Consider the following 48,585-nt stretch of genomic DNA (forward strand, 5'->3'; position numbering starts at 1 on the left):
ATGGCGCGCGTGATGTCCGTAAATGAAACCGGCCCGACAGCCGCATCTTCGATCAGCCACGCCATTGCAGAAGAGATATAGGCCTTGAACGGAATTACCCAGGCCGAAGGGAATTTGGTCAGCCAGCGCGCATCCAACGCCTTGCTCAGATCACGACCATAATATCCAAGAACAATTGTGATCAGAACAAGCACCAGAATAATGATCTGACTGCGGTTCAGGCGTGTCATGCCACGTCCCCGTCGCCGAACAGCACCTGTGCCACTGCTTTACGATCAATAGACCCGACGATCTGCCCGCTGCTGTCGGATACCGGGATGGGTGCGTCAGCGGCGATGATCCGTTCTGCAACGTCGGACACGCGGGTCGATTGTGCAATCGGGTCCTCTTCGCCCACTGCACCTGCCGTCATGACTCCGCCGACAGTCAGAACTTTGGAGCGTGGGATATGCTTTGTAAATTCAGCGACGTAATCCGTGGCGGGATGCATCACAAGCTCTTCCGGCGTGGCGATCTGGATCACCACGCCATCCTTCATGATGGCAATGCGGTCAGCCAATCGAACCGCTTCTTCAAAGTCGTGGGTGATGAAGACAATTGTCTTGTGCAGGCGTTCCTGCAGGCGCAGGAATTCATCCTGCATCTCGCGCCGGATCAAAGGATCGAGTGCTGAAAAAGGTTCATCCAGAAACCACAGGTCTGGTTCCGTCACAAGGGATCGGGCAATCCCGACACGCTGTTGCTGTCCACCCGAGAGTTCCCGCGGGTAATAATCTTCACGGCCTTTCAGGCCGACCAACTCTACCACTTCATGAGCCTTTGCATTAGCCTCAGCCTGGGGGGTGGCCTGAATAGTCAGCGGGAACATTACGTTCTGCAAAACAGTCAGATGCGGCAGCAACGCGAAATGCTGAAATACCATCCCCATCTTGTGACGCCGGATTTCGATCAGCTCTTTATCACTGGCGGTCAAGAGGTCTGTATCGTCAAATAGAACCTCACCAGTGGTTGGTTCGATCAACCGGGATAAACAACGCACCAAAGTGGATTTGCCAGACCCGGACAGGCCCATGATGACGAAAATCTCACCTTCAGCGATCTCGATATTGGCGTTGCGCACCGCGCCGATCACGCCTGCTTTGCGAATGTCATCTGCCGTGGGATTCGGGGTTGTCTTCAGTAGCCGTTCAGCGTTGGGGCCATAGAGCTTCCAGACGTTTCGGCACGACAATTTTGTCTTGGGGGGCATCAGAGGGGTCCGGTCAATACGCAAAAAAGGCCAGAGCGTTCCGAGAGAGCGAGAGGCCCGCTCTGGCCAGTGGATTATTTCGAGACCCAGCCAGACCAGCGGTCTTTGTTGGTCTCCATCCACTCTGCAACTACGCTGTCGATTTCCACGCCATCCAGATCGGCCTTACCGACCATGGCGCTCATTTCATCATTATTGATGTTGTAGGCTTCAATGATGTCATAGGCGCCAGGCCATTTTTCTTGCAAGCCAGACCAGGCAGCTTTCCAGATCGGACCGCGCGGTTTGCCGCAATCATAAGCCATATCCGGGTTCACACCGACCGAAGGGTCGCTGTAGCATTCGGCTGAGAATGGCGGGAATTCGACAAATTCGCCATCGTATTTCGCTGGTGCCCAATGCGGGACATAAACCCACAGAACAATCGGGTCCTGACGCTGATAGGCGGATTCCAATTCGGCGAACAAGGCCGCATCAGTGCCCGCGTGGACGACTTCGAAATCCAGCTCAAGCGCTTCGACACGCTCATCATCGAAGCCACCCCATGTCACCGGTCCACCGACATAACGCCCGTTCGGAGCGGTTTCAGCCGTCGCGAATTCCTCGGCGCATTCTTTCAAGGCTTCCCAATTCGGCAATCCCGGGCACCGTTCTTTCATGTAGCTTGGGTACCACCACTCTTCGATCGCCATCAGGCCGGTCTCACCGACATTGACAACCTTGCCGGTGCCCGTTGCTTCGTCCAGCGCTTCGCGGCCGGTGGTTTCCCAGATTTCCACTGCCAGATGCAGATCACCAGTTTTCAGGCCGGCAAATTGAGCAATGTAGTCCGCCTGAACGTATTCCACGTTGTATCCGGCTTCTTCCAGAATCGAGCCCATGATCTTGGTATTGATCAGCTGCCCCGACCAGTCGTGCAGCGTCAGTTTGATTGGGTCCGAAGATTCAGCGGCCCATGCAGTTGTTGCAGTTCCGGCAGCCATCAAAGCCAGCGCGGGAAGTCTCATTTTGCACTTCATAACACCTTCTCCCTGTCGTGATTTTTTTTGATGAATCGGTGGTATTGAATATAGACGATCACATCGTGGGGTTTTGTGTCAATAAAAACCACGTTAAGCCACAAATTTTCTTTTCTAACCTATAAATTAGCACGGCATATTTCGCCTAGCGTTGTTTTATGTGGGGATTGTGATATATCTAAACGTCCCTTAAGACGATGCCATCAGAGCGCGAAAATGAACCTGCAAACCACCAATCAACGAGAAGAAGAAATCCTGCGCGCATTGTTTCGCGCTGGCGGGACGTGCCGTGTGAGTGTTCTGGCAAATGACCTGGGCGTTAGCCTCGAAACCATTCGCCGAAACGTGCGCAATCTGGAAGAGCGCGGTATTGTGCGCAAGGTTCACGGCGGGGTTCATCTGCTTGAAGACATTCTTGAGCCTTCTTTGCAAAACCGTCTGAACAAAGAGGTCGATGCCAAGGAAAAACTGGCGAAAGCTGTTACTGAAATCATCAGCGATGGCGACTCGGTTTTCCTCGACATTGGCTCGACGACCGCTTACGTCGCGCGTGCTCTTTGCGACCACAAGGACTTGTTTGTGGTGACCAACTCGGTTTTTGTTGCTCAGAATTTAGCCTCTAGAAACAACAACAGAGTGTTCATGGCCGGCGGCGAGCTTCGCCCACATGATGGCGGCGCGTTTGGTGTCGAAGCTCAGGACCTCATCAAACGATTGAATGTCCGCTTCGCTGTCTTGTCAGTCGGTGCAGTCAATGCTGAGCTTGGTTTTATGTTGCATGATCTGCAAGAGGCTAATCTGGCCCGTGTTGCCATTCAGAATGCACAAGTTCGCATCGTAGTGGCGGATGGTGAAAAGCTTGGAAAACGTGCGCCGGTGACACTTGAGCCTGCCAATAAAATCAATCTGTTCTTCACGGACACGCAACCGCCCGAGGATATCCGCCGGATGCTTTTGGCGAATGAAATCGACCTTGTGGTAGCGGACTAAGCGTCTAGCGCTTTTGGGCAGTGACCCACACTGGGTGATAGGTCAGCGACACTCCGTAGGACGTTCCGAAATTCTGCACATAGTCGGCTTCGAACTGGGCTAGTGTTGACCGGGTCCATGACTTTTGCGCCCGACCATTTACCCCTGTTCTTCTCAAGTATTTCAAAACATCTCTGGGTGTGGCAAAAAAAGATTGCCTAATACTTTCGCCGACGGTCAGAACTTTAAACGGCCCATCAATGGCGGCTTTCAGGGCTTCAGGCGTGCAAAGGCCCGGTGCACGCGCTGTCGAGCCGATCTGTGTAAGCTCCTGGTATTGCCGGGGACCAAAACCGGAAATGGCCAACCACCCGCCAGTTTCAAGCGCGTCGGCCGCCTGGTGCAGCAAATGGGCCGGATCCTCCATCCACTGAATCATCGAGGCCGAAGCGACCAGATCTAGTCTTGCGGGCCACTCAACCAGACGAACGTCTCCGGCGATGAACGCAGCCTTATCCGCATCTGCCGTCGCTTGAGCTTGCGGCGCGATATCGTTCAGATAGAGGTCGGGAAGGTCAAAGTTCTGCCGCAGCAACCGGGTCAGGTGGCCTGTGCCGCATCCCAGTTCAAACGTCGTGCCGAACCAGTCCGGCGCCCCTGCGCGACGCAGCTCGGAGATCAGTTTGCGCGCAACCCATGCCTGCTGGCTGGCCGTGTCGTTGTATGTCTGAAAGCTTCGGCTGAAGCTCCGTTGCACTTTGTCCGCCAATTGTGCCGTCATGACAACCACTCCTCCCAGCTTTGGCCAGGTCGAAAAGGCACATGGGGTCCGGCAACGCGTTTAATCATATCCGAAGCCGAGGCCCAGGCGGCCTCTTGCGACTTTGTTGGAATGACCCGGTCACGCGCGGGTATCCACACCCGGTCAAAACCGGGATCAGGGGCCGAACCGCGTTGTATTACGGCGTGCAGTTCTTTCTGTGCATGTTGAATGTCCAACCCGGGGAATTCTGCGGACAGTCCAGCGCGTCGGCAAAACTTGGCGAAATTGACCGATGACAGCTGATCCGCTGTCGCCCGGATCATTTCCGGCGCAATGCCCCGTTCTGTACAAGCCGGGTGCAGGGTGCCGCTGACGGCAACCAACCGGTCCGGGCGAAACTTTGTGTGCGTCAACCAGTGCGCCGCCGAGGCAACCCCGAAAGAAAAGGCAAGCAGGTCGATACGATCAAATTGGTCCAGGTCGGGTAAAGGACCGTCAAGGCTGGTGTAGTTTTCTACCAGCAGAACGTTCCCGCCCCCCGTAAGGCCATGAAACGGAGCAGCGCCCAAAGCCCAGCCGCCGAACACGAGGGTCAGGGTGCTTTCGTCCGATTGCGCCAGCCATCGGCTTATCATTGCTGCCCTCCTGCCAGGGCCACCATAGCCGCAGTCACGCGGCTCAACTCCTCGGGTGAAATGACATAGGGCGGCATACAGTAGATGTTGCGAGCAAACGGGCGTAGCCAAACACCGGATTCTGCGGACAATCGATGTGCAATCGCGGGGTCGACCCGGTCGCGCATTTCGATGACACCAATCGCGCCAAGCACGCGCACCTCTGCAACACTGGGCAGGATGCGGGCCGGGGCCAGCTCGGTCTCCATTTGCTGTGCGATACTAGCCACTTCCTGCCGCCAGTTCCGTTGTTGCAGCTGGCTCAGGCTGGCCACACCTGCCGAACAAGCCAGCGGATTGGCCATATAGGTTGGCCCGTGCATCAAAACACCAGCCTCACTTTCACCGATCCCACGCGCGACGGCTTCAGTCGCGACAGTCGCTGCAAGAGTGATATGCCCACCAGTCAACGCCTTGCCAAGGCACAGGATGTCAGGAACAACCCGGGCGTGATCCATCGCGAACATCTCGCCACTGCGCCCGAAGCCGGTAGCGATCTCGTCAAAAATCAGCAAAGCATCATGGGCGTCGCACAAGGCGCGCGCGCCGCGCAGCCAGGCCGGATGATAGAAATACATCCCACCAGCGCCTTGCACCACAGGCTCAAGGATCACAGCGGCGATCTTATCGCCTTTGCCGTCCAATAGGGCTGCCAGTGCCTCCAGTCCGTTTTCGGCAGGATCGTCAGGCCATTCCTGACCGAACTGGATGTGAGGGCGCGGCAGGAAATGCTGGATCGACAATGCACCGCGAAATAGCCCGTGCATCCCGTTGACGGGATCGCACACGCTCATCGCTTTCCACGTGTCGCCGTGATAGCCGCCGCGGATCGTTGCAAACTCGGACCGTTCGCTGTAGCCTTTGGCGATCTGATACTGGACCGCCATTTTCAACGCGACCTCGATAGCGACCGAGCCGCTGTCACTGTAAAAGATGCGGTCCAGCCCATCGGGCAAAAGGCTGATCAGACTGCGGCCAAGTTCCACTGCGGGCTTATGGGTCAATCCGCCGAACATCACATGTGGCAGTGTCCCCAATTGCCTTTGCATGGCTTCGATGATGGCCGGGTGCCGATGGCCGTGCACTGTACACCACCATGATGACATCGCGTCGATCATCTTGACGCCGTCATCACGGGTTAACCAGACACCCTCTGCCCCGGTTATCAGATGCATCGGGCCGGGTTCCAGCACATGCGTATAGGGGTGCCATAAATGGCGGGCGTCGAACTCCAGCGGGGTCACAGGAACCTCCGAATGGTGGCCACATCGATGGCTGAGAACGCATCGGTCAGGGTTTGCTGCGTCAGGTCGCTTAAATATGGTAGGCGCCCGAGGTGCCGAACCTTGCTCATCTCGACAATGGTTTGTTCCACATCCGGCTCTGGGTCGCCCACAAAGGCAACACCAACGAGCTCGCACCCTGCGTTCCGAAGCGCCATCAGAGATAACGTGGTATGGTTGATTGTTCCCAGCGCTGTGCGTGCGACCAGAACGACCGGAGCCCGCCACTGGGCAATCAGATCCAAATAATAGGACTTGCGGTTCAGCGGCACCATCAGGCCCCCTGCCCCTTCAATGACCAGCGGTCCGTCTACCTGCGGCAAAGCAAGGCGCGACAGATCAATCTCAACACCCATATCTTCTGCAGAAAGATGCGGTGAGGCCGGCATGTTCAAACGATACCCTTCGGGCAGCACGTCCGCACCGGACAAGGTGAGGACGGTTTCGGTGTCTGTTGCATCTTCCAGACCCGACTGAACCGGCTTCCAATAACAAGCGTTCAACGCAGCCGTAAGACCTGCTGAGAACACGGTTTTTCCGACGCCCGTGTCGGTTCCGACAACGATCAGCGCGCTCATGCGGCCTCCGATTGATGACTGGCGATGGTTGAAAACAGCGCCGAGATGTCCTCGAGGGTGACATTTCCGGTGATCGAGACGCGCAACCTGGACGTTCCTTTGGGAACGGTGGGCGGCCGGATGCCCCGAATGTCATACCCCTGTTGTTGTAAAGCCTCAGCCATCGCCATCGTGCGGGCCTCATCCCCTAGAATGGCAGGAATGATTTGGCTGTTCAGGGCTATGTCAGGCAATCCCGCTTGCCGCGCCATATTATGAGCATGTCGCAGGCGTTTGTGTGCGGCAGCGACCAGTTTGTTATTTCCAGCCAATTCACGCAGGGCAGCCCGCACCAGAGCAGCATTCAGAGGGGACGGCGCGGTTGCGAAGATAAAAGGGCGCGCGCGGTTGATCAGGGTGTCGATCATCACCCGCGGGCCACAGATCAGTCCGCCAGCGACACCGAGCCCTTTTCCGCAAGTGTGCAGGGTCAGAAGGTCTGCGTTCAGATCATGCGCCAGGCCTTTGCCATCTGCCCCAAAAACGCCTGTAGCATGCGCCTCGTCCACGACAAGAACGGCTTCGAACTCACACGCCAAGGAAGACAGGTCCTCCAGCGGAGCCAGATCGCCTTCCATGGAATAGACGCTTTCAACGGCGATCCAGACTTGGCCCAATCCACCATTTGACCGCCACTCGCTCAGTACCTTACGCGCATCCCCGACGTCGTTGTGGCGAAAGGCGCGCAGATCCGCACGGCTGGCACGCATCCCTTCGTGGGCGCTGGCGTGAACCAGCGCGTCATACAAAACCAGATCTCCGGCAGCTGGCAGGGTGGAAAAGATCGCCTGATTGGCCTGAAATCCTCCGCCCATAAACAACGCGGTCTCGGCCCCGAAGAACGCTGCAGCTTCATGTTCCAGCGCGTCATGTTCAGGATGATTTCCTCGCAGCAGACGCGAGCCGCCCGAGCCGACCGGAACACCCCTGGCCAGTGCCGCCTGCGCGGCTTTTTGCAACAGGGTCGATCCGGCCAAGCCCAAGTAGTCGTTCGACGCGAAATCCAACCCGCGCGCTGGGATTAAAGCCCGACGGCGGTGCCGGGCTTCAAGCGCATCAAGCATGGAGTCCAGTCGATCGACTGCTTTCATTCGGCAGCTTCCGTGTGCTTATGCTCTGCAGCCGTTTCAGCCTGAAGACCAAGTTTCGAAAAAAGGATCGAGTCGGTGTCTTCCTCGGGGTTTTCTGCCGTCAGAAGAGTTTCGCCGACAAAGATCGAATTCGCGCCGGCGAAGAAGCACATCGCCTGCATTTCATCACTCATGTCACTGCGCCCAGCGGAAAGCCGAACGTAGGATTTGGGCATCAGAATGCGGGCAGTGGCTATGATCCGTACAAAATCGATTGGATCGATTGGTTCTGCATCGGCCAACGGTGTGTCAGCTTGCGGCATCAGCATGTTGATCGGCACCGAATCCGGAGGCGGTGTCATGTTTGCCAAAGTCAGCAGCATATCGATGCGGTCGCCGGTATGTTCACCCATACCCAAAATACCACCCGAACAAACCTTAATTCCGGCTTCCTGAACCCGGTTCATCGTGTCGATCCGGTCCGAGAACGTTCGGGTGGTGATCACCTCAGAATAATAGCGTTCAGACGTGTCGATATTGTGGTTGTAGTAGTCCAGCCCGGCATCGCGCAGCTGAACGACCTGAGTGTCATCCAACATACCCAGCGTCATGCAGGTTTCCATGCCCATTGCCCTGACGCCTTCTACCATGGCAACAAGAGCAGGCATATCGCGTGGCTTGGGCTCTCGCCAGGCAGCTCCCATGCAGAATCGGGTCGCGCCGCCGTCGCGAGCCTTCTTGGCCTCGGTCAGTACGCGCTGAACCTCGATCAGTTTCGACGCGGACAGGGTCGATCCATTGCGGGCCGATTGCGAGCAATAGGCGCAGTCCTCGGCACAACCGCCGGTTTTGATCGACAGCAATTTCGAGGTCTGGATCTTGTTCGGATCAAAGTTCTCTCGGTGCACGGTCTGCGCCCGGAACAGAAGGTCCATCAACGGGAGGTCATGAACAGCTTGCGCAGACTTTCGGGTCCAGCCGGAATGAGGGATGATCATTTTATCTATAAAACTTCCTGCAGCTTGCGTTGCTGCAGATTTATTATCGATAAAAGATCATTTCGCAACCGTGTTGGCGCAATCGATCTCAAATCAAGCGGAAATGCCGCGCCTTCAGAAATCGAGGCCCAAATCAACTGTGCGTGCAGAATGCGTCAACGCGCCGGACGAGATATAATCCACACCGGTTGCGGCGATTGAAGCGACCCGGTCAAGTGTAACGTTGCCGCTGGCTTCGATCTTCATCCGCCCATTTACCATGGCGACAGCCTCACGGAGCATGTCGTTATTCATGTTGTCCAACAGCACAACAGACGCACCGCCAACCTTCAGCACTTCGGCCAGTTGGTCCAGATCGTCCACTTCGATTTCCACGGCCATCATATGGCTGGCATGGGCCTTGGCCGCTTCCAGAACCTGACCAATTCCACCCGCCGCAGCGATGTGGTTGTCTTTGATCAGAATCGCATCGGACAATGAATAACGGTGGTTGAAACCGCCACCGTGCAACACAGCCTGCTTTTCCACGATGCGAAGGCCTGGGGTTGTTTTACGTGTGCAGGTTATCCGAGCCCGCAAACCCTCGGTCTGCTTCGCAAATGCAGCTGTCTTGGTGGCAATGCCAGTCAGGCGGCCTGCAAAATTGAGAGCAACCCGTTCACCAGACAAAATTGAGGCGGCGGATCCCTTGATGGTCATCAACGTGTCGCCACGTTGACAATGCGCACCATCCTTGGCTCGCACGTCGATCTCAAGCGAAGGGTCCACAAGTCGGAATGCGATTGTCGCCACCTGAATCCCGGAAACCACCGCGTCTTCGCGCGCGTTCAGCCGGGCTATGTAGGTCGTGCCATGCGGGATCACGGCACGGGTAGTCACGTCACCATAAGTTCCCAGGTCCTCCATCAACGCAGCGCGGACCACAGGCTCGAGGATCAGATCAGGCAGGGTCGCAAAATTCATGAGAATTCCTTGCAGGCTTCGGCCCGTATGCTTCGGGCTTCGGAGAGATACATCCGAGACCGTTCGCCGGAGCCATCAGAGGTTTCCGGAAAGTCAGATCGTTCATGAGCGCCACGACTCTCTTCGCGTCGCAGTGCAGCAGCCGCGATCAGGGTGGCGGTGGCGCACATATTTCTGAACGTCGGGCAGTCGCCATGCTGATCTTCAAGCGACGCGACCATGTGCAGCGCCCTGCTTAACCCTGCGCGATCCCGGACCACGCCAACATCACGCGTCATAACCGTGCGCAACGCTTGGACTGCCGCGAACGTATCAGGGGTGTCAGCTTGATCAAATCGCAAGGCTATTGGTTTGGAATTGGGCGCGTCAGGCACTGAATTCGCGATACCCTCGGCACAGATGCGCGCAAAAACCAGCGCTTCGAGCAAGCCGTTCGAGGCCAACCGATTGGCACCGTGGAGGCCAGTCGAAGACGCCTCGCCGCACACCCACAAACCATCCAGAGTCGCGCGCCCATCAGTGTCGGTGGCAATGCCACCCATGTGATAATGCGCTGCCGGAGCGACCGGGATCGGCTTCTTGACCGGATCGATTCCGTTGCGTGCGCAATATTCCGCAACTGCAGGAAACAGATCCTTAATCCGCGCGCCCAGAGCCTCGCGGGTGTCCAGCATAGGTCGGTTGCCCGCCTGTACTTCGGCGAATATTGCGCGGGCAACAACGTCACGGGGCGCGAGCTCGGCGTCGGGGTGGATGGCCAGCATGAAGCGCTCACCGAGTTTGTTGATCAGGATTGCTCCTTCCCCACGCAACGCCTCGGTTGCCAGCGGAGCCGGATCTTCGCCGACATCCATCGCCGTGGGGTGAAACTGGACAAATTCGGCATCCGCGATCAAAGCCCCGGCCCGCGCGGCCATTCCGATGACCTGCCCCCGAATACGCGTAGGATTTGTCGTCAACGCATATAGTCCGCCAGAACCACCGCCCGCCAGTAACACGGCAGGCCCGTTGAGTGTTACAGGTGCAGATCCTGTTTCCGAAACGTCCTGAATCGTTACACCCGTCACGCGTCCGCCTTTGACTTCGAGCGCGGTTGCCAGAACGCCTTCGAGCACTTGAACAGAGGGCGTCTCATGTACGCGTTCGATCAGGGCCGCCATGATCTCGCTGCCCGCCTGATCCCCCTTCACCCGCACCACGCGGGCGAAACTGTGTGCAGCTTCGCGCGACAGGACGTACCCGCCATCCTCTGTGCGGTCAAAAGGTGTGCCCAATGTCGTCAGGTCGAGAATATAGTCACGCGCCTCGCGCGTGACTAAGTCTGCAACGTCTGGCTCGACGGTGCCTGCCCCGGCCTTGACGGTGTCAACAGCGTGGCTTTCCGGGCTGTCAGCCAAGTCCATCGCTGCCGCCACACCACCTTGCGCCCATGCCGAACTTGCGCCTTCCCCCAACGGGTCTGGCGAGATGACCACCACCGGTCGAGGCGCCAGTTTCAATGCAGCATAAAGCGCGCCAATCCCGGCCCCGACAATTATGACGCGATCCGTGGTGATGTCAGACATGCTGTTCAGATGCCGAGCTTGCGGGAAAGATCAATCATCGCCTGAACGGATTTACGTGCTTTTTCTGCGACATCTTCGGCGACCTCGACCTGACCTTCCATCGTGTGCAAGGCAAAAAGGATCTTTTCAAGCGTGATCTTCTTCATGTACGGGCACATGTTGCAAGGGCCGACGAAATCGACTTCGGGCAATTCATCGGCAATGTTGGATGCCATCGAACACTCGGTGATGAGCATCGCCTTTTGGGGCTTCTTGTCATGCACGTATTTGATAATACCGCTGGTCGAGCCTGAATAATCGGCCTCGGCCACCACGTCGGGTGGGCATTCCGGATGCGCGATCAGACGCGTACCGGGGTTCCATTCGCGGAAGTCGCGTAGATCTTGCGCGGTGTATTGTTCATGAACGATGCAGGAGCCAGGCCAGTACACCACGTTCTTGTGACTTTCATTGGCGACATTCTGCGCCAGATACTGATCCGGCGTCATGATGACCGTATCGCTTTTCATTGCATTCACGATCTGCAGCGCGTTTGAAGAGGTGCAGCAGATATCAGAAGCCGCTTTGACTTCGGCAGTGGTGTTTACATAAGACACAACCGGCGCGCCGGGGTATTTGGCTCGCATTTCGTCGATTCCCTTGGCAGTAATCGATTCTGCTAAAGAGCAACCGGCATCCATATCCGGCATCAGGACAGTTTTCTCCGGGCTCAGAATTTTCGACGTTTCGGCCATGAAATGAACACCGGCCTGAACGATTACGTCCTCTTCGACCTCACTGGCTTTCATCGCCAGTTGCAAACTGTCGCCAACAAAATCGGACACACCGTGAAAGATTTCGGGCGTCATGTAATTGTGCCCAAGGATCACGGCGTTACGCTCTTTCTTGAGCCTGTTGATCGCACGAACATAGGGCGCATAGACTGCCCAATCGGGCGGGCTGACCACACGATCCATGCGGGCAAATGTGTCTTTCATCTCATCGGCCAGAGTGGCCGATGGGGCAAGGTCATAGACGTCCGAAAGAACTGTGCGGACTTGTGCAATATCGAGCAACGGGCGAGCCACCTTTGTCAGTTGTCGTTAGCCTGGCGGGCTGCTTAACGGCTTAGCCCTAGCCGAAACAACCCCGGTTCGAAACCGGAAAATGCAGCGTTAGCGCTAAGCCATGCGGACAAATTCAAAGATAAGCGAACAAATCAGCCCAATATGCCCGGCAACCGCAGGCCATGTTCGCGAGCGCAGGCCTTAGCATCCTCGTAACCTGCATCTGCATGGCGCCAGACGCCAGAGGCCGGGTCGTTCCACAGAACGCGCTCGAGCCGCTTGGCCGCTGCGTCAGTGCCATCGGCACAGATCACCACACCCGCGTGTTGACTGAACCCCATACCAACGCCACCGCCGTGGTGCAGCGACACCCATGTCGCACCCGAAGCTGTATTGACCAGCGCGTTCAGCAAGGGCCAATCCGACACAGCATCCGAGCCGTCTTTCATGGCCTCGGTTTCTCGGTTGGGTGACGCGACCGAGCCGCTATCGAGGTGATCACGGCCAATTACAACCGGTGCTTTCAACTCGCCGGTACGGACCATTTCGTTGAAGGCCAACCCGGCCCTGTGGCGGTCACCCAATCCGATCCAGCAAATTCTTGCGGGCAGACCTTGGAAGGCAATACGCTCCTGCGCCATGTCGAGCCAGTTGTGCAGATGCGTGTTGTCGGGAAACAACTCCTTCATCTTGGCATCGGTCTTGTAGATGTCTTCGGGGTCACCCGACAGTGCACACCACCGGAATGGGCCGATGCCACGGCAGAACAGCGGACGGATATAAGCGGGTACGAAACCGGGGAATGCAAAGGCGTTCTCCAAGCCTTCATCCTGCGCCACCTGCCGGATGTTGTTGCCGTAGTCCAGCGTCGGCACGTCTGCGTTCCAGAAATCCACCATTGCAGCGACGTGCTGTTTCATCGAGGCCCGAGCGGCTCTTTCTACAGCCTTAGGATCGCTTTCGCGTTTGTCCTTCCACTGCGCCATGGTCCAGCCCAACGGCAGATAGCCGTTCACCGGATCATGCGCGCTGGTCTGATCAGTGACGATGTCCGGGCGCATTCCGCCAGCCTGCATTCGGGCGTAAATCTCTGGGAAGATCTCGGCAGCATTGCCCAGCAGGCCCACGGACTTGGCCTCGCCCGCTTTGGTCCAGCGGTCGATCATTTCGAGCGCCTCGTCCAGTGTCTCGGCCTTTTCATCCAGGTATTTGGTGCGCAGGCGGAAATCGATGCTGTCAGGATTACACTCAACGGCCAGACAACATGCGCCGGCAAAAACGGCCGCCAAAGGTTGAGCGCCGCCCATGCCGCCCAAACCGCCGGTCAGGATCCACTTGCCGGTCAGGTCACCACCATAGTGCTGACGACCAGCCTCGGCGAAGGTTTCATAAGTTCCCTGAACAATGCCCTGTGTACCGATATAGATCCACGAGCCAGCCGTCATCTGGCCATACATCATCAGGCCCTTCTTATCGAGCTCGTTGAAGTGATCCCAATTAGCCCAATGTGGCACGATGTTCGAGTTTGCGATCAGAACCCGAGGCGCATCGGCATGCGTCCTCACAATCGCGACGGGCTTCCCCGACTGAACCACCAGCGTCTCATCCTCTTCCAGATCCTTGAGGCTTGAAACGATGGTGTCAAAATCCTTCCACGTACGTGCCGCGCGCCCGATGCCGCCATAAACCACCAGCTCATGGGGGTTTTCAGCCACATCCGGATGCAGATTGTTCATCAGCATCCGCATCGGCGCCTCGGTCATCCAGCTCTTGGCATTCAGCTCGGGCCCGGTGGGCGGATAGATATCACGGGTGTTTTTGCGAGGATCGGTCATGGGGCAAGCTCCAATGCAGTGTCCTGGATCGCTTCCAGTATGTCTTTGAGCCAACGACGGAGGCGGCTGGGTTTTTCAGTGTCATATTTCCACGGCGGGTTTTCGGCCTTCAGATAGGTCGATTGCGCCAATTCCATCTGAATGGCGTGCAGGCCTTCGGCCGGGCGGCCATAATGCCGGGTTGTCCACCCCCCTTTGAAACGCCCGTTCAAAACGGTGCTGTAAGGAGATGATGCCGCGAACTCGTGTGCGATGGCCTCGATCGACGGCGCGCATGTTTCCCCGTTGTTGGTCCCGATGTTCATGTCGGGCAGGATACCTTCGAAAAGGAACGGAATGTGGCTGCGGATCGAGTGGCAGTCATAAAGCACAGCGATCCCGTGGATCGATCGGACACGTTCCAGTTCCAATTGCAGAGCAGCATGGTAGGGCGCGTGAAAAGTCTCGCGCCGTTCGAAGATGTCCTTCTCGGTCGGGGCAATATCCCAGATGTCGTGTCCGTCGAAATCTGTCAGCGGCACCAAGGTTGTCGTGTTCTGCCCGGGATATAGCGACACGCCTGCTGGGTCACGGTTGGCGTCGATCACGTAACGATGGAAAGTCGCACGTACGGTGGTCGCATTGGGCAAAAGCCCCTCATAGAGTGTGTGGATTTGCCAATCCGTATCCGCAAGTTCGCGCCCACGAGCGTTCAGCTTTGCTTCGACAGCCAGTGGGACATGGATGCCGGTATGCGGCAACCCCAGAACGATCGGGCCGTCGCCGCGCGCAATCTCGACCGGGCCGCTCATACGTTCAGTTCCGGCATTGTCACGCTGGTGCCCTTGGCTATCTCTCCACTGGCGATAAGTGCAGAAGCGTCCGCTATTTCTGTGGCCATGTATCGATCATCCCCAAGGGATGGCACGACTGCGCGAAGGCGCGCCATTACACCTTGCAGGATTTCACTGGTCGGCAGCGGAGCGCGAAACTCCACACCTTGCGTGGCACACAAGAGTTCGACCCCCAAAATGCGCTCCAGATTGGTCACCATCTGCCCCAGTCGCCGCGCGCCATGGGCCGCCATCGACACGTGATCTTCCTGGTTGGCCGACGTCGGAGTACTGTCTGTCACGCACGGATTTGCCAGGTGTTTGTTTTCGCTCATCAGAGCCGCCGTGGTTACTTCGGCAATCATGTATCCCGAATTCAGCCCGGGATTGGGCGTCAGGAACGGCGGCAGATCAAAGCTGAGTGTTGGGTCAACAATCAAGGCAATACGTCGCTGGGCAATCGCCCCTATCTCAGCTACGGCCAGCGCAATCATATCTGCGGCAAAGCCAACCGGCTCGGCATGGAAATTCCCGCCCGAGACAATCAAACCGGTTTCAGAAAGTACCAGCGGGTTATCGGTTGCTGCGTTGGCCTCGATTTCCAGCGTGGTTGCGGCCTGCCGCAATACGTCCATCGCCGCACCCACAACTTGTGGCTGGCAACGAATGCAATACGGATCCTGAACGCGCGTATCACCATCACGATGGCTTTCACGAATGACGGACCCGGCCAACAAAGCGCGCATGGTCACACCGGCCTCGATTTGCCCACGATGACCACGCAAGGTATGAATTTCCGGCTGCAGCGGTGCAGTCGAGCCCATAATTGCGTCCGTTGTCAGCGCCGAGGTGACTAGGGCACTTTGTGCCGCCTGCCACGCACCGAACAAACCCGCCAGCGCAAAGGCGGTCGAGAATTGGGTGCCGTTGATCAGGGCCAACCCTTCCTTGGGGCCCAGTTCAACTGGTTCCAATCCCGCTTGCGACAGTGCAGCCGCTCCGGACATCACGTCACCGCCAAACTCGGCCTCGCCCGATCCCATCAAAACGGCCGCCATATGCGACAATGGTGCCAGATCACCCGAGGCCCCCACCGAACCTTGTGCCGGGATCACGGGGGTCACTCCGTTGGCCAGCATCCCTTCGATCAAGCGGATGACCTCAAGCCGTACACCCGAAGCCCCACGCCCAAGGCTGAGGAGTTTCAAGACCATCATCAACCGCGCATGAGTGCGTGGTATCGCTGGACCTACCCCACAGCAATGGCTGAGGATCAGATTGCGTTGCAGGGTTGCTGTGTCCTCGGCAGCGATTTTGACGCTGGCCAGTTTGCCGAACCCGGTGTTCACACCATAGACTGCGGCCTCTCCTGCAGCCGCGTCTGCGATGCGCTGATGCGCCTCCTCAATTGACGCGTGGCAGGCGGGATCCAACCGAACTGCACTTTCTTCGCAGAAGACCCGTTCAAGTTGTGACAGGGCAGCAGTGCCCGGAGTGAGTGTCAGGATCGTCAAAGTGAGCCTCCGAAAATGCGGCTGTGAAGCGGGTTGAATCCGATGCGATAGGCAAGCTCTGCCGGGTGTCCGACATCCCACACCGCCAGATCAGCGCGCTGGCCGACAGAGATTTGTCCGCTGTCCCCAAGGCCAAGGGCACGAGCCGCGTGATTAGTCACCCCTCGCAATGCTTCTTCCGGTGTCATGCGAAACAACGTGCAACCCATATTCATGGCAAGCAGCAAAGAGGTCATCGGCGCCGAGCCGGGATTGCAATCCGTGGCCAGTGCCATGGGCACACCGTGCTGGCGCAACAGGTCAATCGGCGGAGCTTGTGTTTCGCGCAAAGTATAGAATGCGCCCGGCAGGATAACGCCAACTGTTCCAGCCTGCGCCATGGCCTTTACACCCGCCTCGTCAAGGTATTCGATGTGATCTGCCGACATAGCACCGTAGCTGGCGGCCAATTCCGTACCGCCCAGATTCGACAATTGCTCGGCATGGATTTTGATCGACAGGCCAAGCTCTTTTGCGACATCGAACAGTGGCACCAGCTGTTCGGGTTGAAAGGCGATGCCCTCACAGAAGGCGTCCACCGCATCGACCAGGCCTTCCTCATGGGCCGCCCTTAGTGTGGGAATACAGACATCGCTGATATAGCCCGATGCACGTTCTCTGTATTCTTCCGGCACCGCATGAGCCCCCAGAAAACTGGTCAGAACGCGGACGGGACGATGAGCCGGCAACGCCCGAGCGGCGCGCAACATGTTCAATTCGGTTGTGCGATCCAATCCGTAGCCCGATTTGACTTCGATAATTGAAACGCCTTCAGCGAGCATCGCGTCTACACGCGGCAGCGCTTGTGCAATCAAATCCTCCACGCTGGCTGCGCGCGTGGCTTTGACGGTAGATATGATCCCTCCACCGGCGCGTGCAACTTCTTCGTAGCTCGCTCCATTCAGGCGCATTTCGAACTCTGCAGCGCGATGGCCGCCGTGAACCACGTGCGTGTGGCAATCGATCAAGGCTGGAGTGACCAGGCGCCCACCAAAGGGTGTTCGTGGCAGGTCGGCGAATTGTGATGGGAGGTCCGCGACAGGTCCGACCCAGGCGATGCGCCCGTCCTGCAGCGCTATAGCTGCGTCCCGAACCAAACCATAAGACATCGCCCCTTCGATCATCGTTGCGGCGTCGAGGTCTGTTAATATCTGCGCTTGCGTCTGCATGAGACTCGCAACCTCCGTGCATTTCTTTCTTTTCTTGTACATTTCTATCAATTATATGTCTATGCATAAAATGAGGTGAAAAATGGCTATCTTTGCAAATCGCGCTCTATTAGGGACGGGCTGGGTCACGAATCTGCGGGTTGAAATCCAAGAAGGTCGGATAGCTTCGCTGCAGCAAGGTGCGTCGGCGAAAGAGGGTGATACAATCGTTGACACCCTGCTTCCTGCGCTGGCCAATCTGCATAGCCACGCGTTCCAGCGCGCCATGGCGGGGATGACCGAATATCGCATGGCGGGTCGTGACAGTTTCTGGACCTGGCGCGAACTTATGTATCGATTCACTGCGCATCTGACCCCTGAACAGGTCCAAGCGATCGCGGCGCTGGTGTATATGGAGATGCAGGAGGCCGGATATGCCTCGGTCGGAGAGTTTCATTATCTGCATCACCAGTCGAACGGCGCACCATACGACAATCTTACAGAAATGTCTGACCGGATCATGGCCGCATCAGCCGAGTCTGGGATCGGACTGACCCATCTTCCCGTTCTTTATTCCTACGCGGGGGTGGGCGAAAAGCCGCTGGAAGCAGGTCAGCAACGATTTGGTAACGATGTGGACCGTTATCTGGCGTTGGTCGAGAAATCCCATTTGGCACTGCCCAATCTGCCGAAGGACTACAAGATCGGTATCGCCCCCCATTCTTTGCGCGCGACATCGCCGCGTGATCTGGCGCGGGTTTTGAACGCAAGAACATTCGGCCCGGTTCATCTTCACATTGCGGAACAACCCAAAGAGGTTGCGCAGGTTCAGGATGGTCTTGGTGCGCGACCGGTGGAATGGTTGTTGAACAATACGGCGGTAAACGATCGTTGGTGCCTCATCCACGCTACTCATATGACGGAACAAGAAACCCGCGATATGGCGGTGACCGGCGCAGTGGCTGGGCTTTGTCCGATTACCGAGGCCAATCTGGGGGATGGTCCTTTCAATGGGGCTACGTACCTAAAGGCGGGCGGGCGTTTCGGAGTTGGCTCGGATTCAAACGTTTTGATTTCGATAACAGAAGAACTGCGCACGCTGGAATATTCCCAACGTCTGCGAGACCTGTCTCGCAATATTCTGGTTGTAGGTGAAGGTTCGGTTGGGCAAACGCTCTATTGCGGTGCTGCTCTGGGTGGCGCGCAAGCCTTGGGACGCGAGTCAGGTCAGATTGCAGCAGGGATGCTGGCCGATCTTGTGGCTATCAACAGTCAGGATCCCGCGCTATGCGCCCTTCGTCCTGAACAGCTGCTTGACGGGTTGGTTTTTGCATCGAAAGATCAGGTCGTAACTGATCTGTGGTCGGCTGGCCGTCATCAGGTGCGCGGCGGCCGCCATATTGCGCGGGACCTGATCGTGTCCGGCTATCGGCATGCAATGATTGATCTACTTGCAAAGCTGTGAGGATTGCGTACCCCTTTACGAGCCGACGAAAATGATCCCATAATACTATTATGTTTATACGTAATTGGATGAACCCTACGTGACCGATCAAAAACATGTCGGCTTTCAGGATATTCGGGACGAAGTCGTCAACCGTATTCAAACCCGCATCTGGCCACAAGGCAGCCTATTACCGACCGAGCTGGAACTGGCGGCCGAGTTTGGCGTCGCGCGGGCTACGGTCAACCGTGCCCTGCGCGAACTGGCTGAGCAGGGCATTGTCACCCGTAAGCGCAAGGGTGGCACGCGTGTTGTGACCACACCGGTAAAGCAGGCGAAGTTGCCGATTACTGTGGTGCGACAAACAATCGAAGAGATGAATGCCGAATACCGCTATGCTCTGGTCAGCAGGACTCTGATTGATTGCCCCGCGTGGCTCCAAGCCAAGTTAAGCATTCCGGAAGGCGCGCAGGTCGTCCATCTGCAATGTATGCACCATGCCAACAACCGCCCCTTCCAATTCGAAGAGCGCTGGATCAACATCAGCACCGTGCCTCAGGTCGTCAACGAAGATTTCCTGACCACCGGACCAAATGAATGGTTGCTGTCCGAGGTGCCGTTTTCTAACGCCGAAATCGCCTTTTCGGCTGTTCCAGCCACGGGGCAGTTGCAGGAATTCCTGTCCGTACCGCCTGGAACTCCCTTGTTCCAGCTGGAGCGAATGACTTGGTTCCGCAGCGACCCGGTTACATTCGTACGCATGACTTTCCATCAAGGATACCAGATGCGCACCACTTACTGAGGCCAGGGCAGCGAATAGGTTTTGACGTTGGTAAGAAATTTCATCGCTTCGATCACGCCTTCTTTGATGCCATTGCCGCTACTTTTGATCCCGCCGAAAGGTGACGTCTCGATCCGATAACCCGGTTGTTCTCAGATATTGCAGGTTCCCACGTCCAGCCCGTTAACATAAGAGATGGCCCGGTTCAGGTCGTTGGTGCAGACGCCCGAAGACAAACCAAAGGCGGTACTGTTCGAAATCTGCATCACTGCCGTATCATCGTCAGGCACACGAATGATGGGTATGATGGGGCCAAAAGTCTCCTCGACGACCAACTCACTGTCATGGGGCACCTTGTCGACAACTATCGGCGGCAATAACGCGTGTCGGGCGACACATAGTTTTGCCATATAACGACAGCTAAGCCATTGATTTTGAGTCATTCGATTTTGGATGGGCGCACGGGTTTTACCATTTGCGACTCAAAGGCTTTCCATCGCGTTGGAGCAGCCGAAAGCGTCTATTCTGGTTTTTGATCGCCCTCATCCGCACAGATCGTATCTAAATCTCTCAAAATTCCAGCCAGTTCTTCTCTTACAAGCTTTAGCCGCGCTACCGATATCGCTTCGCTCCGTCCCGCCAATTCGAGCACAACTGCGAAAACTGTGTCTGAATGCTTCATCAATGCGATCAGGTTCTCGCCTGTTGGTCCGTACGAGCCAGATATCCAGTTCTTAGCCGTTCGTTCACTTGCTCCAGTCCACCGCATCGTTGATTTTGTAGCTCGCCCTGCCCCACTCAGTTCTTGAGAAGAGCGTCGCTGATCGCCTCCCTGTATTCTGACGCCGAAACGCGCTCGTCGCACTTTCGATGAAACGTGTTGCCCTTTTTATGAAACATGTTTCCGGACCTCTCCCTTTAGGATTGAGAAAGGAATCGCAGAGTTCCCGTACAGGTTTGCAAATTTGAGTGGTGGGAGCCGCAGCATTGAGTTGGCCGAAGAACAAGACAGACAGGGAAAACCGCCGGAACGCCGCACAGTACGTTCGCATGTCGACAGAGCATCAGCGCTACTCGACCGAAAACCAGGCCGACGCCATCCAGCACTATGCCGATGAACGCGGCTACAGAATTATCCGAACCTATTCTGATGCAGGTAAGAGCGGATTGAGAATTCAAGGCCGCGCGGGCCTATCGCAATTGATCGACGACATCGAAACTGGTCAGACCGAATTCGGAACTGTTCTCGTTTACGACGTCAGCCGTTGGGGGCGCTTCCAGGACGCGGATGAAAGCGCCTACTACGAGTATATCTGCAAACGGGCGGGCATTTCGGTCGAATACTGCGCGGAACAGTTCGAGAATGATGGCAGCCCAATGTCCACCGTCGTCAAAGGTTTAAAGCGGGCAATGGCAGGCGAATATAGTCGCGAGCTTTCGCAAAAGGTCTTTGCGGGGCAGCAGCGGCTGATCGAGTTGGGCTATCGACAAGGCGGCGCAGCTGGGTTCGGGTTGCGGCGGATGCTGATTGATGAAGCAGGACGTACCAAGGGCATTCTTTCGCGAGGTGAACACAAGAGTATTCAGACCGACCGGGTAACACTTGTTCCGGGTCCTGCCGATGAAATCGCAATAGTGAACCAGATCTTCTTGAGGTTTGTGAACGACGGTTGGTCTGAAGCTGAGATTGCGTCAGACCTGAACCAGCGCGGAATTCGAACCGATCTGGATCGGGATTGGTCACCGGCGGTTGTGCGTCAAATTCTGACCAACGAAAAATACATCGGGAATAATCTCTGGAACCGCAATTCCTTCAAACTCAAGAAACGCCATGTCCGGAACGATCCGGAAAATTGGGTCCGCGCTGTTGGTGCCTTTGAAGCAATCGTTGACGCCAACCTGTTCGACACTGCCGGAGCAATTATTGCAGCCCGCTCCCATGTGTTGTCCGACGAAGAAATGCTGGATCGGCTAAAGGAGGTTTTGGAGGAAAACGGGTATCTCTCGGGCTTTGTCATCAATGAAGCGCCAAAGCTTCCATCCAGCGGGGCCTATCAGAACAGATTTGGTAGCCTGTTGCGCGCGTACAGCCTCGTCGGCTTCAAGCCTGACAGAGACTACCGGCACATTGAGATCAACAGACGATTGCGCAACCTGCATTCCGGCATCATCCGGGACATCATCGCCGGAGTCGAAGCCGTTGGCGGAGATGTCGCTCGTGACCCAAATACAGATACCCTCATCATCAATGACGAGTTCACCGTTTCAATTGTCATTGCGCGATGTCTTCGGACAGGCGCAGGTGCGTATCGCTGGAACATTCGTTTGAACACCGGCCAGCTCCCCGACATGTCCATCGTCGTCAGGATGGGGCAGTCAAACAGAACGCCGCTCGACTACTACTTGCTGCCTACCTTTGACATGACCAAATCAAAGCTGCGCTTGGCGGAAAACAACGGTTTGTCCCTTGATGCATTCCGCTTCGATAACCTGGCTCATTTCTTCGACATGGCCGCACGTACGCCAATACTGGAGGCAGCGTGATGGACCATGCGCCGGTCGGACGCACTGTTCTTGTTTCTGTCGATGCAATTACCGTCGTCAACCCAAGGCTCAGGAACAAAAAGGTTTTCGACGAGATTACCGCGAACATCGCGGAGCTTGGGTTGAAAAGACCTATAACGGTTGCTGCGCGTGAGACTGAGGACGGAAGTAAGCCAGCATACGAATTGGTCTGCGGCCAGGGCCGTCTTGAGGCATTCAAGGTTCTTGGCCAATCTGAAATACCAGCGATCGTCATAGATGCCAGCAGTGAAGATTGCCTTGTTATGAGCCTGGTGGAAAACCTGGCGCGCAGACACCACCATTCGCTGGACTTGCTCAGAGACATTGGTCGCCTCAAAGAGAAGGGTTACTCTGAAACTGAAATCGCCGCCAAGACCCAGCTGTCCAAGAAGTATGTCCACGGCGTGATTAAACTTCTGGAAAGTCACGAACACCGCCTTCTGCGTGCAGTGGAGAGCGGTAAGATTCCGGTCAGTGTTGCCGTTGACATTGCGGACGCGGATGACATCGGCGTGCAACGTGTTCTCAGGCAAGCTTATGAGAAAAAGCTTCTGCGCGGTGGCAGACTCCTGGCGGCCAAACGTCTTGTTGAGGCGCGCCAGAAGCATGGCAAGGGCCGCGCGAGCACTGGCGAACGACTGCGTAAAAGCCTGTCGGTCGAAAGCCTGCTTAAGACCTATGAAAACGATGTCGAGAAAAAGAAGGTGTTGTTGAGAAAAGCAAGTGCAACGCGGAGCGAACTGCTCTTTCTGACACAAGCTCTCTAGACCCTGATGACTGACGAAAACTTCGTCACTTTGCTTCGAGCCGAAGGGCTTACCAATCTGCCAAAGCAGGTTGCAGACCGGTTGGTGCAATCCGAGGAGGTATCCACATGACCGTGACCAAGGAAGAACAAAAGGTTGCGGCGGCTTTTGAACAGGAGCTGGTGACAATCGCATTCGAGAACATCGCACCGCTCTATGTTGTCACACCGCAAAAGAAGGCCAGCATCAAGTTCAAACAGATCATCACATCTGTTCAGGACGTCGGTCTTGTTGAACCTATTGTTGTGTCCCGTGATCCCCACAATGCAGGTCAATACACTCTGCTTGATGGGCATCTGCGCCTTGAGGTTTTGAAAGACCAGGGTCAGACACATGCGCGATGTCTTGTCTCCACGGACGACGAAGCCTTCACCTACAACAAACGCATCTCTCGTCTCGCGACCATTCAAGAGCACAAGATGATCCTGAGAGCCCTCTCTCTTGGTGTACCGGAAGCCCGTTTGGCGAGCGCGCTTAATGTCAACATCAAGACTCTGAAGCAGAAACGCCAGCTTCTGGATGGTATCTGCGATGAGGCGGCGGAACTGCTGAAAGACAAACAAGTGGCTCTGACCGGGTTTCAGATTCTGAAGAAAATGAAGCCGATCCGGCAGATTGAAGCGGCGCAACTGATGGTTGCCATGAACAAGTTCACGATCAACTACGCCAGATCACTTCTGGCCGCGACACCCGAGAGCCAGTTGGTGTCAGCGGCAACGCCGAAAAAGATCAAAGGCATTTCGCGCGAACAGCTGGCGCTGATGGAGCGTGAGTCAGCAAACCTGGAACGGGAGGTCCGCCTTGTCGAAGACAGCTACGGCGCGGATCACCTCGATCTCGTCCTGACACGCGGGTACGTCGCGAAACTGATGCGCAGCGAGAAGATCACACGCTACTTGTCGCTGCACCATGATGCGTTCTTACCCGCGTTTGAAAAGATCACGGAACACGAGGCCTTCACTTCCTGAACCCTCATGGCTGATTGGAGTTGTTTCTGGGGACCCGGACCCATCAAGCGCGGGGACCGCAGGAGACGCCGCACGGTGGGGCGGATCAAGCGCGGCGATGGGGAGGACGGCGAGCCCGTCGGAGCCCATCAGGCGGGGCCAGACGCCCGGCAGGATTCTCGAAAGTCTGCGCGTGTTTCCCGACACAGAGGCACGCGCGGACAACTTTTGGCTGAAATGCCTCACCAAAAAAATCCGCGAAGATCGCTGAAGCGGTTTCAATCGAAACGATCTCTGGTTGAGTGGTGAGCTAATCATCGAGCCCAACACCCATTGCTTCAATTCACCCGCTAGGGGCCATTGATCCTGCATGCAGAGAAGGGTGGAAGGGAGCCCAGTGCGGTCATTGGTTTGCCGCGTTTTCTTGCCTTAGGGAAAATTAGCTAGCTCAAACTCGAATGGTCTTTCTTAGCGAGGTTTGGCAAATGGCTGGTCGTTCTCAGGCAGTCACGTCACTTGGTGTAATACGGAATGTTCTTCAACTACCGTTCACGGGCCGCACACAAAACTATTCGTTTAACCCTTCGCGTGCCAGCCGTTATCAACATAGGCAGCAGTTCCATTGACGAAACTTGCGTCATCTGAAGCAAGAAAGACCACGGTCCTGGCCACTTCTTCCGGGTAGCAAATTCGACCTTGTGTTGCAGCCATTCCGCTGTCCTCCCATGCCTGACCAGCGGCGTCGAGTTCGGCAATTTCCTTCAGCCCATGGGCTGTTTCAACAAATCCAGGACAGATCGCATTGCAGCGTATTCCGGCGTCGCGATACTCGGTGGAGATCGTGCGGGATAATTGCAGGACGGCGGCTTTGGACATGCAGTAAACGGACTCCAGCGCATAACCTAACTCGGCCGCGATCGACGAAGTGATGATTATCGAACCACCGCCATTGTCTGCCATCTCTTTGACGGCGCGTTTGCACACAAGAAAGGCTGATTTCACATTCAGATCCATCAACCAGTCGTATTCTTCTTCTGATGTCTCATGCAGTGATTTTACAATGATCGAGCCTGCATGGTTGAACAGCACATCATAAGAGCCAAACTCGGCCACGCTGGCTTCAAAGGCGGCATCGATGTCATCGGCTTTGGTGACGTCGCAGTGGAAGTAACTGGCTTTGCCGCCCTGATCGCGGATCATCTGAACCGTTTTCTGTCCTTCTTCATCGTTGATATCAAAGATCGAAACAGCCGCCCCTTCTTGTGCGAACAACAGCGCCGTTGCACGCCCCATCCCTGATGCTCCACCAGTGATGACGGCCGTCTTTCCTTCCAGTTTGGACTGCTGAACCATCAATCCCTCCCTTTTTTAGATACACTCACCACCGTCGATCACCAACGCTTGGCCAGTCATGAAGGTGGACAAGTCTGAGGCCAGAAATACGACCGCATCGGCGATTTCATCCGCCTGCGCCCAACGCCCCATGGGAATGCTATTGGCGATATAGCTTTCCAGTGCGGTCCGACCGCCCATCTGGGTTTCAAAGCCAGCATTGAACGGCGTATCGACCCAACCTGGGCAAAGTGCATTGAACCGGACATTGTCCTTGGCATAGTCCGCAGCCATCTGGCGTACCATAGCCACAACTGCGTGCTTAGTGGTGGCATAAGCAATCATTTCGCGGTCGTACTGCACACCTGAATTGGACGACGTGATGATGACGCTACCGCCGCCCTGGGAACGCATTTGCCCAACCACCGTCCGCGCCGCCACGAAATGCGACCGTACGTTCAACCGCCAGCTTTCATCCATGCCTTCGGGGCTCACCTGTTCCAGCGTACCCTCAACCTGAATGCCCGCGTGTGAATGCAGTATGTCCAGTCGGCCAAACTTCTTGATTGTTTTATCAAGTGCATCGACCACGGCGGTGTCATCCGTCATGTCCAGAGTAATACTTTCGGCACGCCCACCGTTCTCTGCTATTGCTTGAGCGGTTGCCTCTGCCAGTTCACCGACAAGATCGGTTGCGACAACATGCGCTCCGCAGTCGGCCATGGACATGGCGCTTGCTTTTCCGATACCAGAACCCGCTCCGGTCACAAAGGCTATGCGCCCCGCAAGCGAGATCTTGTCAGTTTGTTTTTTCCTAAGCTTTACAGCTGTCATTTCTTCTTATCTCCCCTCCGTAGAAGGATTTGGGCTGTGACCAAAAGGACCAATGACGCCGCCAATACCATTGTGCCGATGGCGTTGATCTCTGGCGTGACACCACGGCGGATTGACGAAAACACGTATATTGGAAGCGTCGTTTCGGACCCTGCGACGAAGAACGCGATGATGAAGTCGTCAAAGCTGAACGTAAAACTCAACAGGAATCCAGCCAAAATCGCGGGAAAAATCAAAGGCAAAGTGACCTGTCTGAAAGTGCCGAATGGCGTGGCATAAAGGTCCGAAGATGCCTCGGTCAGGGTGGCGTCCATACCGGAAAGCCTTGCGCGAACAATAATCACGACAAGGGCCATCGTGAACATGGTGTGCGCCGCAATCAGAGACCCCATACCCATGTTGAGGTTTGGGGGTTCGACCCCTTCGGGCCACATGGCCGCAATACCCGGATTCACGAAGTCGAAAATAGTGACAAGGGCAATCAGCGTCGCGATGCCAATGACGATACCGGGGATCATGATCGCCACGTAGATCAACCCGTCAAAGGTTGCGCGCATCGGCCCGCGGATACCCTGCAAACCCACGGCCGCCATTGTTCCGAACAATGAGGCAAGAGTAGCAGAAACAAGTGCAACGATAAGGCTTGTTTCCAGCGCGTCCATAACAAACGGGTTGTTCAACGCCTTGCCATACCATTGGGTGGATAAACCTTGCAGCTGGCTGGCATGGCGCCCTGCATTGAAGCTGAACAGCGCAATGACCCCGATTGGGATATAGAGGAAGAGATAAACGCATAGAGCATAAAGTCGCATCCTACCCCCCTACATCAACGATACGTCTTCACGTTGGGTATTCAGCCGCGATATCAGCCGCATGTAGATCGTCACCGAGATCAACATGATGAACACCAACGTGGCCGCCACCGCCGAGCCATAAGCCCAGTTGCGTGATTGCAGGAATAGATCAACCAGAGCATTGCCCACGAAGAACACTTTACCGCCACCCAGCAGTGCAGGGATCAGGAACTCTCCCATCAAGAGTATGAACACCAGCAAACACCCCGTGGCAACGCCCGGTACCGACAGGGGCAGAGTGACCTGCAGGAAGGTTCGTGCCGGTGTTGCGCCGAGGTCCGATGACGCTTCGAGCAGGCGCTTGTCCAGCCTGTCGAGGCTGACAAAAATCGGAAAGACCATAAGCGGCAGGTAGCCATAGATTATGCCGATCAGGACAGCAAAAGGAGTGTTAATGAGGCGCGGCTTCCCTATCCCGAAAAGGTCGATCAATTCCGGAATACCGCGCCCACCCAAAAGGAAAATCCACGCGTAACTACGGATCAGGATCGAGGTCCAGAACGGAACGATCACCAGAACCAGCAGGATGGTTTTCCATTTCGGATCCGCTTTGACGGCAAGGAAATAGGCAAGCGGATAGGCTATGAGCAAGGCGGCGATGGTGCCGACCGGAGCCAGCACCATAGTGTTTTTGAACGCGGTCCAGCGCGCCGGAAGATTGGCGTATTGCTCCAGCGTCAGGGCCGGAACATAGCCCCCGGCCGGGCCACGTTCACCGAAGCTGAAAATGAGAACAACCGTCAGCGGCACCACCAACATCACCAGGAACCATGTCCCGGCCGGGGCCAGCAAAAGCCAGTTGCGTGTTCTTGCGGTCATTTCGTTCTCATCTCCGGCAGTCAGTCTTTAGGCAGATTTGAACCGGGCCATCAATTCGGCGCGATTGGGATCTGTCAGCGTTACGGCCGCGCCGAACTCCAGCGCGTCCAGAAGTTCCTGAGCTGGATAAAGGATTGGATCGTTCTGCAACTCCTCGGGCAACATCGAAGTCGATTTCGCATCTGCCGTCGGATACCCGTGGGCCAGCACTTCCCTGACGTTCACTTCGGGATCCAACAGGTAGTTAATCAGAGCGTACGCTGCATCCATGTGAGGTGCGCCTTTCGGGATGGCGTAGTAGTCGCTCCACAACTCGCCACCTTCCTTGCCGAGAATATACATGATCTCAGGCATGTCGGTGTTCAGCTGTTTCCCATCCCCAGACCAAGCCATGGCAAGCGTCGCGTCGCCGCTGCGCATAGACGGCTGAATATCCGACGAAATCGCAAACAGGTGCGGTTTGGCTTCGATCAATAGCTTTTCGGCATCGGCCAGTTCTTTCTCGTCGACCGAATTGAAGGAATAGCCAAAGTACTTCAGCGCGTTGCCAATCGTCGTCAGCTGATAATCGTGCACGATCGTACCGCCCGACAGATCGCCCATTGTCAAATCGAAAAACTCTTTCCAGGTCGACGGCGTCGGCGCACCGTTGAGTTGATCGGTATTAGCGACAAACCCGGTCGAGCCCCAGTTTTTTGGGACAGCATAGAGCTTGCCATCGACCGAGCCTGCCTCGGCATAACGCGGGTCATAGGCCGACGGGTCGTAGTTAGGCAACCGCGACGCATCAAGCGGTTCGATCAGGTCTTCGCTGACATAGGTGGTGATGGTGTAATTGGTCGGCACGTACACATCCCAGCCCGTCGCTCCAGCTTGAAGCTTGGCCAACATCTCTTCGTTCGAACCAAAAACGTTAACCTGAACATTGGCACCCGTGGCTTCGGTAAAGGCATCAAAGTTCGCGGTATCGTGGTAGTTCGGCCAGGTGGCCAGAACCACACGATCCCCAATGTCACCGGCAGCCCAAGCCGGAACTGGTCGCAGGCCGGGCACAGCCGAACCAAGCACAGCCGTCGCCGCCCCCAATCCCGTCACACCGAGAAAGTGTCGACGTGTAACCGAACCGCGCTTGTAGCGGTACAGCTCTTCCATGAATTGCTTCTTCGAGATGTGATCCGGTGATTTTGTCATGAGTATTCCCCTGTTGGCTGGATCCGTTAGGTTAGTCTCCTGAAAGGATGAGCGCTCCGCTGGCGTTCCATGACGCGCAAAGCTGTTCATCCACTTTGAACGATCCCTCGTTCAACTCTGACTGGCGAGGCGACAGCACCAGGAACTCTCCCAACGTGTCATGCCTGACCAGGTATTCGGTATGCTCTCCCAGAAAGATGCGGTTGAGGACTTTGACGGCGAGGTCCGTTTCCGCCCGAAAAGATCTGCTGAGGTGAATTTGTTCGGGCCTGACGCTCAGGCCGATAGCTTGCCCAACGTTCAGATCGAACGGGTTCTGCCCTGCAACGGTCTGGCCGGTCATTAACTGAACATCGGCTTGCTGGTTGCTTACGGCAGTAACAGTGCCTTCGAAAATGTTGGTTGTTCCAACAAACCCGGCCACATACCTGTTTGCCGGACGATCATAAAGATCCTGCGGGCTGCCGACCTGCTCGATCCGGCCATCGCGCATAATGCAGATCCTGTCGCTCATCGATAGCGCTTCTTCCTGATCGTGGGTGACCAGAACAAACGTAATGCCCAGACGGCGCTGGATATTCTGCAGTTCGATCTGCATTTCCTTGCGCAACTTTCTGTCCAGCGCTGCAAGAGGCTCATCAAGCAACAGAAGCTTGGGTTCGTTCACAATCGCACGGGCCAGGGCGACACGTTGCTGCTGGCCACCGGACATTTCCCAGATCCGGCGCGCCTCGTACCCTTCGAGCCGTACAATTTCCAATGCCTTGCTGACCTTCTGCGCGATCGTAGCCTTGGGTAGCCTCGGGCGTCTTTGTTTCAGGCCATACCCGATGTTCTGGGCGACGGTCAGGTGCGGAAACAGAGCGTAATGCTGAAACACCATGTTTACCGGACGCAGATGAGCATCAAGCGAGTTTACGACCTCTCCGTCCAGCAACACATCGCCTTCGGACGGGCTTTCGAAACCCGCCAGCATTCGCAAAGCAGTTGTCTTGCCACATCCGGACGGCCCGAGAAAGGACAGGAACTCTCCTTCTGTGATCTTCAGGTTGAGATCATTGGCCGCCAAGACGTCCCCAAACCTTTTGGATACGCTGCGAAGTTCAGCGACAGTGCCTGTTGCCGGTTTGTCCGTTTGCTGCCTATATTCACCGACCGCCATTTTTTCGGGACATATCCTCATTTTTGAAATACCACTTGATTCACCCAAACGGTAAAAAGATTGTCGATTCTTGTATATATCACGAATGTGGTACTCTATTTTGAATAGGAGGCAACCGTGACAGATTGGTTGACCGAAGCTGGCGCAATGATTGCTGCTATTGGAACAGAGGACTTTTCCCAAACTCTTTCAGATTCCCTTCGGGAAATCAGTGGGTTCGACTATACTGTCATTTTCGGTTACCTCGGATCAGCCCGCCCGATCGACCTATTTGACGATTTCCCAAAATCGAAACGGAAGATCATGGTCGAGGACTATCAGGAAGGCCCCTATCTTCTGGATCCGTTTTACCTTGCAAGCGCAAACTCGATTGATCCGGGGTTGTACCGGTTACGTGATCTGGCCCCAGATCGGTTCTATTAGGGTGAGTACTTTCGAAACTATTATGTGCAGACCGGTTTGGCTGAAGAAATCTGCTATGTTGTTAACCTTCCTGACGAGGCGACTGTGTGTGTTTCATTGATGCGGGCAGAAAAGGCATTTAGTGCGAAGGATTTCCGGGAGCTGGGAAAGGCTTGGCCGGTGGTCAGTGAAACTTGCAGGCATCAATGGATCGGATTGGCCGGCGAGTTCGGACAGAACCCGGCCAACACGCGTCGCAGGGGGAGGGTACTGAATGTAGAAGAGGCATTTGAAAAGTTTGACGAAGGTCTTCTGACGCCTCGCGAAAAGGAGGTCGTCGAATTTACCCTAAAAGGTCATTCTGCGGATGCCGTGGGGCGAATACTGGGTATCTCTCCGGGAACGGTTCGCATTCACCGTCGGAACATATATTCCAAGCTTAGGATAAGATCCCAGGGGGAACTGTTCTCAAGATTCATCGATGCCCTATTGGGCCCGGAGGAAACTTGAAACTCCAAGAAATCAGCAATTTGGCAATACTTAGAAACCAATCAGCCTTTACTGGGTGAACAGTTGGCTCTGCTCAGCAGCGAATGAAAGGATTGCCCCGCATTGCGGTCGTGGCGGTTCGGCACTACAAATGGCTGGTTTCGCAACCATTGGGTGACTTGCAGCGTCATAACGAACCGCGAACGTCGTTGAAGCGGTTTTATGTGAAGCGATCTCTGGTTGTGTCGTGGCCATTCAGTGGAACGAGTACAAAAGGCTGCCTCGCGGACAAAGCTGCAATCGCTCATTTGCTTGCCAAAGACTGCAAGCGGTTCTTAGCGGACATTTCGTATTTGCGGATCGGGCTATTTTCGGACGCATTGAAACCGTTTACTTTGGGTGACCTGATCTTCTCTATTTGCCGCGAAACAAGCACACTTGGCTCGTTCGCAAGTCCCCTTAGGCCAGAGCTTTGCTCTTATTCAGGTAACCCGCATAGACATGGCTGAGCTTCCGCGCTCCACAAATCCTGCTGGAAGATCCGGCACAATGAAGGCAACGGACAGCCTGCGCCTTTCCGCTTCTGCCAACCCGGCGACCGGACCAAGGATCGACATCACCGTGGCCCAACCATCTGCCTGAAGTGCCGTGTCAGCAATTACTGCAACTGAAGCCGAAGCGGACGACAACGGCGCACCGGTTTGCGGAGCGAACAAGTGCGAGCGATCACCTTGAGCACGTCGATAGCCGCCAGAAGTGGCAATGGCTTCATCGGAAAGCGGGAAACGCTGAGCAGGGACGATGCGATCAGGGATGGGCAATTCCATTGCGACAGACCACGGTTCACCATCAGGGCGGCAACCCTCGCATCGGATGTCTCCCGCAACCTCAATCAGGAAACTTTCATGGCCGCGTGCGCACAGAGTTTCAACCGCCAGATCCACCGCGTAGCCTTTGGCCAGTGCGTTCAGATCGATCGCCACATCCTCAAGGCGGCGCAGGCGTTGGCCTTCGAATTCCACCGCCGCGGGATCCGAAGTGATGGAGCAATCCCGCCCGGGAATAAACCCTTCGCGCGCAGATGCTCCGCCCATCAGGATAGAAAATACACCGGGCATTTCGGCCATCAGACCCAGCCCTGCTCTGACAACCGCAGCGGTTTCAGGAGGCAGGTCCACCCATGTGCCAATGGGGGCAGCATTGATGCGACACAGTATCGATTGTGGCCGCCAGGCAGACATCTGATCTTCAACCCGATCCAGAGCGGCCTGTATCAGACCTCTGGCGTTGGCGATGTCCGATTGTGGCGGCAGCATTGCGCTCCAAGTTCCCCCCATCGACAACCCATCGATCTTTTCCATCTCTTTTGCTTATCCCCCGGTATCGCAGTCGCAAATGCAAACCGGGGCACCCGATGGGCGCCCCGGCCAAAATTCCCCTGCTGCCGATTATTGCAACTTGGCAATCACGTCGCTGTCTTTCACCGCAGCATTGTCCATCGCCATCTGCGCGGCGGTGTCTTCAAACACGTCCTTGACCGATTTGTCAGCGCCCGCAGAGAGCAGGAATTCAATCACCTCGGGGCTTTCGCCTTGCAGTGCGGCGTACATCAACGCTGTGGTATCTTCGCCATCCTTTGCATCAAGATCGACGCCTGCGTCGATAATCTGCTGCAGGCGCTCGATGGGCTGGCCACCTTTGACCGCATAGGTCAGCGCTGTGCCGCCTTTCGCGTCCTTGGCGGTGAGGTCCGCGCCGCTAATGATCAGCTTGTCAATAACCCCGCCAAAACCATCGCCCCGCAATAGTGCCGCCAGAAAGGGCGTCACACCTTTTTCGTTGGCTGTCGTTGCTTCGGCCCCTGCTTCCAGCAGGGTTTCGATCACGGCGGATTCCTTGAAGGACAGCGCCAGGATCAAAGGTGTGTTGCCAGCGTTGTCCACGGCGTTCACGTCAAAGCCGCGTGCCATCAGCGCGTCATAGCCTTCGGCCTCTTCCTCGCGATTGGCCATCAGCATATGCAGCGCGGTCTGACCGCGATCATTGGTGATCGTCAGATCGAAACCCTTGCTTTCAAGGAAGGCCAAACGCTCTTCCGAGGTGGCCTCATCCGCCACCGTCAGAAGCACGCCGGAATAGCCGTAATTGTCCGCCACTGTGGGCTCTTCGCTCATGGCGTAAAATTTTTCGAGCATATCGACATTGTCGTTGGTTGTCAGTGCGCGCATGAACAGGTCACGACCTTCGCCGTCGATATACCCTGCGTCATAACCTTTGCTTTCCAGCAATTCGAACATCTCCATGGCGCGTTTGTTATAAGCAAAGGCGCCCAGAGGGGTGATCCCCAGCCGGTTCTGCTGATTGAAGTCCAGCCCGATTTCTTCGAAGTACTCAACGATATCCGGGCGAAACTTCTTGTTTTTCGACAACCAGTACGCCGGGGTTTCACCCATGTAATCCGCTACATTGTAGTCAGCCCCAAATTCGGTGAAGAGCTTGATCAGCTCCAGATCCCCGTACCGCGCCGCATAAAGTTCAGCATAGACGCCTTTGCCACCTTCGGGGCGATAGGGAACGCCCTGTTCCAGCAACCAGCGCACCACCTCAAGCGACGCATCACCACGCAGTGCATAGTGCAGCGCCTGGCGGCCGATCTTTTGTTTTTCCAACAGGCTGTAGCCTTCGTCAATTTTTGTCTGCACATCCTCGATGGTGGCCTCTTTCCAGAACTCCTTGGTCAGGAAGGGGTTCTTTGCCTGAGCGCCAGTGGCGATGAGGGCCGTCAGCGCGATGGTAGAGAGAAGGGTGCCGAGTTTCATGGCGGAGTCCTTTGTCAGTAGATGTCTTCAAGATAGCGTCCGCACTGGCGGAGCTCGGCAAGGCTTGTGCCGATGCTGGCGGAGATGGTGTCGATTTCCTGTGCCACAGCATGCGCCATGCGGGACGACCCGCAGACCATGATCGTCGCGCCCTGGCGCAGGTGTTGGGCGACCGTGTCCCCGGCGCTGCACAACCTGTCCTGAACATAGGCCTGATCATCATGCCGCGAATAGGCCGGGTGGAAGCCACTCAAGCGCCCGTCGCGTTGCCATTCTTCGATGGCGTCACGGTAATAAAAATCGAAATCCGGATGGCGCAGACCGAAAAACAGCTCCATGGGTTGATTGCGATTCTTACGGATCATGCCCGCGAAAGGCGCAATGCCGGTGCCAGCGCCGATCATGATGGTGGGCGCTCGCCTTGCGGGCCGGAAATCCGGGTTGTGTTCCACATAGGCGTCGATCGTTTCTCCGGGGGTGAGGCCCAGCAAGTAGTTCGAGCAGACGCCGCCTTCCACACCGACCACGCAAAGCTCTACCATGCCTTCTCGTTTCGACGAGGCCAGCGAATAGAGCCGCGCCACCGGATCGGCGGGTGGGACGATTCCCAGCAGGTCGCCTGCGTGGAAGCCCGGCAGACCACGCCCCTTCGGTGCGCGGAAGCGCAGGATCGCCGATGGGGCACCTTCAAACCCGATAAAATCTTCACGTTCTGCCAGTTCCAGGCGGCGGGTGCGCGGACGTGGCGGAGTGAAATCCAAGAGCGGCCCACCCAGTCCCAGCTTGGGCGCAATCGCATGGCCCCACGCGGTAAAGGCCTGCGCCGAGCGGCGGTTGATGTCTGCCATCGGCAGAAGACCTTCGCGCCCGGTGGCCTCAAGGGCGTTCTGGCAGTCGATGGCAAAGGCGCAATAGGCCGGGAAGGCTTTGTCGCCGAAGCCCAGTACAGCAAAGCTTTGCCCGCCTGAGTAGCCCGGCAACCTCTCGAGAAACTGCGATGCGCCGGATGGCGGCGTTCCGTCCCCATAAGTTGCGGCCAGCAGTAGCAGCGTTGCGTCCTCGCGCATGTTGCAGGTGGAGTTCATGCCGCCTAGATGCACCAACTTGCCCGAGTCCCGCAGTTGGTTCGCCAGATGCACGGCAAAACCCCAGGTAGTGCCGGTTTCCGATCCGACCAGAATGACCACATCCGCCGCTCCGGCCGAGACCATACCACGTGGGCGTGGATGGCGGCGGCGTAGCCAGATCACCAGACCGGTAATGGCAAAAAACGGTACCGAGAGCGACACTAGCCCGGCAATTGCGCCCCAGACTGAGGCTCCCTGACCGGTATGGAGCAGGGTGAAGAGATCCAGAGCACGGGTCATGAATGGCACGCTTTCCAGGCTCAGAACTTCGCCGGATTGCCGGTCGATAAAGCTGAGCATGCCGCCTTGGCGAAGCACATAAACATCCCACCAATCTGCCCAGATCGGGAAACTGAGTTCGGTCAGGTCCGCAAGTTTCACCGTATCGAAAATCGCCAGATCAGTAGCCGGGACCGGGCCTGCTTCAACGCGGGTTTCTGGGTAGGTGAGCCCATTGTCAACGCCAGAGGGGATGATCCCGTTCGACACCATCGACATCCAGGTGCCAGACAGGACGATGACAAACAGCGGCAACACCAGAAGACGCCCGAGAATCGTGTGCCATTTGTCCAACCCGCGCCCCTTCACCCGGTTGAATAATTGCCCATACCCGCCCAGACGGCGCGCCAGCAGTGTCAGACCGGTGATCATCAGAACCAGCATTGATACGACACCGATTAGTGTGACCGGGCGGCCAATGGGCCCCATGGCAAGATTGCGATGAAGGCTGTTCAGCAAGTCCCAGAACGGGCGCGGCCGTGGTTTGCGTGCCAACCGTCCGTTTTGCGGGTTAAACGGCACTTCGCGTGAGCCGGCTGCATCCGCGCCACGCAGCAGCACTCTGCCGGAATAGTCGATCCGAATCCGATCGATCTCAAAATAAGGGTTCTTCTGCGCCGACAGACGCAGCACATCGCCCACGCTCAGGTCACCGAGAGCGTGCACATTACGGTCATAGCGCTGCAACAGCGGATCGATTGACAAGATCGAGCCGGTGATTGCCAGAAAGACCAGCAACAGGCTCAGGATTACCCCAGGCCAACGATGTGCTTGACGCCACATTACGGGTTAAAGCTTGTAACGGATGTACCGGACGTAGCCCTCGCCCGGGAATTTCTCGCGCTGGTTGTCTGTGGTAAGGTCAATCTCGGCGTCGGACTGCACATTATCGGCGTTTTCAACCGAAGTTTCCACACGCAGCTTGTAGCCCGCATCCACCACGGATTTGTCGATCTCGACCCGCATCACGGATCGCGCGCCTGCAGCGGTCGAGGCGCCGGTGATCGCGTCAACATTTTCCCGTGCCCGGCTGTGATAGCCGAACCAACGTTTCGAGTCTGGCCACCAGATCTTTTCGGGTCCGGACACCCACAAGGTGCGGTCAAATTTGCCTTCGGGATTCACCAGGTAAAGGTGAAAATAAGCCTCGGGGCCGTTGTATTCATTGAGTTGAACCAACACGACCGCCTCTTCCGCAACGACAGGGGCGGCGGTGGCGGAAAGGGCCAAAACAGACGCTCCGACAAGTAGTGAAACACGCAACCGCGTCGAAAGGGAAAACGACATTTCAAGTCTCCAGTGATGTGTAGGGAAGGAATTGGCAAGAAGGTCTGGAGGGTTCGTGACCTCTGTGATTCTTGAGTGTATTTGCTGAGTGGTTCACGACACGTCTCAAACGCTACTGGTGCGATTTCAACACCTTGGATCGGATGGGATTGTAGGCTTGCTTAACGTAGGGTCGCTTGCTGTAACGCTCACTATGGTTGTTGAGTAATTTTGTCAAGTTAATCCCAAAGGGCTTGCACTTGACCTCTCATGGAAGAAAGCTGAGTACGTCAGCAGAATATCGTTCCTTCTCTGTCGTCATTCGCAGCGGGATGTTTCGATTGGCGGTCAGAGTTCATTGCTGCCACTACTTTTTACGTTGAGATTTTCAGGCACATTCGTCGGCTTGCGGCGCAGTTCGGGCATTCCGTTTTACCAAGTGAAGGGAGAAAGTGCGCAATTTTCCAGACCTTCGGCAGAAGTTTTCCGCCAGTCGCGTCTAGCCTGATGCGGGCCCTATCTAATTTTAGCTTCGTGGAAAGGCGATGCTTGCGCTGCTATGAAGTTTTGTACTGAAGGAACCACATGAAGTTGAATTTCCGATCAACTTGCTAGCCAGTTCGGGCCAGCAATCCGAAACCACGACACGCTTTGCGTTTTCGGTCAGGTAAAGAAGACTGTTGAGCAGAACTCACGTGCCACCTTCAGAAGCACGACGAGCTTCGATGGTTGAGAATAGGGATCTCTTCGCGCCAGTTGCCAGGCTTTACCTGCTGGCCATATCCACTTTCATTTTCTCAAACAGCCGCTCGAAAATCCGACGCCCGACGTCGCTGACTTTCCCGTATTCGATCTGATCGATGTTGGGTTCCGGTGTGCCGACAACAACCAGTGCGTACATTCCGTGGCGGCCATGGACCTTGCAACGGAAACCATAAATGCCGGGTTTCTCAAGCACGATTTCAGCCACGGGCTGATGCTCGATGTCGATATAGTCGGCATCTTCGGGCCACATGCCTTCCAGCGATGTCACGGTGTGGTTGCCGGTTGAGTTCAGGAAACGGATGGAGTCACCTAGTTCGATCCAGAGGTAGTCCGGGCTGAACCGATAGACCTCTTCCGGAGTCATCGCCGACAGGTCTATCAACTGGTCGATGTCGTAAACCTCCGCCTGGGTAACGTTGCCGAGCGTCATCAGACAGGCGACGCTGAAAACCATGCTGCGGAATTTGTAGGTCATGATGCAATCCTCTGATTTGGGCCGGTTGAATTGAACCGACAAAGCGGGGCCACCTAGTTTGCGGGTTTCAATTCGGCAGTGTCCTCGGTCATGAGGACCGCTTCTGGATCGGTCAGGTCAGGGTATTGTTCCCTCACCAGATCGGTGACGGCTTGGGGGTAGGTTCTGAACATCAGCCGAACCTTGGCCGTTACCGGAAATACGGTATTTGCGGGCAGTTCAAAAACCTCGTCGCGATGGCCGCCCGCAGGGATTTTCGTGTCTTCCAGCATTTTCTCATAGCGCCAGAAGACAAAGCCAACCGGGTCGCCATATTTGTCACTAAAGACCTTGCGGAAGAAACGTGCATCCGGGTCGACGACGCCCGCATCGTCCATCTTGCCGCTTTCCAGTACGATCTGCCCGGATGCGTCGCGAACCGTCACATCCAGCCAGACCTGCCGGAAGTCCGCCACGCCTGTGGGCAGGGCATGGCCAGCGCCTGTGTTGGCGACCCGCACGTTCAGATGCCCTGCGGTCGTCAGTGTGGTTTCCAACTCAGCGGCACTTTGCAGCAGCTCGATGCTCATCTGTTTGAGCTTGTCGTTGCGCAGGCCTACAAGGTGATAGTTGGCCCCGGTGAACTGGTGGGTCACGACATTGTCTTTCAACCGCCCACCGTCAATTGAAATGCCGGGAATATCCTCACCGATCCGCTGGATATCGCCATGCATGTGGCAATCGATGCAACTGCGGTGTTTCCCGGGGTTGTCCGGCGCGTTGAATGGCGAACGTTCCCATTCGCCATACGCGTCGACGATCACCGATCCGCTGCCCGGCGCGAATTCGTTGTGGCACGAACTGCACAGGGCCGAGTCGCTGTAGAAATCCTGACTGTAGGATTTCGCATGCACCTGGGGTTTAGCGTTGATGGCGTGGTTGCCCAGCCAGTTCAATATTTCGTTTTATGCGTTTTCAAAGACATAGGTGTCGCGGTCCTTGATATTGACTGTGAAACTCGCATTGGCGCCTGCATCGCTGCCTTGTGCGCTTTCAAGCTCTGTGATGCGGTGACAGAAAAGGCAGCCCGTGCCTTCGTCCAGATCGGGTTCCCCACGGTCCAGCGCCTCGAACAGCGAAGTGCCGCCCTGTTCAAACATGTGCCCGGCGTTTGAGGTTGCTGTAAGGCCGGAAAGCAGGGTGACAGCCCATGCACCATTTTCGGAACTCCTCGCCTTCGGTCGCGGCGGCCACGTCTTCGACGACCTTGTAGTAGGGGTTGGAATCCCCCATCAGCCGGTGCAGCGAGTCGGCCCATTGGTCAAACATGTCAGAGTGGCATTCAGCGCAGGCCGCTGAGTTGGTCCATTCGCCTTCGTGCACCAAGTCCCGTTCGTCATCCAGCCGCAACCAGCTTGAGACCAGCGGCACGTTGCCCTTGGCGGTGATGTATTCGTGCAGGTCAACCATCATGTCGCCGACCTCGGCTGGCGGATCACTCGCATCGATGAACTCGGCGCTGCCCTCGCCATCATGTCCCATGTCACCCTGGGTGCCCTGAATGATGCGAATATAGTCGCCGATGAAATCCCCGGCGATCATGGCCGAGAGGTTCCCGTGCCCTACGCGCGCATAGCGGTATTTGTCGATCACCGTGTCGTCAAAAAGATAGCTGTTGGTAAAGTTGAACCCGTCCACATGGCAGGACTGGCAACTCATCCAGTAGTCACCTGTCATGGGGTACGCGACATGGCGGTCGGTATTGCCAGTGTAAAAAAGGGTCTGCCCGGCACGCATTTCCGGCGGCAAGGGGTCGGATTCAACCAGTTGCGCAAAGATGCCCTGCGCGACGGAAACTGTGCTGCCGACCCGAGTCACCCGGGTCAGATCAAGGCTCATCGCGTTTTGCACGAAGAGATCATTGCCACTCAACACAACCCCCCGCGGATTGGCACCGGGCAAGTGGCGCAGGATCTGTGTGGCCCTGGCACCTGAAACGGTGTCACGATCCGTCAGATCAAACACCAGTAAATCCTCGCTGCCTGCCAACGTGACAAACACCTGGGAACCATCCTCAGAGAACACGGCGTCATGCGGGTTGGAGACGATGATCGTCTTGGGCGATCCGTCAAAGCGTTTTTGAACCGGGTCTTTCAGGTCGATTTGACGGAACAGATGTTTGCGCCGGTCCGTCAGCTCGCGTTCAGACCCTGGGCGCAGATCAAGCACCGAAACGGATGGAAAGACGGTCGACTGGAACTGGAACAAGAGGTCGAAATAAAATGCGGCAGAGTTCCGACTATTTTCTTGAGAGAAACGCCAAATGCGTGGCAACCGTACCTTCGCCGCAAAATCCTCGCTTTGCTTAAACAAAGTAAAACCCATAAAGACTTTGCTCAGCGGCTCGGCATTAGCCCGTTGGTTGTGCGGCGGCTCCTAGATTTGCTTGGCGTCGACGATATTCAACGGCTCTACAGGCAGTATCAAAGGGGTAAAACCTGCTCAGATATCGCCAACGCAAAACGGGATGAAGCCAGCAACACTGTCTAAACTCTTTAGGGAACGAGGCTTTGACGTGCAGCGCGGGGTTCGCAGACCCAAAGTGCCAAAACATAAGCTGCACCGCATCTGGATAGAGACCCCAGTAATCAACAGGGTGGCGCAAGAATTCAAAATCCATTGGAAAACGGCGCTACATCTGCTCGAGGATGAAAAGCTGATTGTGGATTATAAAGGTCGACCGAGAAAACTCTCAAAATCATCACCGTCGCGACAGGAAACTACAGATGCTAATCGAGAACTACGAAGTAGGCGCTGACTCGGGTCGGGCTGAACTGTCCCACGAAAGTGAGGAATGCGCTGTCGTGATAGAAGGACGGCTGGAAGTCACGGTTGATGGGCAGTCCAGGGTGCTGGGGCCAGGAGATGCGTATTACTTCTAGAGTATTCTGCCACACAGGTTTCGGAATGCTGGAGATACGCCTTGCAAAGTTATTAGCGCGTGTACTCCTTCGTCGTTCTGACTGAAACGCGAGAGCTCCACCGAAGGTGTGTTCTGTACTTCATAGGATGGACACATCAGATGATCGTCTAGAATAAGAAGTGAAATCAACATTCGCAAACCTGATCCAAGTGTCAACTTCCGCGCATCCAGGCGTAGAGTCCACTTCTGGTTTTGCGCCCGCAGCGAAAGTCCGCATTGTGGGCTGCAACTGCAGTTTTCTGATGTAGCGCCAAGGTCGGCTCTGGACCGAGGACCGACCATCACCTATTCTAGGGATTAGTCCGGTTCTTAATCCTTAGGTTTCCATGAATCGTCATAGCCCGCTGACCGAACGACATGTGCAACAGCCTTTAGCTCAGAAATCAATAAATCAACATCGTGAGTATCCGTTCGCCAGGACGAGATACTGACCCGCATTGCTGGTGCCTCGTTCCAGACTGTCATACCAAACCAAACTTTCCCTTTGGCAGCGACTAGAGACTGTATTTGAGCCGTCTCCGCACTGCTCCCGAACGAAAACAGAACTTGGTTCAGTACCGGTCGCGTTAACAAATTGAATCCGGCCTCGACCAACGCATCCGCTACATATTCAGCCAATGCGCAGTGCCGTTCGATAATCGCCGCAACCCCTGTGCGTCCCAGAGTTCGTAAAACGGCCCAAAAAGGAATGCCGCGTGCGCTTCGAGAGAATTCGATACCGAGGTTTTTCTGGCTGTCTGCAGATGCAGAAGAATAGTCCGCATCGCTATTCATGGTAGCGGCCATTGCATGGCGATCACGACAAACACCAACAGCTCCATCATACGGTGTATTCAACCATTTGTGTCCATCAGTGGTCCAGCTATCGGCCATTTCCACACCGTCCGTCAGATGTCGTTTTTTTGGAGCGGCACGCGCCCAAAGACCGAAAGCGCCATCGATATGTACCCAAGCTTTGGCGGCTTTTGCCGCCGTCATCAATGGTAGATATGGATCAAAGCTGCCAGTATTCACTTCACCAGCCTGCAAACACAGGATGGTCATTTCATCCAATTGGGGAAGCTTTGATGGAATGATGCTTCCTTTTTCATCAACCGGCGCCAATATCAAGTTTTGTTCGCCAAAGCCAAGGACACGCAACGCTTTTAGCACAGTCACATGTACTTTTTCCGATATGACGACCCGGATTTCTGGCGCCCCACGTAACCCGCGAACGTCCTGGTTCCAGTTCTTCCGCAACAACAACGTCCGACGGGCAGTCGCCAAACAAACAAGGGTGGAGGACGTTGCGGACGTGCCAAAGGCAACTCCACTGCTGTGAGGGAGGTCCAGAATGTCCAGTATCCAACGTGCGGCAATCTTTTCGATAACGTCCGCCGTTGGGGAATTGGTATAAGATGAGGCGCATTGATCCCATGCGAGCATCATTCGCTGGGCCGCTGCAGCGACCGGGATAGTCGCTCCAATAACGAACCCAAAGTAACGCGAGCCATTAGAGGCCACTGTTCCAGGTGATCCTACATCATCCAATAGACTCAAGGTTTCAGAAGTATCGAACCCGTTTTCTGGCAGGTTTTCATCAAAACGGGACAAAGAACTGCGCGCAAATTCGTTTGGAAAGACATCCATGTCTGCGATTTCAGCGAGGTACCGGTTGGCGCGACGATCCGCATCCAAGAGGAGGTCAGTATCCATTGAGCAAAACTGTGTTTTTTTGCGGTTCATATTGTCCTCCGACAAATTAGTCCTGTAGCTCGGGTGCGCACTGTCGAGACTGAGGAAAGCGTCTTCCAGATGCGCGGTAGTCAGCTCCTTTGGCCTGGATTACGTAGGTCAACAGATATCTCAAGGATGATTCACCAATTTTCACCATAGGGCCGCAGTTCTACGTCAAACGACCAAGTAGATCTGTCTTGATGGGCTATATGGTACACCTCTTCAGCGATGGCGTTGGGCTTGCTGAAAAAATCTTCGGGCATATCCGGATTCAACGGCACACGAGTCCAGGGTGTATCGATCGCCGCATCGATCACCACATAGGCGATGTGGATGCCCTTGGGTCCCAGTTCGCGGGCTAGGGCCTGCGCAAAGATCCTCTGAGCTGCCTTGGTGGGGGCGAAGAGAGCGTAGTTCGGAACGCCGCGGAGAGCCGCAGTATTACCGGTGACTACAATGGCACCGCTACCCCGCGCGACCATGGCCGGGGTCAGTTCGCGCACCATGTGAAGCAGGCTAGTGGTGTTGACCCGGAAATTGCGTTCCAAATCCTCAGGATTCGCCTCCATAAACGGTTTGAACGTGGCGCGTACGGCGTTGTGAACGATCACATCCGGAGTGCCCATTTCTTCTTGTACCTGGCGGCAGACAGCGACCAGACGATCCAGATCCTCCAGATCGAAGGCAAAGGCTTTTGATCCCGGCAGCTCTCTTTCAAGCTCCGCCAATCTCTTCGGGTTGCGCGCTAATAGGGCGACCCGGTAGCCATCCTGCGCAAACCGGCGGGCGACAGATGAACCGGTGCCGTCGCCGACGCCCGTGATCAGACAGACTTTGTTCTGCATGGGAATTCTCCTCAAAAAATGGTTGCTCGCTGTCGGCTCCGCTAGATCAGCGATTTGATGTCTGCGGCGAAGGTCGGGAAGGCATAGAGCGAGGTCCTGAGCTCGTTGGCGGGAACCCCGTGGCGCATTGCCATGGCAAAAAGATGGATCAATTCGTCACCATGATGGCCAAGGATATGGGCCCCCACGATCCGGTCATTGATCTGATCCACCAGAACCTTGGACCAGGCAGCGGTTTCGGCATAGGTCTTGGCCGAGAACCAGCCGGACATGTCCGACACCGTGACCGCCACATCCAGACCGCGATCGCGGGCTTCGGCCTCGGTCAATCCAACGGAACTGAGGGCCGGAACCGTATAGACCGCGCTGGGGATTACGCTGTAATCCGGCTTTTTGGTCGGGCCGTTGACGATATTGTGGCCGACGATCTGGCCTTCATAGGTCGCAACAGGGGACAATTGCGCAGAATGCGCGATGGCATCGCCCGCCACCCAGACCGAAGGGTTCGAAGTGGACCGCATCGTGTCGTCTATCAGAATGCGTAGCCCATCATGGTCGACGCCACCAGCCTCAAGGTTCAGGCCGTCGATATTGGCAATACGGCCCGCGCCGTTGACGACCCGTTCGGCGGTCACGCTTTGGTCGCGGCCTTCATGCTGGAACCGGACGTTGAGGCCATCGGCCGTCTTTTCGATGGCCGTCACCCACACCCCGGTTTTGACAACAACGCCAAGGCGCTCGGTTTCGGCACGCAAGGCGGCAACGGCGTCACTGTCGAGGCGCGGCAAAAGCTGTGGAAGTGCCTCCAGGATCGTCACCTGCACCCCGGCGCGCGCGTAGACATGGCTGAACTCCATTGCGATGACGCCACCGCCGATGAACACGACATCGCGCGGCAGGGTCGGGTCGGACAGTACTTCGTCCGAAGTGATCATGTGTTCGGCTCCAGGGATCGGCAGGGGTCTGGGCTTCGATCCCGTGGCAATCACGATGTTCTGACCCCGGATGACCTGACCGTCCACCTCGACGCTGTTCGGTCCAACGAAGCGCGCGGTGCCACGAAAGACATCGCCGCGTTTTTCGGCCAGCCCGTGCATCGCGTCCGGAATAAACCCGATCAGGTCGTTTTCACGCTGGATCAGTTTGGCCCAGTCCAGCCGGGGCTTGCTAACGTCGATCCCGTGGATTGCGGCTTGTTCGATCTCGTGCATGGCGTGGGCTGCGGCCACCAGCACTTTCTTGGGCGTGCAGCCGCGATTGGGGCAGGTGCCGCCAAAATCACGCGCCTCGATAAAGGCGATGGATTTTCCGGCTTCGTGCGCAATGGCCGATACTCCGAACCCGGCATTGCCGCCACCGATAATGATTACATCATAAAATTCGCGCATGCCCTTGCTCCTATGGTTTAAGTTTCATTTGCTCCGAAGGATCAAGTCAGATCACCCGGCGGGACCGAAACTTTCGGTATGTATATGCTCCGGAGAGATGCCCCTGCGTTCCAGATCGGCCTGTATCTCGGCCATGAAACCGACGGGGCCGCACAGAAAATAATGTGCGCTGGCATCGTCGATCAGCTTTGCCAGAAGTGTCCCATCGACGCGGCCATGTGAGACATAATCCACCCCGATCTCATCCTCCGGCGTAGGTTGACTGTACACCACATGAGTCGTGATCCCCGACCGTCTGGCGGCCAAATCGCGAACTTCACCGGCCAGCGGATGGTGCTGACCATCCCGCACGCCATGGATGAACCAGACAGGGCGATTGCTGCGCTCGTCTGCGACCTTATGCAGAATGCTCATCATTGGCGTGACACCCACACCGGCGCTGACCAGAACCAGGGGACACCGGTCGCAGGTCATCACGAAATCACCCGCGGGCCGGCGGCTGTTGATGATCGCGCCCGTTTCCAGATGATCGTGCAGAAATCGCGACGCGATACCATTGGGTTCACGTTTGATCGTGATCCGATAGCGATGCTCGTTCGGGCCGTTGCTGAGCGAATAGGTTCGGCGCACCGGTTCGGCGATCCCCGGAATTTCTAGCTCGATCGGCAGGTGCTGACCGGGCTCGAACCCGGCCAGTGGACCGCCGTCTCGGGCCTCGAAAACAAACGAGGTGACATCGGCGCTTTCTCGGATTTTTTCGATCAGGCGGATCGAGCGGACCGACTCCGCATCCGAGTTCCATCTGAGACTGACCGCCGACCGTGTTTCCACGATCTCGTCGAGCTCCAGCGTCACCAGACGCCGCGCGCCAGGGACCTGTGCTATCTCATCGCTGTCCCAGTCGATCGAGGCGGTGCCGGTCAGTTGCAGCAGGCTGCCGCTTTCGAAGTCGACGAACAGGAACCCCGCCTTGGGATCAAGCAGCAGGTTGCCTATGGTGTTGAAGTGATTGTTACCGGCGTAATCGGGAAACCGCAGCCGCCGGTCGTCCAGCACCTTCACGAAACTGCGGTCACCGCCGCGATGGGATGCATCCATCCCGAAAGTCGGGCTGTCGCCCCTTTCGCGGAAGCCGCTGGCGATAAAGAAAGTATCGGCAGTTTCGATCCACCGGGTTTGATCCGACGTCAGACGTTGGCCACGCGTGGTCGGTCCGGGCCCCGAGCTTTCCACCCGAGTCCACGCACGTTCGCGGATGTATTGCGGGCAATTGCCAAAGGTCTGATCGACGCGAAAGTCAAAGCCGGTAGGTGTGACGCGCCCGGCGCGGCCATTGACCCGATTGCGCCGCCGCGTGGCCAGTTCGATGCCAAGGATGCCGATGTCACTTTGCGGACGAATGGCCTTGTATAGCGCATCACCACGGGCAGGCAGGGCGGCGATGGAAAGCGTTTTGGTATCCGGCGCTGTGACAAACCCGTCCGGCCCCTCGACCAACGTGGCCCAGGGCCGGCCTTGCCCGTCGCGGGCGGCCATTACCAGAAACGGCAGTGCGGTGTGAAAGTCCCTATGTTGTTCCGGCATGTGGTCGCGAACGACTTTGCGTGCCCAGTGTTCGATGTCGCGGACACCCATTCGCGCCTGCGCCATGTGTTCGCCCCGATGGAAAGGGGAAGTGCCGCTGTCGCTGGGTTCGATGGTAAGCATGGGATCTCTCCTGGGGCGAAACACGGGTTGGCAGCACGCGCCCGGCCTTCGGGACCGGGCGCGCGGCTAGGTCAGGCTGCGAGGCCGACCTTGGTGCTTTGCATGGGCACAAAGCCGGGCAGCGCCCCGACCCGGGCCAGCAGGGCGCGGATGTTGGGATAGTCGCCCAGCGAAACGTTCCCTTCGGGGGCATGGGCCGTATAGCTGTAGATCGCGACATCGGCGATGGTGGGGCTGGTTCCGACTAGCCAGTCGCGCCCGTTCAGATGCGCCTCAAGCCGGTCGAAGGCAGATTTGGCGACAGTTTTGGCGCGTTCGGCATCCAACTGCGCGCCAAAGACGGTGATCAATCGTGCCGCGGCAGGGCCGTGGGCGATGTCTCCGGCGGCCAGCGACAGAAACTTTTGAACCTCGGCCTCGCGCACGGGATCAGTCGGTAACCAGTCGGGCGCGTATTTCCGGGCGAGGTAGACCAGAATGGCATTGGAATCGGCGATGGCGGTTTCGCCATCTTCGATCACCGGCACCTGTCCGGCCGGGTTCAGGGAGAGAAACGGTTCCTTCTTGTGCTCGCCGGCCAGCAGATCGACATCGACCAATTCATGATTGATGCCGCCCAGCTTGGCAAACAGCTCCACCCGGTGCGAGTGTCCGGACAATGGGTGGCGATGAATACGGATAGCGTATGGCATGGTGGTTTCCTTTTGGGAGGTTCTCTGGAGGTGATGTGATGCAGTTCATTGCAGATCACTGGACCAAACATGCCAAAGGCTCAGTTCATTTATAATCCCGTACTTTGTTCAGTAACTATGAACATAATGGTAATAATGAAGTGGGAACGATAAAGGAGCTTGGCCATGGACACGATTGATACGATGCGCGCCTTTCTGGCCGTTGCGCATGAAGGGTCTTTTACTTCTGCGGGGAAACGCCTTGGTCTGTCGACCCGGTTGGTTAGCAAATACGTCGCCCAATTGGAGGCTAGGCTATCTACGCAGTTGTTCAACCGGACAACCAGAAGCGTTTCGTTGACCGATGTAGGCCTTGCCTATCTCGAACGATGTCGTCCTATTGTGGAGCAGATTGACGAGTTGGAGGATCTGGTTCAGGAAAAGCAATCTGCGCTGGCCGGGTTGATCCGGATCACCGCACCTACCGGGTTTGGCAGCAACAATTTGGCGCTGGCACTGGTTCCGTTTTTGCAGGCCCACCCTGAAGTGGACATAGACCTCAAGCTCACGGACAACCGGGTCGCGCTGGTCGAGGAAGGGATTGATCTGGCAATTAGAATTGGTGTGCTTCGGGATTCGACTCTGATTGCGCGCAAACTGTCGGATATGCCGCTGATCGTCTGCGCGTCACCCGAGTATCTGGCGGAACGAGGGCGTCCAGGTGATCCGATGGCCCTTGCCACACATAACTGCCTGATTGACGAAAACCCTGCTGATGCGACCGCGTGGAGGTTTCGGACAGGCAGCCGGGATTTCGTGGTCAAGGTGGCGGGGGCGTTTCACGCCAATGCGCCAGCTGCGATTGCCAACATGGCGATTGCCGGGCTGGGCATTGCACGCTGCCCGCATTACGTCGTCGCTCGTAGTTTGGAAAAGGGAACTCTGGAACATCTGTTTCAGGACTACGAAACAGAGAGCTTCGGCCTCTACGCGCTTTACCCACCCAACCGCCATCTAACCGCACGGGTTCGTACACTGATAGATCATCTGGCAAGCCGTTTCAGGTCACATTGAGGAAGCGCGCAGTAGCAACGCTTTGAAATAGGATGTTTTTGACCGCGTCAGTTGAAGTTTGTTGCAATATCTTCCGACGAAGTAATCAGTCATTGGGATGCTGTAGACGAAAGCTCATCTTTCCCGCCTATCGAATGTGTAATTCCTCATGAACACCGCAATTTTGTACGAATGTCCGCAATGCGGAAGCTGCACAGCAGCGTTCGACGGATTGGTGAATGTCTTGTGTGGGTGGCGCCTGCATTGCAAGTGTTTTCTGCGTTGATGGCGGCGGTCCGTCAGTACCGTCGTGTGTTCGGCC

Annotated in this window: 46 protein-coding genes (1 of these 46 running past the window's edge); 10 read left to right on the plus strand and 36 right to left on the minus strand. The window is 56.2% G+C overall.

The features are described from left to right. The 3 genes from Q0816_RS10795 to Q0816_RS10805 all read right to left on the minus strand — a co-directional run. Positions 1-230, minus strand: the start of a protein-coding gene (locus tag Q0816_RS10795) for a proline/glycine betaine ABC transporter permease (RefSeq protein ID WP_298850242.1). It extends 1,762 nt beyond the left edge of the window; only the first 230 of its 1,992 coding nucleotides appear in the window; it begins with the start codon at positions 228-230; the stop codon falls past the left edge of the window. Next, positions 227-1,249, minus strand: a complete 1,023-nt coding sequence (locus Q0816_RS10800) for a glycine betaine/L-proline ABC transporter ATP-binding protein (RefSeq protein ID WP_298850244.1) — start codon at positions 1,247-1,249, stop codon at positions 227-229. Before Q0816_RS10800 ends, Q0816_RS10795 begins: the two co-directional genes overlap by 4 nt. A 74-nt stretch (positions 1,250-1,323) precedes the next feature. Next, complete coding sequence (locus tag Q0816_RS10805; protein WP_298850246.1) at positions 1,324-2,256, minus strand: ABC transporter substrate-binding protein; 933 nt, start codon at positions 2,254-2,256, stop codon at positions 1,324-1,326. A gap of 87 nt (positions 2,257-2,343) precedes the next feature. Between Q0816_RS10805 and Q0816_RS10810 the strand changes: the two genes are divergently transcribed. Continuing rightward, the gene (locus Q0816_RS10810) at positions 2,344-3,258 is read left to right on the plus strand and encodes a DeoR/GlpR family DNA-binding transcription regulator (protein WP_298850247.1); all 915 of its coding nucleotides are present in this window, start codon (positions 2,344-2,346) and stop codon (positions 3,256-3,258) included. 4 nt (positions 3,259-3,262) lie between these two features. Here the strand turns inward: Q0816_RS10810 and Q0816_RS10815 are convergent, their stop codons facing one another. The 13 genes from Q0816_RS10815 to hutI all read right to left on the minus strand — a co-directional run bounded on the left by Q0816_RS10815 (position 3,263) and on the right by hutI (position 17,585). Next, the gene (locus tag Q0816_RS10815; RefSeq protein ID WP_298850249.1) at positions 3,263-4,018 is read right to left on the minus strand and encodes a methyltransferase domain-containing protein; all 756 of its coding nucleotides are present in this window, start codon (positions 4,016-4,018) and stop codon (positions 3,263-3,265) included. Further along, positions 4,015-4,635 carry a DUF452 family protein gene (locus tag Q0816_RS10820; protein ID WP_298850251.1) on the minus strand — a complete coding sequence of 207 codons (621 nt, stop codon included), beginning with the start codon at positions 4,633-4,635 and terminating at the stop codon, positions 4,015-4,017. Before Q0816_RS10820 ends, Q0816_RS10815 begins: the two co-directional genes overlap by 4 nt. Further along, positions 4,632-5,918, minus strand: a complete 1,287-nt coding sequence (gene bioA / locus Q0816_RS10825) for an adenosylmethionine--8-amino-7-oxononanoate transaminase (RefSeq protein WP_298850253.1) — start codon at positions 5,916-5,918, stop codon at positions 4,632-4,634. Before bioA ends, Q0816_RS10820 begins: the two co-directional genes overlap by 4 nt. Beyond that, positions 5,915-6,535 (minus strand): dethiobiotin synthase, encoded by a 621-nt coding sequence (gene bioD / locus Q0816_RS10830; RefSeq protein WP_298850254.1) that lies wholly within the window; start codon positions 6,533-6,535, stop codon positions 5,915-5,917. The genes bioA and bioD overlap by 4 nt, the downstream gene beginning before the upstream one ends. After that, positions 6,532-7,665 (minus strand): 8-amino-7-oxononanoate synthase, encoded by a 1,134-nt coding sequence (locus tag Q0816_RS10835; RefSeq protein ID WP_298850255.1) that lies wholly within the window; start codon positions 7,663-7,665, stop codon positions 6,532-6,534. Before Q0816_RS10835 ends, bioD begins: the two co-directional genes overlap by 4 nt. Beyond that, complete coding sequence (gene bioB / locus Q0816_RS10840) at positions 7,662-8,642, minus strand: biotin synthase BioB (RefSeq protein WP_298850257.1); 981 nt, start codon at positions 8,640-8,642, stop codon at positions 7,662-7,664. Before bioB ends, Q0816_RS10835 begins: the two co-directional genes overlap by 4 nt. A gap of 114 nt (positions 8,643-8,756) precedes the next feature. Continuing rightward, a complete protein-coding gene (nadC, locus tag Q0816_RS10845) occupies positions 8,757-9,605 on the minus strand; it encodes a carboxylating nicotinate-nucleotide diphosphorylase (protein ID WP_298850259.1) in 849 nt (282 codons plus the stop codon). Then, a complete protein-coding gene (locus tag Q0816_RS10850) occupies positions 9,602-11,170 on the minus strand; it encodes an L-aspartate oxidase (RefSeq protein ID WP_298850261.1) in 1,569 nt (522 codons plus the stop codon). The genes nadC and Q0816_RS10850 overlap by 4 nt, the downstream gene beginning before the upstream one ends. 5 nt (positions 11,171-11,175) lie before the next feature. Continuing rightward, on the minus strand, positions 11,176-12,225 hold the full coding sequence (nadA, locus tag Q0816_RS10855; protein ID WP_298850263.1) for a quinolinate synthase NadA: 1,050 nt from the start codon (positions 12,223-12,225) through the stop codon (positions 11,176-11,178). A gap of 143 nt (positions 12,226-12,368) precedes the next feature. Beyond that, complete coding sequence (gene hutU / locus Q0816_RS10860; RefSeq protein WP_298850265.1) at positions 12,369-14,051, minus strand: urocanate hydratase; 1,683 nt, start codon at positions 14,049-14,051, stop codon at positions 12,369-12,371. Further along, positions 14,048-14,842: an N-formylglutamate deformylase gene (gene hutG, locus Q0816_RS10865; protein ID WP_298850268.1), complete on the minus strand. Its 795-nt coding sequence runs from the start codon at positions 14,840-14,842 to the stop codon at positions 14,048-14,050. The genes hutU and hutG overlap by 4 nt, the downstream gene beginning before the upstream one ends. Beyond that, positions 14,839-16,377 (minus strand): histidine ammonia-lyase, encoded by a 1,539-nt coding sequence (hutH, locus tag Q0816_RS10870; RefSeq protein ID WP_298850270.1) that lies wholly within the window; start codon positions 16,375-16,377, stop codon positions 14,839-14,841. The genes hutG and hutH overlap by 4 nt, the downstream gene beginning before the upstream one ends. Then, complete coding sequence (hutI, locus tag Q0816_RS10875) at positions 16,374-17,585, minus strand: imidazolonepropionase (RefSeq protein ID WP_298850272.1); 1,212 nt, start codon at positions 17,583-17,585, stop codon at positions 16,374-16,376. The genes hutH and hutI overlap by 4 nt, the downstream gene beginning before the upstream one ends. 82 nt (positions 17,586-17,667) lie before the next feature. Between hutI and Q0816_RS10880 the strand changes: the two genes are divergently transcribed. Further along, positions 17,668-19,029, plus strand: a complete 1,362-nt coding sequence (locus tag Q0816_RS10880) for a formimidoylglutamate deiminase (protein ID WP_298850274.1) — start codon at positions 17,668-17,670, stop codon at positions 19,027-19,029. Between the two features lie 79 nt (positions 19,030-19,108). Beyond that, entirely contained in the window at positions 19,109-19,810 is a 702-nt protein-coding gene (locus tag Q0816_RS10885; RefSeq protein WP_298850276.1) for a GntR family transcriptional regulator, read from the plus strand. Between the two features lie 131 nt (positions 19,811-19,941). On the opposite strand, the gene Q0816_RS10890 is transcribed toward Q0816_RS10885, so the two are convergent. Then, a complete protein-coding gene (locus tag Q0816_RS10890) occupies positions 19,942-20,199 on the minus strand; it encodes an aldehyde dehydrogenase family protein (protein WP_298850278.1) in 258 nt (85 codons plus the stop codon). A 577-nt stretch (positions 20,200-20,776) separates the two neighbouring features. Between Q0816_RS10890 and Q0816_RS10895 the strand changes: the two genes are divergently transcribed. From Q0816_RS10895 to Q0816_RS10905, 3 genes are all read left to right on the plus strand, one after another. Further along, entirely contained in the window at positions 20,777-22,333 is a 1,557-nt protein-coding gene (locus Q0816_RS10895; RefSeq protein ID WP_298850280.1) for a recombinase family protein, read from the plus strand. Then, positions 22,333-23,121: a plasmid partitioning protein RepB C-terminal domain-containing protein gene (locus Q0816_RS10900; RefSeq protein WP_298850282.1), complete on the plus strand. Its 789-nt coding sequence runs from the start codon at positions 22,333-22,335 to the stop codon at positions 23,119-23,121. The genes Q0816_RS10895 and Q0816_RS10900 overlap by 1 nt, the downstream gene beginning before the upstream one ends. Before the next feature lie 107 nt (positions 23,122-23,228). Next, a complete protein-coding gene (locus tag Q0816_RS10905; protein WP_298850283.1) occupies positions 23,229-24,128 on the plus strand; it encodes a plasmid partitioning protein RepB C-terminal domain-containing protein in 900 nt (299 codons plus the stop codon). 555 nt (positions 24,129-24,683) lie between these two features. Here the strand turns inward: Q0816_RS10905 and Q0816_RS10910 are convergent. The 6 genes from Q0816_RS10910 to Q0816_RS10935 are packed head-to-tail and all read right to left on the minus strand — an operon-like array spanning position 24,684 to position 30,299. Further along, entirely contained in the window at positions 24,684-25,460 is a 777-nt protein-coding gene (locus Q0816_RS10910; protein WP_298850285.1) for an SDR family NAD(P)-dependent oxidoreductase, read from the minus strand. Between the two features lie 15 nt (positions 25,461-25,475). Next, the gene (locus Q0816_RS10915; RefSeq protein ID WP_298850344.1) at positions 25,476-26,234 is read right to left on the minus strand and encodes an SDR family NAD(P)-dependent oxidoreductase; all 759 of its coding nucleotides are present in this window, start codon (positions 26,232-26,234) and stop codon (positions 25,476-25,478) included. A 35-nt stretch (positions 26,235-26,269) separates the two neighbouring features. Then, complete coding sequence (locus Q0816_RS10920) at positions 26,270-27,085, minus strand: ABC transporter permease (RefSeq protein ID WP_298850287.1); 816 nt, start codon at positions 27,083-27,085, stop codon at positions 26,270-26,272. A 9-nt stretch (positions 27,086-27,094) separates the two neighbouring features. Beyond that, complete coding sequence (locus Q0816_RS10925; protein ID WP_170477870.1) at positions 27,095-27,946, minus strand: ABC transporter permease; 852 nt, start codon at positions 27,944-27,946, stop codon at positions 27,095-27,097. A 27-nt stretch (positions 27,947-27,973) separates the two neighbouring features. Then, positions 27,974-29,137 carry an extracellular solute-binding protein gene (locus tag Q0816_RS10930; protein ID WP_298850292.1) on the minus strand — a complete coding sequence of 388 codons (1,164 nt, stop codon included), beginning with the start codon at positions 29,135-29,137 and terminating at the stop codon, positions 27,974-27,976. 31 nt (positions 29,138-29,168) lie between these two features. After that, the gene (locus Q0816_RS10935) at positions 29,169-30,299 is read right to left on the minus strand and encodes an ABC transporter ATP-binding protein (protein WP_298850294.1); all 1,131 of its coding nucleotides are present in this window, start codon (positions 30,297-30,299) and stop codon (positions 29,169-29,171) included. Positions 30,300-30,416: 117 nt separating this feature from the next. Between Q0816_RS10935 and Q0816_RS26035 the strand changes: the two genes are divergently transcribed. Next, entirely contained in the window at positions 30,417-30,722 is a 306-nt protein-coding gene (locus Q0816_RS26035) for a hypothetical protein (RefSeq protein ID WP_367180483.1), read from the plus strand. 36 nt (positions 30,723-30,758) lie between these two features. Beyond that, complete coding sequence (locus Q0816_RS26040; protein WP_367180484.1) at positions 30,759-31,211, plus strand: helix-turn-helix transcriptional regulator; 453 nt, start codon at positions 30,759-30,761, stop codon at positions 31,209-31,211. Positions 31,212-31,672: 461 nt separating this feature from the next. Here Q0816_RS26040 and Q0816_RS10945 read toward each other — a convergent pair whose 3' ends face one another. The 8 genes from Q0816_RS10945 to Q0816_RS10980 form a co-directional block, all read right to left on the minus strand. Further along, positions 31,673-32,551: an FAD:protein FMN transferase gene (locus Q0816_RS10945; RefSeq protein WP_298850296.1), complete on the minus strand. Its 879-nt coding sequence runs from the start codon at positions 32,549-32,551 to the stop codon at positions 31,673-31,675. Between the two features lie 87 nt (positions 32,552-32,638). Next, complete coding sequence (locus Q0816_RS10950) at positions 32,639-34,009, minus strand: ankyrin repeat domain-containing protein (RefSeq protein ID WP_298850298.1); 1,371 nt, start codon at positions 34,007-34,009, stop codon at positions 32,639-32,641. A gap of 14 nt (positions 34,010-34,023) precedes the next feature. Then, entirely contained in the window at positions 34,024-36,198 is a 2,175-nt protein-coding gene (locus Q0816_RS10955; RefSeq protein ID WP_298850300.1) for a PepSY domain-containing protein, read from the minus strand. 6 nt (positions 36,199-36,204) lie between these two features. After that, on the minus strand, positions 36,205-36,702 hold the full coding sequence (locus tag Q0816_RS10960) for a DUF2271 domain-containing protein (RefSeq protein WP_298850302.1): 498 nt from the start codon (positions 36,700-36,702) through the stop codon (positions 36,205-36,207). A gap of 745 nt (positions 36,703-37,447) precedes the next feature. Beyond that, on the minus strand, positions 37,448-37,921 hold the full coding sequence (locus tag Q0816_RS10965; RefSeq protein ID WP_298850304.1) for a plastocyanin/azurin family copper-binding protein: 474 nt from the start codon (positions 37,919-37,921) through the stop codon (positions 37,448-37,450). A 53-nt stretch (positions 37,922-37,974) separates the two neighbouring features. Further along, positions 37,975-38,856 (minus strand): hypothetical protein, encoded by an 882-nt coding sequence (locus Q0816_RS10970; RefSeq protein ID WP_298850306.1) that lies wholly within the window; start codon positions 38,854-38,856, stop codon positions 37,975-37,977. Between the two features lie 9 nt (positions 38,857-38,865). Beyond that, positions 38,866-39,060 carry a hypothetical protein gene (locus Q0816_RS10975; protein WP_298850308.1) on the minus strand — a complete coding sequence of 65 codons (195 nt, stop codon included), beginning with the start codon at positions 39,058-39,060 and terminating at the stop codon, positions 38,866-38,868. After that, entirely contained in the window at positions 39,053-40,234 is a 1,182-nt protein-coding gene (locus tag Q0816_RS10980; protein WP_298850311.1) for a multiheme c-type cytochrome, read from the minus strand. The genes Q0816_RS10975 and Q0816_RS10980 overlap by 8 nt, the downstream gene beginning before the upstream one ends. Positions 40,235-40,686: 452 nt before the next feature. On the opposite strand from Q0816_RS10980, the gene Q0816_RS10985 reads away from it, so the two are divergent. Further along, a complete protein-coding gene (locus Q0816_RS10985; protein ID WP_298850313.1) occupies positions 40,687-40,842 on the plus strand; it encodes a cupin domain-containing protein in 156 nt (51 codons plus the stop codon). A gap of 350 nt (positions 40,843-41,192) precedes the next feature. Here the strand turns inward: Q0816_RS10985 and Q0816_RS10990 are convergent, their stop codons facing one another. The 5 genes from Q0816_RS10990 to Q0816_RS11010 form a co-directional block, all read right to left on the minus strand. After that, complete coding sequence (locus Q0816_RS10990; protein WP_298850315.1) at positions 41,193-42,608, minus strand: pyridoxal-dependent decarboxylase; 1,416 nt, start codon at positions 42,606-42,608, stop codon at positions 41,193-41,195. Positions 42,609-42,739: 131 nt separating this feature from the next. Continuing rightward, positions 42,740-43,444, minus strand: coding sequence for an SDR family NAD(P)-dependent oxidoreductase (locus tag Q0816_RS10995; RefSeq protein WP_298850317.1), 705 nt, complete (start codon positions 43,442-43,444; stop codon positions 42,740-42,742). A 41-nt stretch (positions 43,445-43,485) separates the two neighbouring features. Continuing rightward, complete coding sequence (locus Q0816_RS11000) at positions 43,486-44,832, minus strand: NAD(P)/FAD-dependent oxidoreductase (RefSeq protein WP_298850319.1); 1,347 nt, start codon at positions 44,830-44,832, stop codon at positions 43,486-43,488. Positions 44,833-44,883: 51 nt separating this feature from the next. Beyond that, positions 44,884-46,539, minus strand: coding sequence for a pyridoxamine 5'-phosphate oxidase family protein (locus Q0816_RS11005; RefSeq protein ID WP_298850321.1), 1,656 nt, complete (start codon positions 46,537-46,539; stop codon positions 44,884-44,886). 71 nt (positions 46,540-46,610) lie between these two features. Further along, positions 46,611-47,231: a glutathione S-transferase family protein gene (locus Q0816_RS11010; RefSeq protein ID WP_298850323.1), complete on the minus strand. Its 621-nt coding sequence runs from the start codon at positions 47,229-47,231 to the stop codon at positions 46,611-46,613. A 165-nt stretch (positions 47,232-47,396) separates the two neighbouring features. Here Q0816_RS11010 and Q0816_RS11015 point away from each other — a divergent pair, with 165 nt between their 5' ends. Beyond that, entirely contained in the window at positions 47,397-48,284 is an 888-nt protein-coding gene (locus Q0816_RS11015) for a LysR family transcriptional regulator (RefSeq protein WP_298850325.1), read from the plus strand. Positions 48,285-48,585 lie beyond the last annotated feature (301 nt).

Source organism: uncultured Ruegeria sp., assembly GCF_947497005.1.
Taxonomy (GTDB): Bacteria; Pseudomonadota; Alphaproteobacteria; order Rhodobacterales; family Rhodobacteraceae; genus Ruegeria.

Bases quoted from the DNA above. Each gene is read 5' to 3' on its own strand.
- Q0816_RS10935 (WP_298850294.1), bottom strand. From the start codon at position 30,299: ATGGCGGTCGGTGAATATAGGCAGCAAACGGACAAACCGGCAACAGGC.
- Q0816_RS10945 (WP_298850296.1), bottom strand. From the start codon at position 32,551: ATGGAAAAGATCGATGGGTTGTCGATGGGGGGAACTTGGAGCGCAATG.
- Q0816_RS10815 (WP_298850249.1), bottom strand. From the start codon at position 4,018: ATGACGGCACAATTGGCGGACAAAGTGCAACGGAGCTTCAGCCGAAGC.
- Q0816_RS10990 (WP_298850315.1), bottom strand. From the start codon at position 42,608: ATGAACCGCAAAAAAACACAGTTTTGCTCAATGGATACTGACCTCCTC.
- Q0816_RS10960 (WP_298850302.1), bottom strand. From the start codon at position 36,702: ATGTCGTTTTCCCTTTCGACGCGGTTGCGTGTTTCACTACTTGTCGGA.
- Q0816_RS10920 (WP_298850287.1), bottom strand. From the start codon at position 27,085: ATGCGACTTTATGCTCTATGCGTTTATCTCTTCCTCTATATCCCAATC.
- Q0816_RS10925 (WP_170477870.1), bottom strand. From the start codon at position 27,946: ATGACCGCAAGAACACGCAACTGGCTTTTGCTGGCCCCGGCCGGGACA.
- hutI (WP_298850272.1), bottom strand. From the start codon at position 17,585: ATGCAGACGCAAGCGCAGATATTAACAGACCTCGACGCCGCAACGATG.
- Q0816_RS11005 (WP_298850321.1), bottom strand. From the start codon at position 46,539: ATGCTTACCATCGAACCCAGCGACAGCGGCACTTCCCCTTTCCATCGG.
- nadC (WP_298850259.1), bottom strand. From the start codon at position 9,605: ATGAATTTTGCGACCCTGCCTGATCTGATCCTCGAGCCTGTGGTCCGC.
- Q0816_RS10850 (WP_298850261.1), bottom strand. From the start codon at position 11,170: ATGTCTGACATCACCACGGATCGCGTCATAATTGTCGGGGCCGGGATT.
- Q0816_RS10950 (WP_298850298.1), bottom strand. From the start codon at position 34,009: ATGAAACTCGGCACCCTTCTCTCTACCATCGCGCTGACGGCCCTCATC.
- Q0816_RS10890 (WP_298850278.1), bottom strand. From the start codon at position 20,199: ATGGCAAAACTATGTGTCGCCCGACACGCGTTATTGCCGCCGATAGTT.
- Q0816_RS10805 (WP_298850246.1), bottom strand. From the start codon at position 2,256: ATGAGACTTCCCGCGCTGGCTTTGATGGCTGCCGGAACTGCAACAACT.
- Q0816_RS10820 (WP_298850251.1), bottom strand. From the start codon at position 4,635: ATGATAAGCCGATGGCTGGCGCAATCGGACGAAAGCACCCTGACCCTC.
- Q0816_RS11015 (WP_298850325.1), top strand. From the start codon at position 47,397: ATGGACACGATTGATACGATGCGCGCCTTTCTGGCCGTTGCGCATGAA.
- Q0816_RS10800 (WP_298850244.1), bottom strand. From the start codon at position 1,249: ATGCCCCCCAAGACAAAATTGTCGTGCCGAAACGTCTGGAAGCTCTAT.
- bioB (WP_298850257.1), bottom strand. From the start codon at position 8,642: ATGATCATCCCTCATTCCGGCTGGACCCGAAAGTCTGCGCAAGCTGTT.
- Q0816_RS11010 (WP_298850323.1), bottom strand. From the start codon at position 47,231: ATGCCATACGCTATCCGTATTCATCGCCACCCATTGTCCGGACACTCG.
- Q0816_RS10955 (WP_298850300.1), bottom strand. From the start codon at position 36,198: ATGTGGCGTCAAGCACATCGTTGGCCTGGGGTAATCCTGAGCCTGTTG.
- Q0816_RS10900 (WP_298850282.1), top strand. From the start codon at position 22,333: ATGGACCATGCGCCGGTCGGACGCACTGTTCTTGTTTCTGTCGATGCA.
- Q0816_RS10910 (WP_298850285.1), bottom strand. From the start codon at position 25,460: ATGGTTCAGCAGTCCAAACTGGAAGGAAAGACGGCCGTCATCACTGGT.
- Q0816_RS10995 (WP_298850317.1), bottom strand. From the start codon at position 43,444: ATGCAGAACAAAGTCTGTCTGATCACGGGCGTCGGCGACGGCACCGGT.
- hutU (WP_298850265.1), bottom strand. From the start codon at position 14,051: ATGACCGATCCTCGCAAAAACACCCGTGATATCTATCCGCCCACCGGG.
- bioD (WP_298850254.1), bottom strand. From the start codon at position 6,535: ATGAGCGCGCTGATCGTTGTCGGAACCGACACGGGCGTCGGAAAAACC.
- Q0816_RS10965 (WP_298850304.1), bottom strand. From the start codon at position 37,921: ATGACCTACAAATTCCGCAGCATGGTTTTCAGCGTCGCCTGTCTGATG.
- hutG (WP_298850268.1), bottom strand. From the start codon at position 14,842: ATGAGCGGCCCGGTCGAGATTGCGCGCGGCGACGGCCCGATCGTTCTG.
- Q0816_RS10985 (WP_298850313.1), top strand. From the start codon at position 40,687: ATGCTAATCGAGAACTACGAAGTAGGCGCTGACTCGGGTCGGGCTGAA.
- Q0816_RS11000 (WP_298850319.1), bottom strand. From the start codon at position 44,832: ATGCGCGAATTTTATGATGTAATCATTATCGGTGGCGGCAATGCCGGG.
- Q0816_RS10905 (WP_298850283.1), top strand. From the start codon at position 23,229: ATGACCGTGACCAAGGAAGAACAAAAGGTTGCGGCGGCTTTTGAACAG.
- Q0816_RS10975 (WP_298850308.1), bottom strand. From the start codon at position 39,060: ATGTTTGAACAGGGCGGCACTTCGCTGTTCGAGGCGCTGGACCGTGGG.
- Q0816_RS10880 (WP_298850274.1), top strand. From the start codon at position 17,668: ATGGCTATCTTTGCAAATCGCGCTCTATTAGGGACGGGCTGGGTCACG.
- Q0816_RS10930 (WP_298850292.1), bottom strand. From the start codon at position 29,137: ATGACAAAATCACCGGATCACATCTCGAAGAAGCAATTCATGGAAGAG.
- Q0816_RS10835 (WP_298850255.1), bottom strand. From the start codon at position 7,665: ATGAAAGCAGTCGATCGACTGGACTCCATGCTTGATGCGCTTGAAGCC.